Annotated in this window: 45 protein-coding genes (2 of these 45 cut by a window edge); 21 read left to right on the top strand and 24 right to left on the bottom strand. The window is 65.5% G+C overall.

Annotation, left to right across the window (positions count from 1 at the left end; genetic code table 11):
- On the top strand, nucleotides 1-1,616 hold the 3' portion of the coding sequence (locus VN706_05715) for a S9 family peptidase (protein ID HXT15105.1). 634 nt of this gene lie to the left of the window's left edge; 1,616 of the gene's 2,250 nt are visible here — the last part of the coding sequence; the start codon falls outside the window, past its left edge; the stop codon is at nucleotides 1,614-1,616.
- Between the two features lie 160 nt (nucleotides 1,617-1,776).
- Complete coding sequence (locus VN706_05710) at nucleotides 1,777-2,667, top strand: hypothetical protein (protein HXT15104.1); 891 nt, start codon at nucleotides 1,777-1,779, stop codon at nucleotides 2,665-2,667.
- 148 nt (nucleotides 2,668-2,815) lie between these two features.
- On the opposite strand, the gene VN706_05705 is transcribed toward VN706_05710, so the two are convergent.
- Nucleotides 2,816-4,180, bottom strand: a complete 1,365-nt coding sequence (locus tag VN706_05705; GenBank protein HXT15103.1) for an OFA family MFS transporter — start codon at nucleotides 4,178-4,180, stop codon at nucleotides 2,816-2,818.
- Nucleotides 4,181-4,337: 157 nt separating this feature from the next.
- On the opposite strand from VN706_05705, the gene VN706_05700 reads away from it, so the two are divergent.
- A complete protein-coding gene (locus VN706_05700) occupies nucleotides 4,338-5,396 on the top strand; it encodes a succinylglutamate desuccinylase/aspartoacylase family protein (protein ID HXT15102.1) in 1,059 nt (352 codons plus the stop codon).
- On the top strand, nucleotides 5,393-6,370 hold the full coding sequence (locus VN706_05695; protein HXT15101.1) for an MBL fold metallo-hydrolase: 978 nt from the start codon (nucleotides 5,393-5,395) through the stop codon (nucleotides 6,368-6,370). Before VN706_05700 ends, VN706_05695 begins: the two co-directional genes overlap by 4 nt.
- A gap of 29 nt (nucleotides 6,371-6,399) precedes the next feature.
- Here VN706_05695 and VN706_05690 read toward each other — a convergent pair whose 3' ends face one another.
- From VN706_05690 to VN706_05670, 5 genes are all read right to left on the bottom strand, one after another.
- On the bottom strand, nucleotides 6,400-6,870 hold the full coding sequence (locus tag VN706_05690) for a hypothetical protein (GenBank protein HXT15100.1): 471 nt from the start codon (nucleotides 6,868-6,870) through the stop codon (nucleotides 6,400-6,402).
- On the bottom strand, nucleotides 6,867-8,216 hold the full coding sequence (locus VN706_05685) for a SusD/RagB family nutrient-binding outer membrane lipoprotein (GenBank protein ID HXT15099.1): 1,350 nt from the start codon (nucleotides 8,214-8,216) through the stop codon (nucleotides 6,867-6,869). Before VN706_05685 ends, VN706_05690 begins: the two co-directional genes overlap by 4 nt.
- Nucleotides 8,217-8,396: 180 nt before the next feature.
- Nucleotides 8,397-11,660, bottom strand: a complete 3,264-nt coding sequence (locus VN706_05680; protein HXT15098.1) for a SusC/RagA family TonB-linked outer membrane protein — start codon at nucleotides 11,658-11,660, stop codon at nucleotides 8,397-8,399.
- 470 nt (nucleotides 11,661-12,130) lie between these two features.
- Nucleotides 12,131-13,315 (bottom strand): hypothetical protein, encoded by a 1,185-nt coding sequence (locus VN706_05675; GenBank protein HXT15097.1) that lies wholly within the window; start codon nucleotides 13,313-13,315, stop codon nucleotides 12,131-12,133.
- Nucleotides 13,316-13,412: 97 nt separating this feature from the next.
- Entirely contained in the window at nucleotides 13,413-14,723 is a 1,311-nt protein-coding gene (locus tag VN706_05670) for an FAD-binding oxidoreductase (protein HXT15096.1), read from the bottom strand.
- Between the two features lie 289 nt (nucleotides 14,724-15,012).
- Here VN706_05670 and VN706_05665 point away from each other — a divergent pair, with 289 nt between their 5' ends.
- From VN706_05665 to VN706_05655, 3 genes are read left to right on the top strand one after another with little or no spacing between them, the layout of a single operon-like run.
- Complete coding sequence (locus tag VN706_05665; protein ID HXT15095.1) at nucleotides 15,013-17,913, top strand: hypothetical protein; 2,901 nt, start codon at nucleotides 15,013-15,015, stop codon at nucleotides 17,911-17,913.
- A 1-nt stretch (nucleotide 17,914) separates the two neighbouring features.
- Nucleotides 17,915-19,273, top strand: coding sequence for a phospholipid carrier-dependent glycosyltransferase (locus VN706_05660; protein ID HXT15094.1), 1,359 nt, complete (start codon nucleotides 17,915-17,917; stop codon nucleotides 19,271-19,273).
- A gap of 23 nt (nucleotides 19,274-19,296) precedes the next feature.
- On the top strand, nucleotides 19,297-20,541 hold the full coding sequence (locus VN706_05655; protein HXT15093.1) for a hypothetical protein: 1,245 nt from the start codon (nucleotides 19,297-19,299) through the stop codon (nucleotides 20,539-20,541).
- Nucleotides 20,542-20,552: 11 nt separating this feature from the next.
- Here VN706_05655 and VN706_05650 read toward each other — a convergent pair whose 3' ends face one another.
- Complete coding sequence (locus VN706_05650) at nucleotides 20,553-22,208, bottom strand: PQQ-binding-like beta-propeller repeat protein (GenBank protein ID HXT15092.1); 1,656 nt, start codon at nucleotides 22,206-22,208, stop codon at nucleotides 20,553-20,555.
- 79 nt (nucleotides 22,209-22,287) lie between these two features.
- On the opposite strand from VN706_05650, the gene VN706_05645 reads away from it, so the two are divergent.
- Genes VN706_05645 through VN706_05635 form a run of 3 tightly spaced genes read left to right on the top strand, consistent with a single transcriptional unit; the run spans nucleotide 22,288 to nucleotide 23,465 of the window.
- Nucleotides 22,288-22,602: a helix-turn-helix transcriptional regulator gene (locus VN706_05645; protein ID HXT15091.1), complete on the top strand. Its 315-nt coding sequence runs from the start codon at nucleotides 22,288-22,290 to the stop codon at nucleotides 22,600-22,602.
- A complete protein-coding gene (locus VN706_05640; protein HXT15090.1) occupies nucleotides 22,602-23,081 on the top strand; it encodes a hypothetical protein in 480 nt (159 codons plus the stop codon). Before VN706_05645 ends, VN706_05640 begins: the two co-directional genes overlap by 1 nt.
- Before the next feature lie 15 nt (nucleotides 23,082-23,096).
- A complete protein-coding gene (locus VN706_05635; protein HXT15089.1) occupies nucleotides 23,097-23,465 on the top strand; it encodes a VOC family protein in 369 nt (122 codons plus the stop codon).
- Between the two features lie 41 nt (nucleotides 23,466-23,506).
- Here the strand turns inward: VN706_05635 and VN706_05630 are convergent, their stop codons facing one another.
- Nucleotides 23,507-24,394 (bottom strand): plastocyanin/azurin family copper-binding protein, encoded by an 888-nt coding sequence (locus VN706_05630; GenBank protein ID HXT15088.1) that lies wholly within the window; start codon nucleotides 24,392-24,394, stop codon nucleotides 23,507-23,509.
- A gap of 275 nt (nucleotides 24,395-24,669) precedes the next feature.
- Between VN706_05630 and VN706_05625 the strand changes: the two genes are divergently transcribed.
- Both VN706_05625 and VN706_05620 read left to right on the top strand, forming a co-directional pair.
- Nucleotides 24,670-25,068: a YciI family protein gene (locus VN706_05625; protein HXT15087.1), complete on the top strand. Its 399-nt coding sequence runs from the start codon at nucleotides 24,670-24,672 to the stop codon at nucleotides 25,066-25,068.
- Complete coding sequence (locus VN706_05620) at nucleotides 25,061-26,308, top strand: DUF6596 domain-containing protein (protein HXT15086.1); 1,248 nt, start codon at nucleotides 25,061-25,063, stop codon at nucleotides 26,306-26,308. The genes VN706_05625 and VN706_05620 overlap by 8 nt, the downstream gene beginning before the upstream one ends.
- Nucleotides 26,309-26,366: 58 nt before the next feature.
- Here VN706_05620 and VN706_05615 read toward each other — a convergent pair whose 3' ends face one another.
- From VN706_05615 to VN706_05585, 7 genes are all read right to left on the bottom strand, one after another.
- Nucleotides 26,367-29,075, bottom strand: coding sequence for an ABC transporter permease (locus VN706_05615; protein ID HXT15085.1), 2,709 nt, complete (start codon nucleotides 29,073-29,075; stop codon nucleotides 26,367-26,369).
- The gene (locus VN706_05610; protein HXT15084.1) at nucleotides 29,075-29,419 is read right to left on the bottom strand and encodes a PadR family transcriptional regulator; all 345 of its coding nucleotides are present in this window, start codon (nucleotides 29,417-29,419) and stop codon (nucleotides 29,075-29,077) included. Before VN706_05610 ends, VN706_05615 begins: the two co-directional genes overlap by 1 nt.
- Before the next feature lie 52 nt (nucleotides 29,420-29,471).
- Nucleotides 29,472-30,068: a hypothetical protein gene (locus VN706_05605; GenBank protein ID HXT15083.1), complete on the bottom strand. Its 597-nt coding sequence runs from the start codon at nucleotides 30,066-30,068 to the stop codon at nucleotides 29,472-29,474.
- 18 nt (nucleotides 30,069-30,086) lie between these two features.
- On the bottom strand, nucleotides 30,087-30,392 hold the full coding sequence (locus VN706_05600) for a hypothetical protein (GenBank protein ID HXT15082.1): 306 nt from the start codon (nucleotides 30,390-30,392) through the stop codon (nucleotides 30,087-30,089).
- A 49-nt stretch (nucleotides 30,393-30,441) separates the two neighbouring features.
- On the bottom strand, nucleotides 30,442-31,467 hold the full coding sequence (locus VN706_05595; GenBank protein HXT15081.1) for a fatty acid desaturase: 1,026 nt from the start codon (nucleotides 31,465-31,467) through the stop codon (nucleotides 30,442-30,444).
- A gap of 243 nt (nucleotides 31,468-31,710) precedes the next feature.
- Nucleotides 31,711-33,471 carry a DUF1800 domain-containing protein gene (locus VN706_05590; GenBank protein ID HXT15080.1) on the bottom strand — a complete coding sequence of 587 codons (1,761 nt, stop codon included), beginning with the start codon at nucleotides 33,469-33,471 and terminating at the stop codon, nucleotides 31,711-31,713.
- A 17-nt stretch (nucleotides 33,472-33,488) separates the two neighbouring features.
- Nucleotides 33,489-34,667, bottom strand: coding sequence for a hypothetical protein (locus tag VN706_05585; GenBank protein HXT15079.1), 1,179 nt, complete (start codon nucleotides 34,665-34,667; stop codon nucleotides 33,489-33,491).
- Nucleotides 34,668-34,780: 113 nt separating this feature from the next.
- Between VN706_05585 and VN706_05580 the strand changes: the two genes are divergently transcribed.
- A complete protein-coding gene (locus VN706_05580; protein HXT15078.1) occupies nucleotides 34,781-35,167 on the top strand; it encodes a BlaI/MecI/CopY family transcriptional regulator in 387 nt (128 codons plus the stop codon).
- A 264-nt stretch (nucleotides 35,168-35,431) separates the two neighbouring features.
- On the opposite strand, the gene VN706_05575 is transcribed toward VN706_05580, so the two are convergent.
- The 5 genes from VN706_05575 to VN706_05555 all read right to left on the bottom strand — a co-directional run bounded on the left by VN706_05575 (nucleotide 35,432) and on the right by VN706_05555 (nucleotide 43,328).
- A complete protein-coding gene (locus tag VN706_05575) occupies nucleotides 35,432-38,167 on the bottom strand; it encodes an ABC transporter permease (protein HXT15077.1) in 2,736 nt (911 codons plus the stop codon).
- A 96-nt stretch (nucleotides 38,168-38,263) separates the two neighbouring features.
- The gene (locus tag VN706_05570; GenBank protein HXT15076.1) at nucleotides 38,264-39,847 is read right to left on the bottom strand and encodes a hypothetical protein; all 1,584 of its coding nucleotides are present in this window, start codon (nucleotides 39,845-39,847) and stop codon (nucleotides 38,264-38,266) included.
- A gap of 173 nt (nucleotides 39,848-40,020) precedes the next feature.
- Nucleotides 40,021-42,009 carry a M56 family metallopeptidase gene (locus VN706_05565; GenBank protein HXT15075.1) on the bottom strand — a complete coding sequence of 663 codons (1,989 nt, stop codon included), beginning with the start codon at nucleotides 42,007-42,009 and terminating at the stop codon, nucleotides 40,021-40,023.
- Entirely contained in the window at nucleotides 42,009-42,383 is a 375-nt protein-coding gene (locus VN706_05560; GenBank protein ID HXT15074.1) for a BlaI/MecI/CopY family transcriptional regulator, read from the bottom strand. Before VN706_05560 ends, VN706_05565 begins: the two co-directional genes overlap by 1 nt.
- 129 nt (nucleotides 42,384-42,512) lie before the next feature.
- On the bottom strand, nucleotides 42,513-43,328 hold the full coding sequence (locus VN706_05555; protein ID HXT15073.1) for a carbonic anhydrase family protein: 816 nt from the start codon (nucleotides 43,326-43,328) through the stop codon (nucleotides 42,513-42,515).
- 155 nt (nucleotides 43,329-43,483) lie between these two features.
- Between VN706_05555 and VN706_05550 the strand changes: the two genes are divergently transcribed.
- Nucleotides 43,484-43,861 (top strand): VOC family protein, encoded by a 378-nt coding sequence (locus VN706_05550; protein HXT15072.1) that lies wholly within the window; start codon nucleotides 43,484-43,486, stop codon nucleotides 43,859-43,861.
- A gap of 21 nt (nucleotides 43,862-43,882) precedes the next feature.
- Here the strand turns inward: VN706_05550 and VN706_05545 are convergent, their stop codons facing one another.
- Together VN706_05545 and VN706_05540 are read right to left on the bottom strand one after the other, a co-directional pair.
- Nucleotides 43,883-46,423, bottom strand: coding sequence for a hypothetical protein (locus VN706_05545; protein ID HXT15071.1), 2,541 nt, complete (start codon nucleotides 46,421-46,423; stop codon nucleotides 43,883-43,885).
- A gap of 222 nt (nucleotides 46,424-46,645) precedes the next feature.
- Complete coding sequence (locus VN706_05540; GenBank protein HXT15070.1) at nucleotides 46,646-47,896, bottom strand: hypothetical protein; 1,251 nt, start codon at nucleotides 47,894-47,896, stop codon at nucleotides 46,646-46,648.
- 236 nt (nucleotides 47,897-48,132) lie between these two features.
- Between VN706_05540 and VN706_05535 the strand changes: the two genes are divergently transcribed.
- Genes VN706_05535 through VN706_05515 form a run of 5 tightly spaced genes read left to right on the top strand, consistent with a single transcriptional unit; the run spans nucleotide 48,133 to nucleotide 52,875 of the window.
- On the top strand, nucleotides 48,133-49,041 hold the full coding sequence (locus VN706_05535) for a hypothetical protein (GenBank protein ID HXT15069.1): 909 nt from the start codon (nucleotides 48,133-48,135) through the stop codon (nucleotides 49,039-49,041).
- A gap of 39 nt (nucleotides 49,042-49,080) precedes the next feature.
- Nucleotides 49,081-50,205, top strand: a complete 1,125-nt coding sequence (locus VN706_05530) for a DUF922 domain-containing protein (GenBank protein HXT15068.1) — start codon at nucleotides 49,081-49,083, stop codon at nucleotides 50,203-50,205.
- The gene (locus VN706_05525) at nucleotides 50,202-50,603 is read left to right on the top strand and encodes a hypothetical protein (protein HXT15067.1); all 402 of its coding nucleotides are present in this window, start codon (nucleotides 50,202-50,204) and stop codon (nucleotides 50,601-50,603) included. Before VN706_05530 ends, VN706_05525 begins: the two co-directional genes overlap by 4 nt.
- The gene (locus tag VN706_05520) at nucleotides 50,600-50,917 is read left to right on the top strand and encodes a hypothetical protein (GenBank protein ID HXT15066.1); all 318 of its coding nucleotides are present in this window, start codon (nucleotides 50,600-50,602) and stop codon (nucleotides 50,915-50,917) included. Before VN706_05525 ends, VN706_05520 begins: the two co-directional genes overlap by 4 nt.
- Nucleotides 50,918-50,931: 14 nt before the next feature.
- The gene (locus tag VN706_05515; GenBank protein ID HXT15065.1) at nucleotides 50,932-52,875 is read left to right on the top strand and encodes a hypothetical protein; all 1,944 of its coding nucleotides are present in this window, start codon (nucleotides 50,932-50,934) and stop codon (nucleotides 52,873-52,875) included.
- A gap of 36 nt (nucleotides 52,876-52,911) precedes the next feature.
- On the opposite strand, the gene VN706_05510 is transcribed toward VN706_05515, so the two are convergent.
- On the bottom strand, nucleotides 52,912-54,174 hold the full coding sequence (locus VN706_05510; GenBank protein ID HXT15064.1) for an aminoacetone oxidase family FAD-binding enzyme: 1,263 nt from the start codon (nucleotides 54,172-54,174) through the stop codon (nucleotides 52,912-52,914).
- A gap of 114 nt (nucleotides 54,175-54,288) precedes the next feature.
- On the opposite strand from VN706_05510, the gene VN706_05505 reads away from it, so the two are divergent.
- Together VN706_05505 and VN706_05500 are read left to right on the top strand one after the other, a co-directional pair.
- Nucleotides 54,289-55,017 carry a pseudouridine synthase gene (locus VN706_05505; protein ID HXT15063.1) on the top strand — a complete coding sequence of 243 codons (729 nt, stop codon included), beginning with the start codon at nucleotides 54,289-54,291 and terminating at the stop codon, nucleotides 55,015-55,017.
- A gap of 191 nt (nucleotides 55,018-55,208) precedes the next feature.
- A complete protein-coding gene (locus VN706_05500) occupies nucleotides 55,209-56,156 on the top strand; it encodes a hypothetical protein (GenBank protein ID HXT15062.1) in 948 nt (315 codons plus the stop codon).
- A gap of 140 nt (nucleotides 56,157-56,296) precedes the next feature.
- Here VN706_05500 and VN706_05495 read toward each other — a convergent pair whose 3' ends face one another.
- Nucleotides 56,297-57,671: the 3' portion of an ABC transporter permease gene (locus VN706_05495; GenBank protein HXT15061.1), read on the bottom strand. It continues 1,268 nt past the right edge of the window; the window shows 1,375 of its 2,643 coding nt (coding positions 1,269-2,643); its start codon lies off the right edge, out of view; its stop codon occupies nucleotides 56,297-56,299.

Here is a 57,671-nt window from a genome sequence, read left to right as displayed (position 1 = left end):
CGCCCGACAGCCGACACATCGCGTTCTGGCAGGTCGACGAGACGAAAGAGCCGGAGATTCAGCTGTCCGATTTCAGCGGCCAGCATCCCACGTGGGACAAGCTGCGTATTCCACAGCCGGGAGACACGAATCCAACGGCGCGCATCGGCGTGCTCGACGTGAAGAGTGGAACGAAGGTGTGGCTCGATCCACATCAGACGGGCGAATTCTACATCCCGCGCGTGTACTGGACGTCGAGCCCCGACACGCTCGCGATGATCGTACTCAATCGCAAGCAGAACGAGATGAAGATGTTCTTCTTCGACGTCACGTCCGGCGGCTCGCGCCAAGTGATGGACGAGACGTCGCCGACGTGGATCGACGTGTACGACTTCTACGCCGGCGTGCAGGATCTGATGACGTTCCCCGAGCACGCGCGCGAATTCTTCTGGGTGTCGGACCGCACGGGCTACCAACACATCTATCGTTACGACTATTCGGGCAAGCTCATTCAGCAGGTCACGAAGGGCGACTGGAGCGTGACGCGCATCGAAGGCGTCGATCCGTCGAAGCGGATCATCTACTTCACGTCGACGGATCCGTCGCCGCTCGAGCGGCAGTTGTGGCAGGTGAGTTTCGATGGTACGGGACTCAAGCGCATCACGATGACGCCGGGGCGCCACGCGATCGACATGTCGCCCAACGCGCAGTACTTCATCGACAGCTGGTCATCCGTGACTCAGCCGCGACAGGTCGAGCTCTGGTCGACGGCCAGCGGGAAGGTGCGAACGATGGAAGCCAACGCGCCGACGACGGAGTGGCTCAAGACACACGCGTACAGTCCCGCCGAGCCGTTCAGCTTCACGACGTCGGATGGGGTGAAGATCGATGCCTCGATGATGAAGCCGATTCCGTTCGATCCGTCGCGGAAATATCCGGTCGTGTTCACGATCTACGGCGGGCCGGGATCGCAGGACGTGTACAATCAGTTCGATGCCTCCGGGTGGAAACAATGGCTCGCGCAGAACGGCTACATCGTCGTGGACGTGAACAATCGCGGCACGAACAACTACGGCCGCGACTTCATGAAAGTCGTCTACAAGCAGCTTGGACACTACGAGGCACACGATTTCGCCGAGACCGCGAAGCATTTGCGTACGCTGCCATACGTGGATGGCGCGCACATCGGCATCATGGGCACGAGCTACGGCGGCTACAGCACGATGTACACGATGGAGATGTATCCCGACGTCTTCGCGGCGGGCAGCGCCAATTCCGGTGTCGCTGACTGGCGGCTGTACGACACTATCTACACCGAGCGCTACATGTCGACGCTGGGCGACAACCCGCAGGGGTACGTCGCGAGCTCGGTCGTGGAGAACGCGAGCAAGTTGAACGGCAAGCTGCTCATGATTCATTCGATGATGGACGACAATGTCCATCCGCAGAACACCATGCAGCTCTTCACGGCGTTCTCGAATCTCGGCAAGGACATCGAGGAGCGGATCTATCCGCCGGGGCGCCACGGCGCTGCATACAATATGCAATCGCTGCGGCTCATCAATCAGGTCGAATTCGAGTTCCTGAATCGCTGGCTCAAGCCCCGCGCGGAAACGCAGCAGAGCGTGAAACCGTAACGCCGACCGCGTCGTATCTCGAGGGTCGCTCGGCGCTGGGCACTGCCCCGCGCCGACAGCGGGCCGGATCGATTGCGCCGTGCCGCTTGCGTCGGCCGTGTCACCGTCCATCTTTGCGTGAACACCGGACGTACGGTCACCCTCATCCCCAAATCCCACCATGCATCGTTTGTCTTTCATCGTTGTCTTGTTCGCAGCCGCCGGCCTTGTCGCGTGCGCCGCCAAGGACTCTTCCAGGATTGACACCACCAAAGTCGCGCAGTCGGGGGCACCCGCGGCCGCCGCGTCGCGCGGCTCGTTCGATCCCGCGACGCATGTCGCGACCGTGTACGCGCACGATTTCGCGTTCGAAGCGCCGTCGTCGATCAGCGCCGGATGGACGACGTTCCATCTCGTGAATGACGGGCCGAATCTCCATCACGTACAGCTCGTGCGTCTGGACAGCGGCAAGACGGCGAACGATCTCGCCGCGGCGATGAAGAATCCCGGTCCGCCGCCGATGTGGGCCGCATTCGTCGGCGGTCCGAACGCGCCGAATCCGCACGGCGAGTCGAGCCTCACGATGAACCTCGCACCGGGCAACTATGTGTTGCTCTGCCTCGTCGACCTGCCGGATCACGTGCCGCACTTCGCGAAGGGCATGTTCCAGCCGCTGACAGTGACGCCCGCCGTCGGCACGCCCATGGCCGAGCCCACCGCGGACATGACGGTGACGCTCTACGACTACAACTTCGACGTGACGGGCACGCTCACGCCCGGCAAGCACACGATCAAGATCGTGAACAGGGGCCCGCAGCCGCACGAGATCGAGATGGCTCGGCCGGCGGCCGGGAAATCGGCGAAGGATGTGTTGGCGTGGATCGCGAAGCCTGCCGGCCCGCCGCCGGGCGATGCGATCGGAGGCACGTCGGCCATCGTGCCCGGGTCCGCGGTGTACTACACGGTCGACGTGACGCCTGGGGACTACGCCCTGCTCTGCCTCATTCCGGACGGCAAGGACGGGAAGATGCACGCCGAGCATGGCATGGTGAAGGACATCGTGGTGAAGTAGTCGTTGTGTCATCCTGACCCTGAGCGTAGCGAAGGGTCAGGATGACATGTCGGTCACTTGAACAGATCCATCGATTTCACCGCGACCTGCCACACGCCCCACGCGAGCGGCAGGCCGACGACGGCCCAGGACAGGACGATGCGCAGTTTCATGTGCTCACCGCCAACGGCGCATCGTCCGTCGCCGCGTGCCGCGCATCGACCGGCCGCACGAGCGCGTTGCAGACGAAGCCGGCGCAGAGCAACGCCACCATCACGTGCATCGTCGTGGTGTACGCGTCGGCCTTCGCGACGCCATGAGCAATTTCATATTCACGAATGTAGTTGACGAGCACGGGTCCCAGCACGCCGGCCGTCGACCACGCCGTGAGCAGGCGGCCATGAATGGCGCCGACTTGCATCACGCCGAACAGATCGCGCAAATAGGCCGGTATCGTCGCGAAACCGCCGCCGTACATGCTCAGGATGACCACGTCGCCGGCGACGAACAGCACGACGTTCCCTGCCCGGCCGAACGTCGGTACGAATGCGTAGAGCGCGGCGCCCAGCAAAAAGAACGTGGCATACACCGCCTTCCGGCCCACGACGTCCGAAAACGACGACCAGCCGATGCGCCCGCCCATGTTGGCGAGGCTCAAGAGGCCGACGAACCCCGCGGCGGCGCTGACGGAGATGCGTCCGGGAAACATCTCCTGAATCATCGGCGATGCGACGCTCAACACGCCAATGCCCGCGGTGACGTTGAGACACAACACCAGCCATAACAACCAGAATTGCGGCGTGCGAATCGCGCGATCGGCCGAGACGTTGGACGTCGTGACCAATCGCTGCGCGCCGGCGACCGGCGTCCATCCCGCCGGTTTCCATCCCGGACGCGGCACGCGCACCGTGAGCACGCCGAACATCATGAAAATGAAATAGAGCGCGCCCATCACGGCGAACGTCGGCGCAACGCCTTGCGGCGCGACAGGCTTGAAGTGCGCCATGAGCATAGTCGAAAGCGGCGACGCGATCATCGCGCCGCCGCCGAAGCCCATGATCGCGAGACCCGTTGCCATTCCGGGGCGATCGGGAAACCACTTGATGAGCGTCGACACCGGCGAGATGTAGCCGAGTCCCAACCCAATGCCGCCGAGGACACCGTAGCCGAGCAGCACGATCCAGAAGCTGTGGATGACGACGCCGATCGCCGCCACTTCGAACCCGCCGGCGAAACAGAGCGCGGACGTGAGCATCGCGCGGCGCGGGCCGACCCGCTCGAGCCACGCGCCAAACACCGCCGCCGAGAGGCCGAGGAAGACGATGGCGAGGCTGAAGATCCAGCCGATGCTGCTGAGCTTCCAGTCGCCCGGCGCCGATTCGGTGCCGCCGTTCAAGCGCGAGAGCGGGAGGTTGAACACGCTGAACGCGTACGCCTGCCCGATCGACAGATGAATGGCCAGCGCGGCGGGCGGCACGAGCCAGCGCGAGAAGTGTTCGTCGGCGATGGAGTGGTCGCGGTCGAGGAAGGGCATGGAGCGGTGTCATTCCGAGCGAAGCGAGGAATCTTGCATCCCGATAGAGAGACGGGTCACTCTATCGGACCAGAAGATCCCTCGCTGCGCTCGGGATGACAAGGTAGCTTTGCGGGACTGACAAGGTTTTGCCGGACTGACTCGCAAGGTCCCCACCATGAGACTCTCTCTTTTCTTCCTCGGTTGTGCCACGACCCTCGGCGCACAGAACGCGTCGTTCACCGTCGGTACGGCGTCGGCCGCACCGGGCATCACCGCGTATGGTACGATCGATGTGGCCGCCGGTTCCGATTCCGCGCTGTCGATTCCGGTCGCGGTCATCCGCGGCGTGAAGCCGGGGCCCGTCGTCGCGTTCGTGTCGGGCGCGCACGGCACCGAGTACTCATCGATCGTCGCGATGCAGCGGCTGATTCCGCGCATCGACGCGACGAAGCTCAGCGGCACGGTGATCGTCGTGCCGCTGCTCAACGTCGCCTCGTTCCTGCAGATGACGCCGCACGTCAATCCGATCGATCGCAAGAGCATGAATGGGTTGTATCCGGGCGATCCCAACGGCACGCAGACGCCGCGCGCGCTGGCGGCGATCACCGAGCGCGTCGTGGCGCCGGCGGACGTCGTGGTCGATCTGCACGGCGGCGATCTCGACGAAGATTTACGCCCGTACAGCTACTGGTTCCGCGGCGGCCGCGCCGCGCAGGATTCCGCGGGTCTCGAGCTCGCGCTCGCGTTCGGCCTCGACCACATCATCGTGAGCGACGCCGATCCGAACAACGGGCGCTCGCTGTCGGGTCAGGCGCTGTCGCGCGGCAAGACGGTGCTCGTCGCCGAGGCGGGACGGAGCGGTGTCGTCGCGCCGGGCGATCTGAAATCACTCGTCGACGGTTCTCTAAACGTGCTCGCCACATTGGGGATGATTCAGCGGAAGGTCACGACGGTCGCGCATCCGGTGTGGCTCGGCGGCGCGGGCGAGCGCATCGCCGCGAAGAGTGCCGGTGCGTTCACGCCGGCGGTCGCGCGCGACACGCGCGTGAAGAAAGGTCAGATCGTTGGACACACCACGGACTTCCTCGGCCGGCCAACAGGCGACGTCGTCGCGGGCAGCGACGGATTGGTCACGTTCATTCGCGGCGTGCCGTCGATGTGGGTCGGCGCGACGCTGGTCAACATCGCACCGGTGCTGCCGAGCCCGGGCCAATGGAGGATGCCGGGACGATGAGCAAAGACTCACGGATCGACCGCCGCGACTTTTTGGCGCGCGGGACCTCGTGCGCGGCGCATCTCGCGTTGGCGGCCGCGGTCATGCCGCGCGCGTTACGCGCGGCGTGGGCGACACCGCGCGGCGCCGTCGTGGCCCGCGAGCCGTTCGGGAATCTCGAGCGCGTCGCGGACAATGTGTGGGCGCTCATCTCGACACCGCTGACGGGTGATTCGACCACCGTGTCGAACGGCGCCATCGTCGCCGGCAAAAACGCGGTGCTCGCCATCGAGGGATTCAATCGACCGCAGGGCGCCGTGTGGTTGGCGAATCGTGCGAAGGAGCTCACCGGCCGATGGCCGACGCACGTCGCGCTCACGCACTATCACGCCGATCATGCAAACGGCGTGGCGGGATATCTCCAGGACGGCGAGCATCCGGTGCTGCGGGCGACGGAGCGAACGCGCGACCTCGTCGTGACCCGGAACATCCAGCCGGCGGATCCGAATCGCGTCGCCGCAATGAAGGACGTGGTATTTCTCTCGTCCGCTGCCAACACGGAGCTCGACCTCGGCGGGCGTTCAGTGCGTGTCGTGCCGCGCGACGGACATACCGAGAGCGACGTGTCACTCGAGCTGGCGGATCAGAACGTGATCTTCACCGGTGATCTGTTCTGGAACGCGATGTTCCCGAATTACGTCGATGCCATTCCCAATAAGTTGTCGGCGTCGGTGCGTGCGTTGCGGGGCGGCTCGAACATCACATACGTCCCCGGTCACGGCGCGATCGGCCACGCCGCGGACTACGACCGGTATGTGGCGATGATCGACGAGGTGGAGCAGGCGGCCCGCGCCGCGCACGCCGCGGGCAAAACCGCCGCCGACGCCGGCGCGCAGTTCACGCTGCCGGCGTCGCTCGGCGAATGGACGCTGTTCAGCAAAGCCTTCTATCCCCGCGCGTTCGAGGCGTGGTACAAGGTGCTCGACGCCAAGTAGCTCGCGGCGGCGGCGGCTTGCTTCCCTGACTACTTCGTGGACTGCGAGACGCCGCCCTTCGTGGTGAAAATGCCCGGCTGGCTGATGAACGCCTTGCCGGCGATGACGAGCGCCGCGATTCCGCCGACGGTGAGCGCGGTGCGCGTCTTGTCGAGCCCTCGGACGGCGAACGTCTCGCCGTTCGCGAACGACATCGTCAGCGGCTCGTTCTGGAGAAATTCCTCAGGCTGATCGGGTCCACGGGCCACCTGTGTGAGCGCGAGCGTGAGCTCCGTGTCCGTGCGCCGCACGATCCGCCCGTCGAGCGACGTGGCGCCGGGTCCGATGCTGCCGGCGAGCGCGGCCGCGCCGGCCGGCGTCAGCGTGACGCGCACCGACTGGCCGGGCCGCACGGCGGTGCGCGGCGCCGATTCGTAGCCGTAACACCCCGTCCCGACGATGATCGCCGGGACGGTTGCCGTCAGGATCGTATAGTTCTTGAATACTCGTTTACTAATCACTGCCCGAGGCACTTGCCGCCGGTGCCGTCCGAGGTTGCGTTGGCCGGGTCGTTCGGGTTGCGTGCCGGCTGCTGGCTGAGCGGCGGGATGTTGCTGTTGGTGTTCCGCTCGCTCGCATCGTACGGGAAGCGCGCCGGGATCTTGCCGTTGAAACTGCCCCCGGTGGTCACCGGCACGAGGTTCGGCGTACAGGTGCGCTTGTACAGATTCCACGCTTCGAGGTTCTGGAAGTCGGCGATGTACTCCTCGATCAAGATTTCGGACAACAGTGCTCGTCCCGTGAGTCCGGCCGCCTCGGCCGGCAGGCCGTTGAGTGCACGCTCCTGATTGAGGTCCGTGAGCGCGGTCGCATTGTCGCCCGTGCGCTGCGCCGCCTCGGCGGCGAGCAGCAAGCCTTCGTTCGCCGTGACGATCGGCTGCGTGTGGTTCGGCGCGATCAGCGAATCGTTCAAGTCGGTGAGATCGGCGTTGAAGTAGGCGCCCAGTCGCGGATCATTCCTCGACTTCAACAAGGCGACGAACTGCGGGTCGGGCGCGAGGTAGCCCGTTCGTTGCACAACGTCGAACTGATACCAGAAGTTCTGCTCGTTGGCGTTGCCGGAGAACACCGCATTGAAGTTCTGTGATGGATCGGTGATGCCCTGCTTCGCTTCCGCCAGCACCTGCGGATAGACCGTCGAACGGACTTCCGCGGTGTGCATCAGGTAGCGCGCCTTGAGTGTGTGCGCCAGGCGGATCCAGCTCGCGGCGTCGCCGCCGTAGGCCAGATCGTTGCTTCCGGGCCCCGCGTTGCTCGGGCCCGACGCCGCCATGTTCTTGACAGCCTGCGTGAGCAGCGACTGTACCGAGTCGTAAATCGCGAGCTGGCTGTCGAGCGTCGGATTGAGCGTGCTCGTCAACGCCTGCGTGTACGTCAGGTTGCCGAACATGTCGGCGCCCGTCCCGACGAGCAGAGCTTCCATCGTCTGCGCGATCCCCAGCGTTAGACTGTCGTGCGACGCGGCGGCCTGCGATTCGAGCTTTCGAATGTCCACCAGGCCGCCGCCCGTGTAGAGCGACACCTGGAAGCCGTTCGTCGTCTGCTCGTCCACCTGATAATTGTAGATCGCGAAATACTGCTGGATCTCGCCCTGGAGCTGCTGCACCCACATGTTGGTCACGCGCGCGGGGTCGCTTTGCAGCTGCGCCCACACGTTGGCCTCGATGCCGGTGAGGAGCTGGCCGCTCGTCGCCTGCGTCGGGCGATTGGGGTCGTTGGTCAGCTCGCCGCCCGTGAGGAAGTTGTCCCCACAGGCCACGAGCAGCGCCGACGCGCCAATCAGCCCGATGATTAGTTTCTTATTCATAAAGACTCGATGTTCTCCTTTATGGTTTCTCGCTTCGGCGCTGCGCGCCTCCGCTCGAAATTCCGCATTGACGATTCATGGTTTCGCGCTTCGGCGCTGCGCGCCTCCGCTCGAAATTCCGCATTGACGATTCATGGTTTCTCGCTTCGACGCTGCGCGCCTCCGCTCGAAATGCTGGATTCAACGGTTGAGCGTGACCGAGACGACGAACGAGCGCGTCTGCGGATTCTGGAAGAAGTCGATGCCCTGCGTCAGGAACTCGGCCCCGCCGAGGTTGGTCTCAGGATCGAGACCCTGATACTTGGTCCAGGTGTGCAGGTTGCGGCCGGCAACGCGAATGAGCGCGCTGCTCAAGCCCATCTTCGAGTGCAGCCAGGCGTTGTCGAGCGTGTAGATCACCGACAGCTCGCGCCACTTCACGAAGCTGCCGTCCTCGACGAACTGGGACTGCACCGTACCGGCGCTCCCGCCAGGACCGGTGTACCACGCCTGCCAATCCGCCGGCGTCTTGAAGGCCACTACGCCGGCGCCCGGGCCGGCGACCGCCTGCCCCGCAAGCACGTTCTGCCCGAACACGCCCTGTTGACTGCGCACGTCGGTCTCCAGCGCCGTGCCGAAACGATCGAGCGCGGACCGCGTGCCGTCCCAAACCTGGCCGCCGTGACGCAAGTCGAACAGCGTCGAAAACTGGAACTTGCCGACACGCAGCAAACCGTTGACGCCGCCGGACCATTTCGGATTCGGATCGGCGATCACCTGCTCGTCAGGATTCGCGACGGGCTGTCCGTTCGCCGAGAGATAGAGCGCGCCCTTCTTCGCGCTCGCGCCGCACGCCGAATCGACGCTCACGACCGCGCCGCCGGTTCCCGGCAACACTTGCTGCTGGCCGAGGCCACAGCGAATCCAATCGTTGCCGCGGAGCACGCCCGGCGCGAAGCCGACCGTCGACGATCCGATCGCCCCCGTGAAGCCTTCGGTGTTGTACGGAATGAACTGCACGCCCTCGAGCAGCGACTCTACGCGTCCGCGGTTGCGCGCCCAGTTGCCGCCGATGCTGAAGTCGACGTTCTGCGACGTGTACGGACGCACGTTCAGCGTCAGCTCGACGCCCTTGTTCGTCAGCGTCGCGCCGTTCACGAGCTCCGTGAACGCACCGGTCGACGCGGCATTCACCGGGGCCGGAAGGATCACGTCCGTCGACCGCTTGTTATAAAACGTGAAACTGAAGTCGGAGCGCGTTCCCCAGAAGCCGAAATCGAGTCCGGCTTCCGCTTCGCGATCGCGCTCGGGCTTGAGATTCGGGTTGCCGAGGTTGCTGCCCGTGACGAGGCCGCCCTGCCCGCTTTGCTTCGAGCCGATCACGTCGCCGAAGCCCGACCCGAATGTGCTCGTGGACGACAGCGCGCTGATCGCCGCATACGCGGGCGGCTCACGGCCGGTCTCACCGTAGGCCGCGCGCAACCGACCGTTGGTGATCCACTCGTTGCCCGTGCTCGCGCCGTGGTTCAACCAATTCGTGAACGTCCATGCGGCGTCGATCTTCGGATAGAGCGCCGTCTTGTTGCCGGAACCGAACGTCGAGAATCCATCGTCGCGAGCGCCCGCCGTCACGTGCAGCTGGTTGTAGAAATCCAGCTCGGCCTGTGTGAAGTACGCCTGAATGTGGCGGAGCGAACGCGTCTCGGTCGGCGTGTAGCTGACCGTGTTCTGAATCGCGAACGGCGTCGGCGCGATGAGCTGATCGCCGAAGATGTACACGTCGCGATAGCGCCGCGAGTTGAGGTTCTGGCCAAGAATGAGTCGCGCGTCGATGTTCGGATTGAACGTGTGCGACAGCGTGGCCGTCAGGTTGTGGTCGATCTCGAGGTTGTTGATGGTGTAGCGCGTGACGAAACCAACCGGATCCGTGGACGAAGTCAGCGGAGCGGACTCGAGACGCGAGTCGGTGTAGTTGTCGGCGCCGAACGTCTCATTCACGGCGATCCAGCTCGTCGGCACCCAGTTCGCCGTCATGTTGCCCAGGAATCGTCCGAGCTCGCTGCGGTTGCCGGGGTTGTCGAGCACGAAGAACGGATTGTCGTAGCCGCGCGGATCGGTGATGCTCGCCGCCGTCGGATGCGGAAAGCGATACGACCGGTGCAGGCCGGAGACGGGATCCAGGAACGGCAGGTTGTTGAAGTCGGGCGACGTCCGCAGCGCGCCGAGCAGCAACCCGGAGGTGTTCGATCCCTTCTGCACGTACTCGCCGCGCGTGTTGAAGTACGAGAAGTTGCCGCCGAACGTCAGCGAATTCAGAAGTTGATGCGATGCCGACAGACGCACGGTCGAGCGATCGTAGCGATTGTTCGAGCCCTTCATCATTCCGAGCTGGTCGGTGAGGCCGCCGGAGAGGAAGAACGTCGTGCGGTTGTTGCCGCCGGAGACGCTGAGCGCATTGTCGCTCGTCAAGCCGGTGTCATAGATCTCCTTGCCATGATCGAACGTCGGGACGCCGGACAGGAGCGGCCCCCAGCTCAAGCTGCTGGCGTTGCAGTCCGGATCGGTGCACGTGCCGGGCTTGCCGTTCGAGCCCTGCCCATACTGCTGCTGCAGCGGGAACGTCTTGATGACGTTGTCGAAGGTCTGCGTCGACGCGAAGGTGTAGCGCGTCGGGCCGCTGGCGCCCTTCTTCGTCGTGATGAGGATGACGCCATTCGCGGCGCGCGCGCCGTAGATCGCGGACGCCGCCGCGCCCTTCAGGATCTGCACCGACTCGATGTCGTTTGGATTGAGGTCGGCCGCGCGATTCTGCGCGACGGTCGAGCCGTCGCCGCCGTTCGTCGAGATCGTACTGTTGTCGATCGGCTGATTGTCGACGACGATGAGCGGCTGATTCGTGCCGGTCACCGACGTGGCGCCGCGAATGAGCACGAACGCCGACGAGCCGGGTTCGCCCGATTGCGTGTTCACGCGCACGTTTGGCGTGGTGCCGGACAATTCCGAGATCGCGTTCTGCGGAACGGACTGCCGCTGGAGCTGCGCGGGATCGACGCTGTTGATGGTGCTGCCGATGCGCTCACGGACTTGCGACGTCCCCGCGCCCGTGACGATGACCTGCTCGAGCTGCAGCGCGGCCGCGGTGAGCACGAAATCGTGCGTGATGGTGCCTGCCGACAGCGTGACTTGCGCCGTACCAGGCGCATATCCAACGCGACGCGCCGAAAGTGTGACGAGTTGACCGCTGACGCGACTGGCGGGCACGGTGAACGAATAACGACCGTCAGTGGTGGTCATGGACCCAAGGCCCATGCCGTTGATCGACACCGTGACGCCGACGAGCGGAACACCGCCCTCTCCGGTCACGTGTCCGGTGATGGTTGCGGCCTGGCTCACGAGCCGGCCCGGTAGGGCGATCAGCGCGGCGAGTGGGAGCAGGCGGTACCAACGGGACCGCAATGACAACATGCGAACGTCTCCTGACGCAAAGTCTGGAAAGCGTGAAACCGCCGAGTCGCCGTGGGAGTCGGGCGATCGGCCAACCAGAAAACTGAAAAAAACGGAAACAAAAAAACTCGCGACGACGGACAACTCGTCGGCGCCGACTCGGGCCGCACACCGCGTGCCACTTGCTGACATTTTGCTGACACGGGAATGACACCTTAACTAAAGTCTTATGTGATTGTGTAGCTCTCGAAAAATTTTCCTTGTACATGTGACGCGACGCGCGCTTTCTCGAGTTTGAAGAAGTTTGCTGGTGTATGTCGCGCGCGTGAAATCGCGCGGACAATTGGACGATGTGTAAACGCCATATGGCGGCGTTCGCTTCGACTGGCTGAAGCGCACGCGCAAAAAAACCGCGAACGAAATCCACGTGATTTCGTTCGCGGTGATTGTGATCGTCATCCCGAGCGAAGCGAGGGATGACAGCAGTCCGACTACCGGCGCCGACCGCCCCCGCCGCCTCGTCCGCCGCGCGGCGGCGATCCGGGCCGAACGCCAACCAACCCCCCGCCGCGCGGAGCATTCCGGAACGTGCTCCGCGGAAACGCGGTGACGAACACCGGATACGAGAACGGCACACCGCACGCGTTGTACATCGAGTACGGCGAATATCCGTACGCGCCGTAGGGCGCGTAGCCGTACCCGCATGAGCCGTAGTCGGAATACGGCTGCTCCGACGACTGCGACACTTCGGGTTGATAGATCATCTGTTGATAGACGGGCTGCTGCATTCCGTTCGTGTAGCCGTACGACGCGTACGGCGACTCCGTCGACAACACCGTCCCCCGATACACCGGCACCGAATGCATCTGCTCGGCGTACCCGGCCGCGGCGTCCGGCGCGTTGCCCACCATCGCCTGCATCACCGTCGCCGGTACGTCGGCGCGCGCGAGCGCGTTGATCTGATTGCCCGTGAGATCGAAGCGCTGGCCGAATTGATAGATCCACGTTCGTACCACCGACGCGTCGACGCTGTGCAGGGCGTCGATCACGTCGTCCGACGTCAGCGGTCGCGCCGCGGCCGCACGCGCGGTCGCGATTGCCAGGCGATTACTCTGAAGCGCGATCGCCGCTTCCTTGGGCAGGCCATCCGGTACCGCGCTCGCCCGAAGACGATCGGCGCTGACGACGCCCGCGGTCGCGCCGCCGGCGCGCACGTCTTCGACCTGCAGCCATTCACCGTTCGGCGTCAACGCGAACATCGACTGCGACGTGCCGGCGATGCCCGTGTTGCACGTGTACTCGGAGCGCAGGTACACACGACGGCCGGTCGGCGACCAGCTCGCGAGCTGCGTACCGTTACATCCTTGCGCGTCGACGGCAAGCGATCGCCCATTGGCGTCGATACGTTGCCGCGCGACTCGTGTGCCGTCGACGAACGTCTGCTCTTCGACGCCGGACGACCCGCTGACCGGAACGATGCACGTGACCGTGGAGCGCGTTCCGCGTCCCGCCGTGTCGGTTTGCCAGCAGCCAAGCCACGCGTACCAGCGCGGATCCGTCTGCGTGGAACGCGTCGCCTGCGGGGCGCGCACCGCACTCTGTGCTTCGACGAACGAGGCCGCGCACGCCAAACTCACCAACGCGGCCGCGGCGCCGAGCTTCGATCGAATAGACATGGTACCGCTCGCTGAAATTCGCCTATTCGTATGCATATCCCGCGGCGCGGCCCGGCGATAGTGGCCCTCGTGTTTACGCGCGGATTGGCGCTCGGATTTACAACTGTCCGGCGCGCGCGCCCCAGCGGTCGACCTGGGCGTTGTACGAGGCATCGCTGTAGCGCGACGGCAGAAACGTTGGCGCGTAGTCCGGTAGTCTTCCCCCGGTCACGTGAAGCGCGCAGAGCTCCGCGGCGGCATGCGCCGACATCAGTCCGGTGCCGGACAACGCCCCCAGCATATACGCGCCCTCGATCGGCAGCGGGCCGATCAGCGGACGGTTCTCACGCGTCTTACAGTAGTATCCGCCGTCGATCAGCCCCGTTGCGCGACCAACGTAGGCGGCCGCCGGGGGAACCATGCGCGCCAAGCCGCGCAGCAAAATGTCGCCGGCGCGCTGGTCGAAGGACGGCGGCCACACATACGGCTTGAGCTCGGTCTCGAACGTCCAGATGAGATAGAGCTCATCCCCGCCCGCGAGATCGACGGGCCGAAAGTGCATGCCGGCCGGAAACAGCTCGCCGTCGATCGTGATGGGATCGTTCCAGATCACGAACGGCGCATCGCGCGCGACGAACGCTTTGGGATCGCGGACGGTCATCTTCGAGTGCAATTCGTGAACGACCGGCACGTCGATGCCGAGCATGTCCTCGAAGTCGCGAACGGCCGGACCGGCGGCGACGATCACGCGGTCGGTGGCGATCGAATCGCCGGAGGCCAGGCGAACCGCACGCACGCGTCCGCCCGTCGTGACGACGCCGGTCACGCGATCGCGAACCAACCGTGCGCCGTGCGCCATCGCGCGCGTGATGAACCATGCGCCAAGCGCGACACTGTTCATCGTGCCGGCGCGTCGAACGTGCAGCGCGCCAATCGTGTCGCGAGCGAGATACGGAAACGCGCGCCGCGCCGCCGCTCCGACGAGCAGATCGGCGCCCGTCGGCTGATCGAGAAAACCGTCGGCGTGATGGGGCTGATACGCGCTCGTATCCATGTGCGTGCGTACGGGCCCCATGCCGAACGTCGAGACCGCGTGCGCGGTGGCCTCGAGCGTCTCGAGCTGACGAGGGTCCGCGGTAGCGAAGAGATAGCCGCGCCGATTCAAGCGAAACACGTTGCCGCTCTCGATCGCGGTCTCCTCGAGCAGATCGATGCTGCGCGAGACGAAGCGGCACATCGTGTCGTCAGGCCCGGGCCACCAGTTGCGATAGCCCTGCGTGCCCTTGTCGGTCGTCAACGTGAGCGGCTCGCGCTCGTCGATCAGAACGACGTGCCGGACGCCGTGCCGCACGGCGAGATGATACGCCGCCGCCGCACCGGCGATGCCGGCGCCGCAGATGACGACGTCGGCGGACGGAGACGAAGGCATGCAGGAAAGCTACGCCCGGGTCCGCCGGGCGAAAGCGCTGAAAAGGCGCTCAGAAAAAAAGGACTGAATTGGGAAAGCGCCCCGTGACCATGCGGAATCCATGAGATCACGGGACGCTGTGGTCCGAACCTGAGTCGTAGTCCAATCAACTGGAGGTCGGCGCCACTCTTCGGTGTCGGCCGGCCCGCGAAAGATTGAAGCTTTGAGGTGGATCCTGTAACGACCTGTTGCGAGGTGCCCCATTCGATGCACCTTTTTCGTGCGCATCATCACCTTCCAGGAGCCATTCGTGGGCGATTCCACTGATTTCCCCGAAGTCCCCTCTGCTTCAGTTACGCGACGTGACTTCATCGTGCGCGCCGGCCAGGTCGGCGCCGCGCTCTCGATTCTCGGACCCCGTGTCGCGTGGTCGGAGTCCGCGCCGTGGTCGGCCGGCGTTGCGTCAGGCGTCGCCGCGGGCACGCCGCCGATCGATCCGTCACTCTACTCCGGCCTGCGCTGGCGCATGCTTGGACCGTTCCGCGGCGGACGCTGCCCCGCGGCGACCGGTGTGCCTGGCCGTCCCAACGAGTTCTACTTCGGTTCAGCGAACGGCGGCGTGTGGAAGACGATCGACGCCGGCCGCGTGTGGACTCCGGTGTTCGACTCGCAGCCGGTCGCGTCGATCGGCGCGATCGTCGTCGCGCCGTCGTCGCCGGACACCGTGTATGTCGGCACCGGCGAGTCGACGCTGCGCGACTCCATGGGCTTTGGCAGCGGCGTGTACAAGTCGACGGATGGCGGCCGCAGCTGGACCCATCTCGGCCTCGACGACACGCAGCACATCGGCAAGATCGCGGTCGATCCGCGCAACCCCAACACCGTGTTCGTGGCGGCGATCGGCAAGATGTACGCGGCGAGCCCGGATCGCGGCGTGTTTCGTTCGCGCGATGGCGGCAAGACGTGGCAGAAAGTGTTATTCAAGAACGATGATGTCGGCGCGATCGAGGTCGTGATCGACCCGACCAACTCGAACGTGGTCTACGCCGGCTTGTGGAATACGCGACGGCCGCCCTGGTACACGTACGCGCCGACGAACGGTCCGGGGGGCGGCATCTTCAAGTCGACCGACGGCGGCACGACGTGGAAGCAGCTCTCCAAGGGACTGCCGAACGGCATCGGACGCAGCGGCATCGCGGTGTCGGCGAGCAATCCGCGCCGCGTGTACGCGGTCGTCGATCAACTCTATACCGAACCGGCAGGCAATGGTCCGGCGCCCACGCCGCCCGAGGGTGCCGGCGGCGGCCGCGGCGGAGCCGGTGGTCCGGGCGGCGAGGGCGGCTTCTTCCGCTCCGACGACGCCGGCGCGACATGGACGCGCATGTCGTCCGATCCAGCGCTCTGGGGCCGCGGCTGGTACTTCGAGAAGGTCGCGGTCGATCCCAAGAACGCCGACATCGTGTACGTCCCGAACGTGGCCGTGTCGCGCAGCAAGGACGGGGGCAAGACGTGGGTCGCGCTGCGCGGTTCGCCGGGCGGCGACGACTATCATCAAGCGTGGGTCTCGCCGGACGATCCGAACACGATGATCGTCGCGAGCGACCAGGGCACCATCATCTCGCGCAACGCGCGCGAGGATGATCCGCGCAACGTGACCTGGAGCTCGTGGCTCAACCAGCCGACGGCGCAGATCTATCACGTCTCGGTGGATTATCGGTATCCGTACTGGGTAACGGGCGCACAGCAGGACTCGGGGGCGGTCGCCGTGCGCTCGCGCGGCAAGTTCGCCGAGATCTCGACGCGGGACTGGGAGCCGATCGGCGCCGGCGGCGAGAGCGGCATGACGGCGGGCGACCCTCGGCACCCGGGGATCATCTTCGGCGGCAGTGGCCAGCGCTTCGACCTGGCGAACAACGTGCCGATCGCGGGCACGACCTCGCCGCAGAAGCAGGGCGATCGCGCCGATTGGACGCAGCCGCTCGTGCTCTCGAAGGCGGATCCGAACGCTTTATACTATGCGAATGACAGATTGTTCAAGTCCACCGACGACGCGAAGACCTGGACGCAGATCAGTCCGGACCTGACGCGTCCTGATCCGGGGACCCCGAACACGCTGGACGCCACGACGGCGAACCATACCGACCGCAACGCCAAGCGCGGCGTCATCTACGCCGTGTGCCCTTCTCCGCTCCGCGCACCGACGGTCTGGATCGGAACGGACGACGGCGTCATTCAGGTCACGACGAACGACGGCCAGGCCTGGCAGAACGTGACGCCGAGCGAGATGACCGCGTGGAGCCGCGTCACCGGCATCGAAGCGTCGCACTTCGACGCGAACGGGGCGTACGCCAGCGTCGACCGGCACCAGCTTCAGGATTTCGAGCCATACATCTATCGCACGCGCGACATGGGCAAGAGTTGGCAGCGCATCACGAACGGCCTGCCGCGCGGCGTGTACGTGCACGCGATCAAGGAAGACCCGGCCAAGCAGGGGTTGCTCTTCGCGGGGACCGAGCGCGGCGCGTTCGTCTCGTTCGACGACGGCGACAACTGGCAACCGCTCCAGCTCAATCTGCCGGTGACCTCGGTCCGTGATTTCGAGATCTATGAAAACGATCTCATCGTCGGCACGCACGGCCGCGGCTTCTGGGTGATCGACGACATCTCGGCGCTGCGGCAAATTTCGCCGGCGGTGCTGAGCGCGGATGCCTACCTGTTCAAGCCTGCCGATGCCGTGAATTACATGCAGGGCGGCGACAACGGTACGCCGCTGCAGAAAGACGAGCCGCAAACACCGAATCAGCCGGAAGGTGCCGTCATCGATTACTACATCAAGTCGGCGACGACGCCGGTGACGCTCGAGATTCTCGACGCCTCGGGCAACGTGCTGCGCACGTTCAGCAGCGACGCGAGCACGGCATCGCCGCCGCCGGGCGGACGCGGCGGCGGCCGAACCGACGGAATTCCGAACACGTCGCCATTGTGGCGTACAACGCCGCAGCCATTCTCCGGCGCGCCGGGGATGCATCGCGCCGTATGGGTGCCGGTCGCGCCGAACGCCGGCGGCGGCCGCGGACGCGGTGGCGGTGGTGGGCGAGGTGGCGGCGCCGCATTGCTCACGGGCACGTTCACCGCTCGGCTCACGGTGAACGGCAAGAGCTACACGCAGACGTTCAACGTGAAGCCGGATCCGCGAGGGATTGGTCGCTGACGTGACGGTTGCACCGCGGCTTGCCGCGCACGCCACGTCGCGTCCTGAGCTCTGGATTCTCACGCTGCTGTCGGCGGCGACGCACTTTTGGCATCTGACGTCGCCGCACGCGTTCGTGTTCGACGAGGTCTACTACGAGCCGTTCGCGGGCGCGTATCTCACGCATGCGTACATGTTCGACGTCCATCCGCCGCTGGGACGACTGCTGTTCGCGCTGACCGCGCGGCTGCTGCACGTTCCAGCGGCGGCGCTCATGCAGCCCGTGCCGGTGCCCATGCTGCGCGTGTTACCGGCGCTGTTCGGTACCGCGCTCGTGCCGCTGGTCTATCTCCTGTTGCGGCAGCTTCACGCAAGCCGTCGCGTCGCCGCACTCGGCGCGATCGGCATTTTGTTCGACAACGGTCTGCTGATGATGTCACGCATCGCGGTACCGGACATCATTCTCATTGTCTTGGGCGTTGGGGCGTTGAGCGCGTACCTCGCCGCGCGCACGAGAAGCGGTGGCACGCGAGCTTGGTGGATTGCGGGCGCGGCACTGCTTGCCGGGCTCGCGCTCAGCATCAAATGGACAGGCGCCTCCGCGCTGGGACTCATTCTCTCCGCGTGGGCGATCGATTCGTTTCGCGCGCGGCGACGCGCGGCGACGGTCGTTCGCGAAGCGGCGCTGCTCATCGCCATCCCTGCCCTGCTCTACCTCGGATTCTTTCAACTGCACTTCGCTATCCTGTCGCATTCCGGAACCGGCGACCGCTACATGCCGGCGCGCTTCCTCGCGCAGCTGCCTGGCTCCGCGACCTATGATCCGAGCGCCCCTCGCCTGAGCTATTGGCAGAAGCTCGCCGACGTTCACGCGGCGATTCGGCGCAGCAACGCGAAGCTGATCGGTGCGTCGAACAGTGCGTCGTCCAAATGGTACACCTGGCCGTTCACCACGCATCCGATCATGGTCTGGAGCTCGGCGCCGTCGGGGCCGGATGTGCGAAAGCTCTTTCTCGTCGGCAACCCGCTCGTGTGGTGGACGGCGATCGCCTGTGTCGTGGCGACATCGGTCATGTTCATGAGTCGCCGAGCTGTATTTCGCGGTTTCGAGTACGGCACCGTGTTTCTCCTGGCGGCGTTCGCGATCAATTATCTCCCGTTCATCGCCATCAGGCGGCTGATGTACATCTACCATTATCTGTTCGCGCTGACGATCGCGGTGGGGGTGACCGCGTGGCTCCTGGGCCTGCTCGCCGGATGGATGCGCGCCGACGATCAGCGCTGGCGTTTTCCGCGGTGGCAGTCCGAAGCCGGCTACTGGTCGGTGGTCGGCGTGTGGCTCGCCGGTTTCCTGTTCTTCGCGCAGTTCACGTTCGTATGAGTGCGAGCAGCGCACGCCCTGAGATGAGCTACGCCGGCGCGCTCGAGTTGCTCGAGAACGCGCTGGCCGGAGAACGGCGGCGCGCCATTCTCGATACGCTCGAGGCGAGTGGAGACTTTACCCGCGCGCTGGCGCGCCTTCGCGTGGCGATGCGGACGAACACCTTTCCATCCGCGAACGGACCACTCGCCCTCGAACGATTCGTCCGCACGTTCGACACCCGCACGCGTAGCGAAGGGTTTCACGTTCTCGAAAGTTGGGACTACCGCGCGCATCGATTCTCTGAGAACACTGTGCCCGTGTTGATGCTCGATCGTTGCGTGCCGGACGCCGTTCCACCGGATCGCCGGCGAGCCGCGCTCGCACTGTTGCTCGATCAATACTTCCTCGCGCTGGTCGGCCTGCTCGCGGTGCGCGCGTGGGACGATGGCGATCCGAACGCAAACTTCGACCGTGTGACGTCGCTCGTCGCGGCGCTCAACGGGTCCAATGGCAGCGGACAACGCTTCGTCGAGGACGCGGAGACGGTGTTGCTGGTGGCGATCTCGCACTATCACCCGCACGAGCCGGCGTACGACACCCTCATCGATCGCGTCTGGACGCTGGACGAAGATCACAGGCTCCGTCTAGCGACGGCATGCTCGGCCACACTCGGCAGCCATTTGCGATGGGGCCATCGCTTCATGTATCAGCGCGACATCAGCCGTATGCGCGCCGACAACGTCGTCGACTATCCGTGGCTGCTCTTCTCGCTCGTCACGCTCGCGCGCGCCGTCGGGCGCGCATCGCCGGGATCGATGGAGCGCAAGCGTATATCCGAGGCACTACTGAATGGACTGAGCGCCGATCCCTGGGCGTTCACCGGGAAGGTACCGCGCAGTCTCGAGCGATTTTCGGCCGAGCACGCGACGCTGCGAACGATGCTGCAGGACGGTCGGGCGATGTGGCACGAGGCGTTTTCCGTGCACCAGCCGCGTCCGGGCACGTTCACGCCGCTCGGTTTGCTGTGCAACTTTCTCTGCAACGCCATTGTCGCGATGGTCGACACGGGTCTCGCCGGCGCAGTCGATCATCCTTCGCTCAACGAGCTGTTCGAGTCGCACCCGGGCGACGCCGACGCACCGTCCGCGGCGGAATCGTATTCGAAAACACTCATGGCGTACGCATCGGCCAACGGCGGACGTTCCGACGGGGCGGCCCTCATCGTCTACGATCCGTATGAGGCTCAGACGGCGTTCAACGCGACGATGCGGGTTTTGTCGGCCTGAGCGCCGGCGTATCAGCGTAGTCCGAACACGACGATCCGGCTGGACCGCGACGCATCGGCCCAGAGCGCCGAACGCATGCCGGCGGTCACGGCGACGAGCTGGCGTCCGCCCGCGCGATAGCTCACGACGCCACCGCCAACCGACTGTCCGAGCGCAGTCTGCCACAGGATGCGACCAGACGCTGCATCGAACGCGTAGAATGCGCCACTGAGATCGCCGGCGAAGACCAGGCCTCCCGCCGTCGGCGTCACACCGCCGAGCACCGGCCGCGGAGCAGCGAACTTCCATTTCACGGCGCCGTTGTCGGCGTCGACCGCGGTGATCCATCCGCGAGCATGCTCGGCGGAGTCCATTGCCTCGCCGAACCCACCGACGTTGCCGAACCACGCGGCGCCGATCCGCGGGACCGGCGTCGACTCGCGCTGAAGCTGTACCGTCGAACACCAGTCTGCCGCGCCGGTGATCAGCAGGTTGTCGCCGCGATCGTACGCCGCACCGTTCCACTCCGAGCCGCCGAGGGAGCCAGGACAGAAATGGACTTTGCGGTCGCGCGAGAGTGGAACGTCCACGTTCACGCGCCTGGTGGTTGGCGTCTGGAAGAGCAGCGGCAATTCTGGCGGCTGGGTGCTTGCCGCGACGACACCCACGCCGCGCGCGATGACACCGCGGTCCAGCACTGAGAGCAGCCCGTCCTTGTTGGCCGAGGCCACGATGCGCTTACCCGATCGCGTGGTGACGAGCGCCGCCGGTGCGTCGACGTCCCAGTCGTGGAAATCGTGCTTCACCACCTGGTTGTAGCCAAGCAGGCGGCCCGATGCCGCGTCGAGCGCGATGATGGAATTGGCATATAAGTTCTCTCCATCGCGCATCGCGGCATCGTAGTCGGGGGCGGGATTGCCCGCCGCGACGTACAGCGCCCCTGCGCTCTCGTCGAGTGTGAACGACGTCCAGAACGCCCCGCCGGAAATCGGATACGCCGCCGCATTGCCGCGTCCCCACGTACCACGCGCCGGGCCGCTCGCCGGAACGACGTCGAACTTCCAGACGACGTGGCCATCGGTCGCATCGAGTGCGTAGACGTGCCCAATGACGCCGACGCGATCGCCGCCCGCGTTGCCGATGTACACGTTTCCCTGCCACGCGATCGGCGCCATCGGAACCGAGACACCCGGACCCGCCACGTCGAGCTGTACGTCCCACAACGTGCGGCCCGTCGCGGCATCCAGCGCGAGCACGTGCGAGTCCGATGTTCCGCGGAACACGCGACCATCCATGACGGCGACACCGCGATTCACCGCCGGCGACGCATGCCTCGCGACACGCCATCGCTCCGCGCAGGTCCCGGCGTCGACGGCATAGGTGATGGTGTCGCTGGTGAAATACATGACGCCATTCACGACGACGGGGCCCGTTTGCAGATCCGCCACCACGGGCAGCGAATAGCTGCACACCTCGGCCAAGCGCGACACGTTCGAGCGGTTGATGTCGGCCAGCGGCGCGAAGCGGTCGCCGGCGAGCGTGCGGTTGTATGCAGGCCAGTCGCTTCCGCCGGCGTCGGCTGCCGGCGAGGTCGCGGCCGCGCCGCGGTTGCATGCGGTTGCCAAGGCGACGGCGGCGATCGCCGTGCCGGTTCTGAACGCGAGCGACGTACGGTGTGGTCGAGTCATATGGTATAGTGCGCCACCTCGAGCGAATTGGCGAGTGGAGTGCTTGACGAAATAAGTCTACATATGTAGAATTAGGCTCATGGCCGACCGACTGCGCCTCTCACCACAAACCGCCGCCGTGCTCGACGCCTTCCTCGGCTCGCCGCGCGCCTGGCGGTACGGCTACGACATCAGTCGCGACACCGAGCTGCGATCGGGTACGCTATATCCAATACTCATGCGGCTCGCCGATCGAGAATGGCTCGAGACGTCGTGGGAGACGAGCGATTCTGGCCGGCCGCCACGACATATGTATCGTCTCACGGCCGACGGCGTTCGCGCCGCGCGCGGCTACATGCGCGAGTACCACGCGCATCACGTTCGGCGGCCGGCGCTGCGCGAGGCGAAGACCTGATGCCCCGCCGCCGACAACTCGCCGCATGGGTGCTGCGATTCGGCGCCACTCGCGCGGCCGCGGCCGATCGCGCATGGGCCGGCGCCATGCTGCGCGAGCTCGATTTCGTCGAAGGCGATTGGGCGGCGCTTCGTTGGGCCCTCGGTGGGGCGCTCGCGATCGGTGTACGATCCATGCAAACCGCACGTTCGTCGGGGCGGCTGAACGCGAAAGCAGTCGTGTCAGTCTTCTCAGGGGTAGTCGTCGCCGTCGCGGTGCTCGCGCTCTCGATGATGATCGGCGAAAGCCGCATGCATCCCACGACCGCTGGATGGCGCCACACGAGCGCCGCCCAGCTCGTATTCATCGTGATCATTCCCGAGCTCGCGTTCCTCCTCGGCGTGTACGCTCTGTGGCGGCGGCATCGCCGCATGGCGATCGGCATCATCGCCACAGGCGCGATGGTCATCACGCACGCCGTCATTCATGTGATCACTTAGCCGAAGAGAGACATCATGCCGCCGACCAGCGCCAACGGAAAAATCTGCTACATCGAGTTGCCGAGCACCGACGCCGCCCGCAGTTCAGAGTTCTATAACGGCGTCTTCGGCTGGAACATTCGTACGCGCGGCGACGGCAGCACCGCGTTCGATGACACGATCGGCGAGGTGAGCGGCAGCTTCGTGAAGGGACGCGCGCCGTCGTCGGGCACACCCGGCATGCTCGTGTACGTGATGGTCGACAGTGTGGCCGAGACGCTCGAGAAGATCACGGCTCGTGGCGGAAAGGTCGTGCAACCCATTGGCGGCGATGCGCCTGAGATCACCGCGCGATTCAGCGACCCCGCCGGCAACATCCTCGGGTTGTACCAGCAGAGGAAGTGAACGGGGCGGCCCGCGACTGCACCTGCTGCACCCGCTGCAGCCTAACTGCCGGGCGTAGTGCCGCTCTGCTGGCCGATGAGGCGACATACGGGGACCGCTTCGGCAGCCTTCTCGACGAGGGGATTCGGCACGTTCACGGCGATGGCGCACGCACCGCGGTTCACTCGCAAGATTGCGAACCAATACCCCGGGCCGGCAGTCAGGATCAGCGGCTCTGCGTTCCCTGGCACGTTCAACGACAGACTTGCTGCGCCGCTCGAGCTCCGGATTTCGTCGAAGTTGTTCCCGTAGCGCGAACTATCGGCGAAGTACGCCTCTTCGGCTGTCACGAGATTTCGAAGAAACCTGTCGACGGCCAAGGGCACGCCTGCGCGCTCACCCAGCGTTCCGGGAGCGACGCGGCCGAGCGCGGTCAACGCGTCGCGTATAGCGCCTTGGTAATTGTTCGTTCCGGTGAGACCGATCGATGTCGCGGGTGCGAGATTGGCGGGCGCGGCCGGAACGGGAGCGCCGGCGCCGGCAGGCGGCCCGGCGACGATGATCTGCCCGCGCTCACCGAGCGCGAGGTGCGGCATGCAATGATATCCGTACGTCCCACCAGGCAGACCCGCGAACGAAACGGTGTAGCTCTCTCCTCGCGACATCATGAGCGGTCCTGAGAGATCGCTCAACGTTCGCGTCATGTTGGCCTGAAGGCGTGACTTGAGGTCCGGCGGCAGGGTGTCGTCGAAGCTGACGTTGTGCGGGGCGCCACTCACGACCACGAAGCGCACGGCGGCGCCGTTCGCGATTCGCACCACCCTGGGCTCGAGGCGATATCCCGCATCGTCGCCGATCATGCGAACGACCGTGGTGTCCCCAACGGCGGCGCGAGTTTGCGCGTGCACGGCAGCGGCGCCGCCAACAACGGCGACCAGGGCGACGAGCACGGTCGCGCGGCATGCATGCCCGCACGTCGAACGACAGCCGATTGTCATAGAAGCGGACGGGCTAAGGGAGGCGAGCTATCCACTGCGAGGCCGACGCTAACGTGCGTGTAAGTTGTTCACGCATCAATGGGCCGTTCACGCCATGCGGATACCATGGCCCTTTTCGCGAATTCCGAGTTTTTTTCGAGCGGATGTAGAACGCCGTCGCCCGGCTCCGACTCCAGGGTGAAGCGCCACGCAATCGCGGGCGCAAACCCTCCAACAGGAGAATTCCCATGCGGTACATGCTGATGATGCACGCGCCACGCGGCACCGGAGATTGGGCCGTCAACAAGTGGACGCCGGACGAGCTCAAGGCTCACATCGGCTTCATGCTGGATCTCAACAAGGACCTCACGAGGAGCGGTGAGCTGATCGGCGGCGAAGGGCTGGCACCGCCGGCGGATGCGCGAGTGGTGCGCGTCGCGAAGAACGGAACGCCGGTCGTGTCCGACGGGCCGTTCGCCGAAGCGAAGGAATTTCTGGCCGGCTTCTGGATCGTCGAGGTCGACAGCGCGGAGCGCGCCTACGAGATCGCGGCGAGGGCGTCGTCGGCACCGGGCCCGGGCGGCACGCCGCTCGTGATTCCGATTGAAGTGCGGCAGGTGATGCGGGCGCCGAGCACGGATGCATGAGCAATCTCATATAGTCGAGCGCCTCCTCCGAGATCTCGGACCCGAGGTGCTCGGCGCGGTGGCTCGGACGTACGACGACTTCGGCGCGGCGGAAGACGCCGTGCAGGAGGCGTTGATCGCCGCGGCGGCGCGCTGGCCGGATAAAGGCGTGCCGTCCAATCCGCGCGGATGGTTGTATCACGTGGCGATGCGCCGCGCGACGGATCATTTGCGGAGCGAGATGGCGCGCCGCCGGCGCGAGGAGCGCATTGGCGGCGACGTCTGGGCCGAGTGGGCGTTCGTGCCGCCGCCCGATCGCGAGCTGAGCGCCGACGAGGACGACACACTCACGCTGATCTTCATGTGCTGCCATCCGTCGCTCACGCTGGCGTCCGCGATCGCCTTGACGCTGCGCGCCGTCGGCGGCTTGACGACCGGCGAGATCGCGAGCGCATTTCTCGTCCCCGAGGCGACGATGGCGCAACGCATCAGCCGCGCGAAGCAGACGATCAAAGCGTCCGGCATTCCGTTCGAGACGCCGTCCGCGGCGGAGCGCGCCGAACGGCTCGCGTCGGTGCTTCACGTGATCTATCTGATCTACAACGAGGGCTACACGAGCAGCGCGGGGCTGTCGCTGACTCGATCGGATCTGTCCATCGAGGCAATTCGCCTTGCTCGCCTGGTACGATCGGTGTTGCCGAACGACGGCGAAGTCGAGGGGCTGCTGGCCCTGATGCTGTTGACCGAGGCTCGCCGCGCGGCGCGCACCGGCGTCGCGAGCGAACTGATTCCGCTCGACGAGCAGGATCGTTCGCTGTGGAATCGTGAGATGATCGCCGAAGGCGTCGCGCTCGTGTCCCGTGCGCTGCCGCGTGGCGAGATCGGGCCATATCTCATCCAGGCCGCGATCGCCGCGCTGCACGATGAAGCATCTCGCGCCGAGGACACGGACTGGCCGCAGATCCTGGCGCTGTACGACGTGCTGGTTGGCTTGATGGACAACCCGATGGCGGCGCTGAGCAGGGCGATCGCGGTGGCGATGGTCCAGGGCGCGCAGGCGGGTTTGGCACTATTATCGAACTTAAATGATGATCCTAGAATAACGGATCATTTTCGGGTGGACGCGGTTCGCGGCCACCTACTCGAGCGGCAAGGCGACCTTGCCGCGGCCGCGGAATGCTACCGGCGGGCCGCGGAAGGAACAGCCAATGCCGCCGAGCGCGATTACTTGCGACTGAAGGCGGCGCGAACCTGCATGTGATGGGTCGCGCGCGACGGGACGAACGTTGTCGGCGTCAACGAACCGGCGCGGCGGCGGCTCACTCCGCCCGCAACGCCGTCACCGGATCGGTGTTCACGGCCCGCCAGGCCGGCACGAGCGACGCGATGGCGCCCGTCGCCAGAAGCACCGCCGCCACCAGGATCAGCACACCCGGATCGCGCGCCGATTCCTCGTACAGCAGATGTTGCACGAGCCGGCTCCCCACCAAGCCAACGGCCGCGCCGATCACTACACCAATGCCGGTGACGAACACGCCCTGCCGCATGACCAGGCGCGCCACACTGCCCCGCTGTGCGCCGAGCGCGATACGCACGCCCATCTCTCGCGTGCGCTGGCCAACATTGTACGAGATCACGCCATAAATCCCGATCGCCGCCAGAGCGAGTGCGAGCACGCCGAACGCACCAAACATCGCCGCGCCCAGCCGGAAGGGGCGGAACTCTCTCGTCACCGTCTGATCTGAAGCGAACAAATGCACGTCGGCGAACGGGAGCCCCGGCGCGGCGGTTTGCAGCGCGAGCCGCACGCTCTCGAGCGCGGCAGCGGGTCGGCCATTGTCGATGCGCACCAACAGTTCACGGTTGCCGAGCGCTTGCTTGGCCTGCGCCAGCGGCAGGTAGACGAAATCGCTCGAGTCCTCGAAGATGCTCTGCCGGCGCACGTTCTCGACCACACCGACCACCTCCGCACACGGCAGCGAATCGCTCAGAATGCGCGCGCACACACCAAGCGGATTGGCGTCGTGCAGGTAGTGCGTGGCCCACATCTGGTTCACGATCATCACGCGCGGACTGCTCTCGCGGTCGGCGTCGGTGAAATCGCGTCCGCGAAGAATCCGTGAGCCGAGCGTGCGGAAATAATCGGCGGTGACGATGTTGTACATCGCGTCGGCGTGGATCGATGAATCGCGTCCGGGGATGACTATCCCCACGCCGAACGACGCGCCGAACGGCGCCGTCGCCGCGACAGCGGCGTGCGATACTCCAGGAATGGCGCGCACCCGGTCCAGCGCCTGCGAGAAAATTCGGTCGGCATCCGACGCCGGGCGGCCGATCGATCGCAGACTCATCTTCGCGAGCGCGACACGATCCACGTCGACACCAAGCCGCATATCGCTCAATTTCGTGAGGCTGCGCTCGAAGAGGCCCGCGCCAAAGAGCAGCACCACCGACATCGCCGCCTGCGCCACGAGCAGCGCGGTGCGTGTGCGCGAGCGATGGCCCGACTGGCGGCCGCCGGTCTTCAACACGCCGGCCAGGTCGAGCCGGCTCACCTGCAAGGCCGGGAGTAACCCGGTGAACAAGCCCGTGAGCAACGTCACGATCGCCGTGAACGCAAGCACGCGACCGTCGATCGCCGGCGAGTGAAGATTCACATCGCTGAATAACAACTTGAATACGGCGCCGCCGCCCAAATACGCCACGAGCAGCGCGACGACACCTCCCATCATCGCGAGCAGCGCGCTCTCGGTGACCAGATGAATGAGCAGCCGTCCGCGTGAGACACCGAGCGCGAGACGAACCGCGATCTCTTCGCGCCGCCGAAGACCGCGCGCCAGCAAGAGGTTGGCGACATTCGCGCACGCGACGAGCAGCACGATGAGCGACATTGCGGCCAGCACCCGGGTCACGGAGGACGTCACGCCCTGGCTCGAGCCCCGCAGCTCCATGATCGGCAGCGCGCCGAAGCTCCAGTCCTTTCCGGTGAACCAGGCCGAGACCGCCGCCTCGCGCGCCACGCGCATGGCGTCCGACGCGGCGCGCTCCGCCGGGACGTTCGGCTGAAGGCGCGCGTACACCCTTAGCCACGATCCGCTGCTGTTCGTCGACCAACTCGATCCGCCGCCAAGCTGCGCGGCTCCGGCGCTCATCGGGAGCCACATGTCGGGTCCGTCCAGATCGAGACCCGTGAAGTTGCGCGGCATCACGCCGATGACCGTGAACCGCCGTCCGGCCGCGTCCAACGTTCGGCCGAGAACCGCGTCGCTCCCACCGAAGTGGCTTTGCCAATAGTCGTATGACAGCACCGCGACGGGTGACCCGAGGGGTTCCACGTCGTCGGCGGCCTGAAACACGCGGCCGATCTGTGGCTTTGCGCCGAGCAAGCTGAAATAGTTTCCGGTGACGAGCAGTCCCGCCGCTTGCTGTGCGGCCTGGCCGCGCCCGATCGGCACCGTTGCATCGTACGTCGCGGTGACGTCGGCCAGCCCCGCCGCGTGGTCGCGGATTGCGCGAAACACCGGATAGTTCAACGTCTGCTGTGTGAACGCGTGGCCTTTGGTGCCCGCGGCGAGACGCATGATGTCCTGCGGGTGCACGACAAACGCCGGCGGTCGCAGCAGCAGCCGATCGATCACCGCGAACATCGTGGCGTTGGCGCCGATGCCCAACGCAAAGGTCAGCGTGATGGCGATGCTGAACCCTGGCGACCGGAAAATCTGGCGCAGCGCGTAGCGGGTGTCGGAGCGAATGGCGTCGAATCGAGCGAACATGGTCAGCACCTCGTCGCGCTCGCGCGCGGTGGCGAGCAATTGATTGCGAGATTCCTCATAGGGCCCGAAGCGGGCCAGCGCTTCCCGCTCCGCGTCGTCGCGCGTCCACCCGTGCGCGACGAGCTCCTCGATTCGCTGGTCGAGGTGAAAGCGGATCTCGTCGTCGAGCTCCGATTCGCGCGAGCGAGACTGCCCCGCATCCAGTCGGAACGCGCGGCGAATACGGTCCGGCAGTGATTCGCGGTGCGCGGCCATCACTCGGCGGCGAGCGGCGCGGTGAGCAAGGCCGTGACAGTGGATGCATAGCGAAGCCAGCTCTCCGTTTCGCTGCGCAGGTGCGCGCGTCCGCGCGCCGTCACGTGGTAGTAGCGCGCCTGACGATTGTTGTCGGTCACGCCCCACTCGGCGCCGATCAGTCGCTGGCGCTCGAGACGATAGAGGGCCTGGTAGAGCGCGCTGTCGAGCACGGCCAGATTGCCGGAGCCATGGCGGTCGAGCCACGACGTGATCTCGTAGCCGTGCATCGGGCGCGAGAGGAGCGCGCGGAGCACGAGGAGATCGAGAGTACCGCGAAGGACGGGCAGCGGGACGGGCGCCACGGACGGCTCCTTACAGGTTCTGTAAGAAGCATGCAGCGCCTGGAATCATCCGTCAAGGCTTCTTCGCCGTCCCGCTCCGGTCGACCACCGGCACATCGAGATCGAGATTCCAGCTCATCGTGAACACCTCGCCGGGTGAGTCTACCCCCGTAGCGTACGTGCCTTTGCTCTTCATGCGAAGGCGGCCGTTCGCGTAGCGCACATCGCCAAAGGACTTCTCCAGCTCCGTCCGGCGATAGGCGACCGTGCGCGAGACCGTCGTACCGGGCGTCTCGATCGTCAGGTTCGCCTGGGTGACGCGACGCTTGTCATCGACGAGCAGCACGAGGACGCCGCGGCCCGGCGCCAGCGCACTCCGCGGCACACCCATGTCGCTCACGACGAGCCTGGCCTTCTCCGCCGCCGTCAGGCGGGGCACGAACAGCTGGATTTTCAGGGCGTTGACGCGCCCGCGCATGAGCTCCGACGTGTACGTCACGACCGCGCTCGTGGTCTCGAGCCGCGACGCTCCCTCCTTCAAAAACCCGGACTTTCGGACGTCAAGCGTGAAGTGTCCGATGGCGTGGTCCTGCGCCGGCAGGCGACGCGCTTGCGCGAACGAGCCGGCGATGCACAGACCGAGCAGCGCTGACCGATGAACGATTCGCATGTGACAAGGCTTCCCGACTCAGTCCGTGGCGCCACCCTCGGAGGCGGCAGGCGGCTGAGCCGCCGGCGCCTGGGCGGCAGGGCGTCCCCAGCGTTGGCGAATCTCGCGCGGCCGCGCACGCTCGATCAGCATTTGCTCATGCCACGCGAGCATCCGTGCGCGCACGTTCTCGGGCGTGTCGGTGGGTTCGACACCGAACGCCGCATAGCGTTGCGAGTCGCCCGAGACCTCGAGCCACCACCACGTCGTGCCCGGTGTTGCCGGCGATGACGCACTGCGACAGGTGAGCGTGCGGCCGTTGTCCTCGAATTGCACGAAGTCCATGTGATGTCCTGTTGAAGAAGACCCGAGACCTAAATAATCGCGAGCGCCGTCACTGCCCCGCTGCCACCGGCAACCGGCGGATGTCGCCGAATCCAACGAGCCGCTTGCCCGCTTCGTCCCACAACGCCAGACGCAGCGTGCGGACGCTCTGTGCGAGCGTGATCACGGTGACGTCGTGAAACACGCCGTTCTCGTCGTGACACCGCTTGAGCGCGTAGTTGGGAATGCGCGGTCCAAGATGGTGCACGTGATGAAGCCCGATGCTTCCCGTGAACCATTGCAGGACCGCGGGCAGCTTGAGATACGAGCTGCCGCGAATCGCCGCCGTCGCGTAATCCCACGTGCCGTGCTCCTGCCAATACGTTCCTTCAAATTGATGCTGCACGTAAAACAGCCAGATGCCCGCCGCGGCGGCGAGGTACATCGCCGGTCCGTAGACGAGGAGCACAGTAGTCCATCCCACCCACAGCGAGATCCCCACATAGAGCCCGGCGATCGCCGCGTTGGTCGACCACACGCTGCGCCGCTCCCGCTTCGTCGCCGATGCGCCCCGCGGCGGAATGCGGTTCGTCAACACGAAGTGAATCGGACCGAGCCCAAACAAGACGAGCGGATTGCGGATGAGCCGGTATTTGAGCCGAGCCATGCGCGGGAGCGCCAGGTATTCGCGCACCGTGAGCGTGTCGACGTCGCCATGTCCTCGGCGATCCAGATCGCCCGACGATGCGTGGTGCAGCGCATGGCCGTGCCGCCACTGACCGAACGGCGTCATCGTCAACACGCCGGTGAACCATCCCACGACCCCATTCACGCGCTTCCACGGCAGAAACGACCCGTGCGCGCAGTCGTGCATGATGATGAATGTGCGTACCAGCAGCCCGGCGGCTGGGACCCCTAACAGCAAGGTGATCCAGTACGGTAGCGCGAGCGAGCGGTACATCAGATAGAACAGCGCCGCGAGCGGAATGAGCGTGGTGGCAATCTGCGCGATCGATCGCGCCGGATTCGACCGCTGATACCGAGCGATGATCCCGCGCCAGTCGGCGACGCCGGGTTCGGTGCGTTCAAGTCTCACTGAATCTGCTCCTCGGCGCCGAGGGAAGGGGAAACGCGCCTCGCGGCGTTCGAGCTCGCTGTTTTCGACCGGTTTTCAAGCGAACGCGACGCTGGAAACAAAAAAGGCCCGGACTGTGCCGGACCCGTGGAATTCACTTTTCTCTAATTTGAGGGGCTGGGGCGCCCCGCATTACTCTGAATAAACATACCCGGTTTCACCCTCAAATACAACGTATGGGCTGTATTACACCCGCGAGGCGTTCTATCGGCGCTGGAAGTCGGACGACCCGATGACGATGGACGCCATCTCCGCGATGTGCTGCACCGTTTGAGGCGGCGATTGAACCGCGAGCAATTCACGGCGTACTTCCGGAGATCCGTCGCCCGCCAGCAGCGCGTCGATGACGCCATCCACCTGCTGTTCGGCACGCATCGCGCTCAGCGGCTGTCGGGGTTTCCACCCCGCGATGCTCACGCCGCGGATCTGATTCGCCGCCACCTGAGCGCCCAGGTTGATGCGGTTCATCAAGGCGCCGGTGTTCATCCACGCCGCGCCCTGGTCGGGCCATCCATCCGGCGTCGGTCTGCCGAAGACCGGCTGGCCAAGTCGCGCGACGAGCTGAACGCTTTGCGGTGTCGTGTCGGGCGCGGCGTTCATCGCGCGCAGAATGCTCGCGACGAGCTCGAACGGCGTCTTCACTTTGGCGCGATAGGCCCCGCGACTATTGAACTCGGGCGAGTGAACGATCGCGCGCATCATCTCGCGGATGTCGCCGTCGGTGTGCAGATACACTTGCGCCACGCGCTCGACGAGTGCCGGCGGTGGACTATCGCTCACGAAGTGCACGACGAGCTTCGTGGCGATGAATCGCGCGGTCGACGGATGGCGTGCCAGAATATCCAACACCTGCTCACCGTCTTCGATGCCGCGGCCGCCCGGTATGCGCACCCCGAGCACGGTTTTCTCGCCCGCGTCATGCCGTGCGGCGTCGAAGCTGAACGTGCCCCCGAACTGGAAATTGTCGATGGTCCATCCGGTGAGACAGCGCGCGACTTCCTGCACGTCGCGCTGCGTGTAGCCGCCGTCGACGCCGAGCGTGTGCAGCTCCATGAGCTCGCGGGCGTAGTTCTCGTTCACGCCGGCACGGCGCCGGTGCAGCGTGCGCACGAGCGCCGTGTCGCCGAACGGCGGATGCGCCGCGCGCCGCTGCTCCGCCCGCCATTCAATCACGGTGGGATGCAGGCTGTCGACGGCGCTCTGATAATTGTCGAGGTAGAACAGCATCGCCGGGCTCGTCGCGACCGCGTGTAACAAATCTCTAAATTTGCCGAGCGCGTGGGTGCGAATCGCGCGGTCGTAGTCGACGAGCGTGAACGGGTTCGGCATCTTGTCCGCGGAGACCGAGAAATGATTCTCCCAGAACACCGTCATCACCTCGAGAAGCTGGCGGTCGCTGATAGTCGCGCGGAGCAGAATGGACGTGGGGAGCTCTCGCGCCGCGGCCGACCGCGTCTGATTCAATCGCACGCCCAACGACGCGCGCTCGGTCGCGTCCTCGACGCTCGCGCGCATGGCCTGCAACTGCGCGACCGCCGACATGGGGGCGGTCGTGTCCGGCGCTCGCATGGATGCGATCTTCGCCTGAGACTGAAGGAAGTTCATGTCGAACTCATTCGCCTGCGGATGATCGGCGATGAGCTCGAACGCCGTCTTGTGTGTGATCTCGAGCGAATTCAGCACGCTGTCGGCGACGGGATCCGGTATCCCCGCCGGATCGAGCTGCCGGTCGATCCACTCATTCAACCCGACGCGTTCGACGGCCGCGACATCGCCGGGGCGAGCACCGAACGTGAGACGGTCGAGCGCCTGGCGGACACGGTCCGACACGGCGAGTGGCGCGTTGGTGAGGAGCGCGTTGCCGGATGACGGCGTTGCACTGGCCGCGCTCGTGCCGATCGCGCGCGGTGCACACGCGGCAAGCGCCGCGAACAGAATGAAAGACGGAAAAGGAAATTGTCGCATATGTTCGCGATGAACCATCAGCGCAACGCCGCCTTGGCGAGCTGCACCCTCAGACCATTACCTCGCGTGAAATACACGGCGGCGGTCCCGAATCCCGCAACGACCGACCCGGCCGGAAGCGTGACGCGGTCGGTGAGCTTGCCGTCGCGCGCGATGACGTCGTACACCGAGCCGATATGGTTCTCGCGCACCCACACGTTGCCCGCCGCATCGGCGCGGGCGAACCCCGTCGTGAATGGCGGAATGAAGTCGGGCAAATCGGAAGGCTGAACGACGGCCTGCTGCAGCACGCCGCCGTACGTCAGGTTCGCGCGTGTCGAGTCGATGATAGCCGCCTTCCGCTCCGGAGACACCGGCGTCCACTGCGCGGGCACCTTCGGTCCGGCGACGACGCGCTTGTCGGGCCCGATCCAGTCGATGTGATAGTCCGCAACACGAACGACCGCCACGGTGCCGTCGTTCAGCACCGTCCAATCGTCGCCTGACGGCATTGGATTGAACGCTGACCGGCCGGAGCCCCGGCCCGGCGCCGGGCGGGAAACCGCCTGGCGATTTCGCACCGCCTTGAGCATGACGAGCGTGTCCATGCGACGCGTCGCGATATCCTCGCGAATGACGGCGACGGAATCCGGTCCGACCATGAGCGTGTCGCCGACGAAATCCTGCGGGAGCAGGCCGAGGTAGAACGGCGAGGGCGCACGCGTCAGAAAATGTCCGGCCTGATCGAACTGGTACGGGTCGGGCGACGCGCTGAACATGGAGAAGCCTACGGGGCGCGGCCGCTGGATGATGCGTGCGATCACGCCCGTCGGTGCGATGACCACGGCGGCGCCGGTCGTTCGATCGATCGTCAGCGATGAATCACCGGGGAACGGCATGAGGCCGATCAATCCAGCGCCGTACGCCTTCGACGTCGCCCCCGTCGTGTCGGCGACGACGCGTGGATGCGCGAGGCTGGCGTCGAGCAGCACGATGCGACGCGCTGCCGGATCATTCACGAGTACGTGGCCGTCGCTGAGCACCCGAATCACGCTGGATCGCGCGAACGAATCCGCCGAGGCGGTGACAATCGCGCCGAGGGGGCGAGGCGGCAGCGTTTGTGCGCGCAGGCCGTGCGCGTTCAGCTCATGCGCGAGGAGGGCGATGCCGAGCGCGAGCGGCATGGGACGACGAATGGGAATTCTCGACGCGGTCACGGCCTCGCTCCATTCTTCCGGGCACTAGAAGCATAGCAAGCCAGGCTCGCGGTCGTCACTGGCACAATGCTAGCGTACTCGCATGGTGTTAATCAATTAGCATCAGCCGGACAATGGTCAAATCACTTTCCGAATTGGGCAGACGCGAACGGCAAATCATGGACATCGTCGTGCGCCGCGGGCGCGCGACCGTTGCCGACGTGTTGGGTGATCTCCCAGACCCCCCGAGCTACTCCTCCGTTCGCGGGATGCTCCGTCTGCTCGAGGAGAAAGGCTACGTCAGCCATGAGTGGGATGGCCCACGCTTTGTCTACCTGCCGGGCGATCCAGCTCGGCTCCGACGAGACGCCGTGCGGCATCTCGTCAAGACATTCTTCAACGACTCCACGGAATCGGCCGTCGTCGCGCTGCTCGGCCCCAATGGAAAGTCGCTCACACGCGAGGAGCTCGACCGACTCGGCGCGTTGATCGAGCAGGCGAAAAAGGCGGGGGACGAATGACCCGCCTTGCATTCGCCGACCTTCTGCTTCGAGACGCCGCGGCGCTTCTGATCATGAAAGCGACGATCATGTTGGCGCTGGCAAGCGGCGCCGCCGCGCCCGTTTCGATACGAGTGCCAAGCCTTCACCTCGAGCCGGCGCACCTCGCCGTAACGGAAGCGTCAAATCAAATTCCGACGACGCTGCTGTTTCGACGAGGCGTCCTCGTCGATCGGCGACTGGGAGCGCAAACTTCGGCGCAACTCCTTTCGTGGATCGCTGCGCCTACTCCGCGCGCAACGCCTCGAGCGGATCCACTCGCGCCGCTCGCCGTGCCGGCAGATAACTCGCCACGACGGCCGTGACGATCAACACCGCAACCGAAACGCTCAACGACGGCACGTCGACGATCCCCACGCCGAACAGTTGCGCGCGAACGAATCGCACAGCCACGAGTCCGATGGGAATGCCGAGCGCCAGGCCGACGATCACAAGCGTCGTCGCTTCGCGCACGACCATTCCTGCAACCAGCTCCGGCTTGGCGCCAAGCGCGAGTCGCACGCCGAACTCATTCGTGCGCTGCGCCGTCGCATACGCCGTCACACCGTAGAGCCCGAGCGCCGCGAGAAGCAGCGTCAACGCGCCGAAGAATGCGGTGACTTGCGTGAGCAGCAGATCGACCGACACCGACTGCCGTACGCGCGCGGTGATCGGCTCGATCTCGAGCTTCAGCGTGCGATCGGCGGCGAGGACGGCGTCGCGCACAGAAGCGACATATCGCGCCGGATCATCAGGGACGCGCGCTTCGAGCTCGAAGCTCTGCGGCTTCGGTGTGGCCTCGTTCATCGCCATATAGAGGCGGCGCACCGGTTTGCCGCGAACGTCGTGCTCCTGCACGTCGGCGACGACGGCGACGATCGTGAACGTGTCGTCGTCCAGCGTCACGGTGCGGCCGATCGGGTCACGTTCGCGAAAGTACGCGGCGGCCATGGTTTGATTGATCGCGCCGACCTTTGCGTCCGTCTCCAGGTCACGCCGCTCGAAGTCGCGACCGCGCAAGATGTGCGCGCCGATCGAGCGAAAATACGACGGGCCTACCTGGTCATAGTCGACTTGTCGCTCGGAATCAGCTTGCGGCACGAAGCCCGGAACGCTCACGTGCCCGCCCGAGCTGCCGCCGAACACGCCCTCCACTGTGTACGTGGCGCTCTCGACACCGTGCACATGCGACACACGCTCAGCAAGATCCTGCCGCAGCGCGGCGAGCCGCGCACCCACGTAATTGCTGCGAAACGTCCCGACGCGCACGGCGAGCAGATGGTCTCGATCGAAGCCGAGATCGGCGTGCATCAACTGCTGCATGCTGCGGACGAGCAGTCCGCTGCCCATGAGCAGGAGCGTCGACAGCGTGATCTGGGCTACGACGAGAAGCTTGGTTACGGGAATGCCACCAGGGCGTGCGGCCCCACCAACGACGCTTCGACCCTGGCCGCGGAGCGCCGGCGCGAGATCGACTCGCGTGGCGCGGAAGGCGGGTGTGAGCCCGAAGAAAATGACGCACACGATCGTCATCGCTCCGGCGAACGCGAGCACCCGTGCGTCAGGCGATACGTCGAGCGCGATCCGTTGCGTGCCACTTCCCGCGAGAGAGATCAGAAGCCGGCTCCCCCATGTTGCGACGAGGATGCCGCATACGGCTGCGAGCGCGGCGAGCATCGCGCTCTCCGTGAGCAGCTGCTGCACCAATCTCGAGCGGCTGGCGCCGAGCGTCATGCGCACCGTCATTTCGCGGCCGCGCGCGGCGGCGCGCGCGAGCATGAGATTGGATACGTTGGCGCAAACGACGAGGATCACGACGCCGACAGCGATCATCAGCACGACGAGCGCGCGGCCGTATTGTTCACGGCGCGAGGAGAACCCGCGCGCCGCCGCCTCGACGCGAATCGGATCGTCCTTGAGATCCTGCTCGAATCGCTTGAGCTCGATGCCGGTGACGTGACCGCGAATCGATTGCGCGGTGAGAGCCGCCAGTTGCGCGCGCGCTTGCGCAAGCGTCACGCCGGGCTTCAGCCGGCCCATCATCTGAAGCCACGACCAGTCGCGATCGGCGACGAGGTTGGTCCGTGGATTCAGCATGGGCTGCATCATCATCGGCAGCCACAGCTCGGTCGTCTCGCCGACGACGTCGCCCGTAAAGCCCGGCGCCGCGATGCCGACAATCTCCATCGGCACGTCATTCACGCGGATGATACGTCCGAGCACCGAGCGGTCGCCGGAGAAGCGCCGCTGCCAGTAGTCGTACCCGATCACGACGTCGGCATCCGAGCGGTGCAGGCGGTCGGCGTCGGGCGCGAAGCTTCGGCCGGCATACGTCGAGACGCCGAGCACCGCGAAGAAATTCGAGGTAACGAGCCTGATTCGGGGATGTTCGACGACGCGTTGGTTGTTCTGATCGAAGTTCACGTCGAAGTCGCTCGTGCGGCCGCTGGCGTACATGTCGGTCAGCACGGTATTGCCGTCGCGCACGTCGGCGTAGACGGGATACGACTGGTAATCCTCCTGCGGCGATCCGTGCCAACCGCCGTTCACCGCCGCCGGATCGCCGATGCTCACGAGCTGCTCGGCATGCGGGACCGGAAGCGTGCGGAGCATCAGCGCGTCGACGAGGGTGAAGATGGCCGTGTTCGCGCCGATGCCAAGTCCGAGGGTGAGGACCACGGCGAGCGTGAAGCCGGGTCGATGACGCAGCGAACGAGCGGCGTATCGGAGATCCTGAATTACTGATTCGATACGCGCCGTCCCGCGGGAGTCGCGGCTCGCTTCTTTCGTCTGCTCGATGCCGCCGAACGCGACGCGGGCGCGGCGAACGGCTTCATCGTGCGGGACGCCGGCGCGTTCGTACGCCGCGGCCTCGCGTTCGACGTGGAAGCGGAGCTCCTCGTCGAGCTCGCGCTCGAGGGCGTCGCGCCGGAACAGCGCGCGGAGGCGGTAGCGGAAATCGCTCCATGCTTCACTCAGCATGCGGTGGTCCTCGCGGCCGGTTCCCTTGCACTTCTACAGGAGAAGTATGAGTAGGCCAATTCTTGTAGAAGCGCAAGGGGAGGCACGCAGCCTGGCCTAGCGCGGCTTCTTGCGCACGACCCGTCTTGGCGGAACGAACAATTGGTCCGCGTCCGCTGCGGGATATGCGCCGGCCGGCGCAGCGACTCCGGGGTTGATGAAAAATTGATCGATCGCCGCGTGGACCTGGGGCTGCAGGAAGTAATGCGCGTGCGAGCACCGCAGCTTGACCATCGGTGCCCCAAAGCCGAGGGCGGATGGGACGGGGACGACAAGATCGTGTTCCTGCCCTTTCATGGCACCGAGCAACACGTTTTCGGCATCGAACCCGAAGCCCGAGGGTTGACCGAAGTCGATGTCGAAGTTCGCGCCCCAGCAATCCACGCGATCACTCGCGTCGAGCAGGCCAAGCATGTCGAGCGCTTGCGAGTCTTCGGCCATCGCTTCGATGCCCGGCGGCAGCTCGGGCGAGTCGAAGAGATAGGAATACGCTTTCGCGAGCGGGCCGACATGCGGAATGGCGCCGGCAAGCTCTTCGCCCGCTGTGCACAGCATATTCAATAGCTTCCCGCCCATCGCGACGAGTGGTGTGCCCAGGTGCGGCGTGCCGAACGTCATCAACCTGACCTCCGCCGCGTACGAGCCGCGCAAACGTGCCTTGGCGCATCGCGCGACGAGACCGCCTCGCGAGTGCGCGACCAGCAGCAGTCGTTCGACATCCAGCTTCGTGCAAATCAGGTTCGCCAGATCATCGCCGTTCGCGATCAACTCCTCGAACGTGTCGTGCTCGAAACGAAAGACCGGCCCAGGTGGGACCGCTGCTGGTCCTGGAATCAAATCGCTGAGGCCTTGCAGGCCGCACGACATCGTACCGTGCACGAACACCATGGCAGACTCGCCTTTGAACGGGCCGATCGCATCCAGGCTTGGACAGACGCGCGACAGCTCCCGGTGCTTCTCGAACATTCGAAGTCGGCGTTCGGACGCCGTCCAATCCTTGAGCGGCGCGGGTTGCGCGCGCGTGAGCCGGCGCAGAATCGTTCCGACGAACAGCCCGGCGCGCGCCCGAATCGTGGTGACGAAACTCGAGCCGCGGCGACGCATTGTATTGCGGCCGTCGAACACTCCGCTCTGTGTGCCGAGGTAGCCGCGCCAGTCGACGCTCGTCTCGAGCCGGTGCTCGGGCGTCGCATAGCGATAACGCATCTGTTCGACGCGCAGTTCACCGTACGGCCCCGGGTCGTACGTCAGCTCGACTTCGGTGTCCGCTGCATCGAGCGCGAGGAGCACCGTCGTGAGCTCATGCCAGGCAACCGTGGTGGGCTTTGCCTGCGCGTCAGCGTCCAACTGGCTCGGAAGAAAATATGCCAATGCCCCGTCGACGGCCTGAATGCGCCCGCCCCCTTCGAACTCGAACGAGCGTGCGGCAAACTCCGCATCGAGCGCCCATGATTCGATCAGGCCGCGGGTTAACAGCGGGTTCGCCGCTTCGGCGTACAGGTGCTGGACGGCGCCAATGAACCGTCCTTTGGTGATTCGATCGGCGGCCGCGGCGACCGCCTGACTGTTAAACCCTTCGGTCAGCTCGTACACCTCGATCGGCTGCCAATTCGTTTCGCGAAACACCCGGGCGGTCCACATGAGCGAGCCTCACGGTAGAGGAGGTGGGGGGTTGCCCAATGTGAGATTGATGATTTCGCGCGGCAAGAAAAAACTGTTGTTACTTGCCGCTAGTACTAGCAACGCACGCGCGAAGCGCACGCGCGAAACGCATCAAGCGCCGGCCCCCCAGGCACTTCCCTTCACACGCGCAATCAGCGTTGGCGTGAAGGAGGCTGATGCCCTTTCGTCGTCACGACGATCGCGCCGTTCGCCGCGGCCGCATCCCGCGTGAGACGCATCGCCGCCGCCGGCGCAAGCCGCTTCACCGCCACGACGGTATCGCCTGTCAGTGCCATCATATCCTTGAACCCGCGCACGACGCCGTCGATGAGAATTACCGGCTTGCGCGTGAGTGCTGCCCACGACTCGGCCGTCACGGCCCAGCCTCCACCCGGCAGGTCGCCCAGATGTTCGATGTCCGGCTGCGGGAGCGGCGTCACCGATGGAGACGATGAGAGCGGCGTCTTCTCGAGCGTCACGTGATGCCCGAAATCCGCTGGGCCGCCGCGGCCCGGACGCAACGTCAGCACGTGAACCGAGAGACCATTCGGCGGAAGCATCCCGGGCGTTAGATAAAACTCATCATCGCGTTGGAATGCGTGCGGATCCGCGCCGAGGTACGGATCGTACGGTGACACTCCCGGCACCGTGTCGTACGCGAACTCGCGCGGCAACATCGTTCTCGATCCGAGCACGGATCGCGTCGGATTCTGGCTCTTGAACATCGTATCCTGATCCGCCTGAAACCTCGCTCGCTCGGCCACGATCTGCGCCGACGCGCCGGCCGGCGCGCCGACGCCATAACCGAACGGCGGAAAATCATACAGAACGGCCGCCGCATCACTCGTATCGGCTCCGATCTCTGCACGCAGGCGCGCCGCCGCTCCCACGATTCGCCCATTAGCGTTCACGAATAACGTGACGAAGGCACGCGATGTGTCACCGCTGAGAATGTTCGGGTAGTACCGCGCCAGCTGCGCCCGCACCCAGGCGACGCCCGCATCGTCCACCGAATCGATGCGGGAGAACCGCGGATAATACTCTTGCGCCGCAACGCTTGGCGTGGCAAGCGACGCCGGCTCGGGTGCCGCATCGGGTGCCGCATCGGGTGCCGCATCGGGCGCCGCATCGGGCGCGACGCCGCGCGGCACCCGGGCCGAGCAGGCGACCGCGACGCACAGGGCGGCCGCCGCGACGAAGGCGAGCCCAGCGAACACACGGCGCGGCGCGCGCGCGGCGGTCATCGCGAGAATGCGCCGCTCGAGCAGCGAACGACGTCCGGAGAACGCGCGCGCCAGCATGGTCGCGTTCATCATGCGCTCACCGGCGTCGACGAGAAGCGTCGCGTACCTGCGCGCGTCGCCGCTTCGCGCAAGCACACGCGCATCGCAATCCACTTCCACGGCGAGCCGCAAGCGAGCGAGCTGCCACCAAAGCGACACGTTCCATGGACACAGCGCGGCGACACATCCGCACGCGCCAAGCAGCAGCGTATCTCGCGCACGGCGGTGCTCCGCCTCGTGGCGCAGCAGGAGAGCCAGCGATGCATCGTCCAGGGAGAACACCCATTCGGGCAACACGATCTCGGGTCGAAACACTCCGACGAGCGCCGGACCGAAGTCCGATGCGACGAGCACCGGCGTATCGAGCACGAGTCGCGCCGGCCAACTCCGGCGGCGACGAGAGAACCGCAACGTCGAGCGCGCTCCGACGGCGAGGATCACGAGGACGCAGGCGAGCCACGCCGCGAGCAGCGCGCGATCGAGCCGCGGAGTCGGGGGCACGGCGACCACGGGCATGGTAAACCCCCGCCGCGCCGTCGAGACACCGGCCTCGCGCGCCGCCGGCACGATGCCCCCACCGACTGACCGCGAAGCGTCGAGCGAAAGCGTGGAACCGCGTGCGATGATCGAGACCGGCGCGCCGCGGAGTGACGGAGCGATCGAATCCGTCGCGGCCGGCGCTGCCGCGCGCACCGCAAGCACGACCGGCAGGACGATCGTCGCTACCATGGAAACCGCCCACGGCATTCGCCCTGGAAACCACGACAGGCGAAGCGCACGCGCCGCGCGCTCGACGCCGAGGGCGGCGAGACCGAACATCGGGCCGAGCAGCGAGGCGTATACCATCCACGCAGCCATCACTTGTCCTCCTCGCGCAGGCGTTCGTCGATGAGTCTGCGGACTTTCCGCAGATCGGCACGCGAGAGCGTGCGATCCGAGACGAGATTGGCGATGACCAGTTCCGCCGAGCCGCCGAAGAGCGACCCGACGAGCGTGGCCAGTGCGCCCCGCTGCACGGCTTCACGCTTGATGCGCGGGTGAAAGCGATAGGCTCGCCCCTCGGGCACGGCACGCAGGTAGCCTTTCGCGACCATCGTGCGCATGAGCGAGAGGACCGTGGTGTACGCGAGGTCGTCGGGCAGCCGGTCGCGCACCTCGGCGACAGTGCCGTCTCCGAGCTCCCAGAGCACGGCGACGATCTCGAGCTCGCGAGGTGTGAGCGGGTATGTCAGGTGGTGCCCTCGTGTTGGCTACTAGTGCACTAGTAGCCACGAATCTGGCAGCGCCACGGACAATTGTCAACTAGTCGACTAGTAGCCCGCGGAAGGCGGCGTCGCCCGGTAGACCGCTCTGACCAATGATCAGCGTTTCGGCGTGATGAGCGTCATGCCGGATTGGTGCGGCCAGTCGAACGTCATGAGTCGCGCGTTGGTCGCGTCCAACCCCTTCTTCTCGAGCGCCGCGTGCATCGCGGCCACCACACTCGCCTTCACCGTCAGAGGCAATGACAACACGTACCAGGTGACGTTCGGGTCGCAGTTCGGACTGGTGGTCGTTCCAATGTAGGAGTAGAACGGCATCGTCGAAAAGAATGCGAGGATGCCCGGCATCGGGATCGCGATGGTCTTACGCGTGTCGATCAGATCGATCCCGTCGACAACGGCGGCGAAGAAACCGCTGTCGGCGCGCATTCCCGAATCCGCGGACACGAACTGCACGGCGAATATCGCGTACTGCCCGCGCGCATCCTTCGTTTTTATGTGCAGCTCGAACGTCGCGGACGCGGGCGCGTGTCCCGATGCGTTCGGCAGCTGATGCTCCACTGGAAAATGAAAGTGGAAGGACTCGAGGGCGTATCGCGCGGCGCCGACGCGCATCCAGCCGGCGGCGGCCTGCGTGAACGCGAAATCCGCCGTGTGGGCGTGCACACCGACGGATGTCCGCGGCGCGCCACTGAAGAACGCCACCGAGTCGGATCGCGATGTGGGATGCGTGCCGACGAACGTCACCGGCGATTGCAATCCCGCCGAGCACGAGGCAGGCCAGCCGGACTGGTACGTGAATTCGCCGGGAGATTTGGACTGCGCGGACGCCGCGTCGACGCGAATGACCGCGGCCAGTGCGAAAACGCACGCGGCGTGCGCGCGAAAACGAAGACGTCTTGGGTATGTCGACATGGTCCGCTCACGCTGCGCCGAACCATTGGACGGCTCAAGTTGGCCCTTGGCACCATCGCGCCGGCGGGGCGCGTCGCCGGCACCGCGCATGGACGGCGCATGGACGGCGCAGCTCTTGCCGCGAGTATTCTCGGACCTAACTACGGACGGCACTCGTGCTGCAAGACTCTCCGATGTACGCGTACATCCCCGCGAAGGACATGGCGCGCGCCCGAGCCTTCTACGAGCAAACGATCGGGTTCAAACCGGCAGGCGAGGTCGCATCGGGCGTGACGTACGCGTTCGCGAACGGGACGCGATGCTTCTTGTACCCGACACCGAACGCGGGGACGTCGAAGGCGAGTCAGGCGTTCTGGCAGGTGGCCGACATCGAGAAGGAAGTGGCGGAGCTCAAGCGGCGAGGCGTCACGTTCGAGGAGTATGACATGCCGGGAATGAAAACCGTAAACGGCATCGCGACGGCGGGCGGCGCGAAGGCGGCATGGTTCAAGGATTCTGAAGGGAACATCATGGCGGTGGTGCAGAACCTGTGAATGGCGGCGATTAGCGAACGCTCATCCCGCGAGCAGCGCGTCCACCTCGTTCCCGACGTCCGTGCTCGTCCAATAGCGCGTATGCGTACCGTCGCCCAGACAGCGTTCTCGCCGCCCCTGCCCTTCGGCGGCGGCGCTTGCCGATTCGTACTCCCACGCCTTGTCGTTCGGCTGGCGCCACAGCGTCCGGCCGACATAATCGCCGGTCGTGTACAGGTTCACCCACCGCCGTACGCGAAGCCAGATCGGCGAAGGGCTGTGCTGCGAGAGATCACGGTCTTCCCCCGCGCCCTCGCGGGGCGGCACGAGGGCGAAGTCGGCGCCGAGGTACTCGGTCGCCGCTCTATCCTCCGACGCCGGCTCGTTGAAATCGGTGCGATCGATCCAACGATACAGATACGGAAAGTTGGCCGCGTAGAGCTGGCGAAGCGGACATCCCATCGTCAACAGACGCAGGTCGACCTGCGTCAGATCGGGATCGGCAATGCGCGTCACGGTGAGGAAGCGCAGCAAATCGGCGGAGATGATCGTGCCCTGGCTGTGCGAGACGATGACGACGCGGTCGAACGATCGACGCCCGTCGTCATCCGTTCTCGTGACGATGCTTCGAAGCAGCGACGTGTAGCGCTCCGCCATGCGGGCGCGTGGCGTTCGCGTCGACGGCGACTCGCGAAGGTAGTTGTCGACGTCCAGAATGATGCCCAGCGCGGGACCGGCATGCGTGGCGAGTGCTTGCAGTCGGAGCCGCCCCGCGCCAAATGTCGCCGCGCTCGCGAGCAGCACGCCGGCGGCCCATCGCAGGATCGGCGTGCCCGTTGCGCTGTTGACGTATGGCAATGCGTGGCCCGTCGCCGACGTCACGACGCTCGCGACGATTCCGATGAGCAGGGCGACGCAGAGGCCCCCGACGAGCACCAGGCCCGCACGGCGCAGCCATACGAAGCCGTCGCTCATCCATAAACCGAGCGTGCCGGCGTAACGCGATGGCGACGAAGGCGTGTGCACGCTCGTCACCGCGACCAGCGCGACGAACCACGAGATCATGATCATCGCGATCGCCGCCGCCGCGAGCGCGAGCAGGAAGCCCGACGTTCCTCCCTGCGCGATCAACGCGTCGAAGAAGCTTCTCGCGCAGCCCGATACGTCGAACGGCCACTGAGACGGCCGCGTGTCGCACGTCCAACCCGGCACGATCCGTGACCAGCTGAGCGGGAACGTCTCCGTCGCGGTCACTCTCGGAAACAGATTGACCGTACCGTGGACGCGCCATGCGAGCACCAGAAGCGACTCGTAGCCGACGAGCGCGGTGAGAATGAAGCCGAAGATCGAGACCGTCACGGTCACGACGGACGTCCAGAGGGCGCGCCGCGTACGATCCAACGTCTCGAACGAAGCCTTCCGCGAGCGTGCCGCGAGGCGCCGCATTCGCACCAGCACGATCGTTGCCACCGCCCAGATCAAGAGCCAGACGAGCAATAGAATGGCATAAGAGAACTGAAATCCCAGGAGCACGTCCAGGCGGAGGGTCTCCGCGACACCGAATACGGACGACGGCGGATTGGTCGCGACGCGGACGATGGTCGCGAGCACCGACGCCGCGAGGGCGATGAGGCCCCACGGCAGCGCACCGGGGACGTTGCGATCGTAATGATCGATCACCAGCAGGTACGCCAGAACGACCAAGGCCGTGGCCACTCCCGCCAACGCGTAGGCGCCGACCGACGAGTTCGCGGCGGTGAACAAGTTGACCGCGATCCCGCCCGCGATGAGCACGAACATCGCGCGAACCAAGCGCGACGCCGGGTGCGCGCCGCGGCCGCGAAAGTACGCGTGACCGCCAAGCGCGATGAGCATCGCGACCACGAAGATCACGGTGGCGATGACGAGTTGCGCCGACTCGGCGACCGCCGCAGGCACCATGAGCACCAGGTGTCCCACGAGCAGCAGCGTCGCGATGGGTACGCCGATCGTGAAGAGGCGAACGACCCATGCCTGGGCGTCCGCGGCGCGGCGCCACGCAATGGCGTCGGGCGATCTCTCGTCGGCGGCACACGCCGCTTGTGCCGGCACGTCGAGCGATTTCCGGCCGAGATGCGCGATGTGGAAGACGAGCTGGTAGAGTGCGCCGAGGATCGACAGCATGCCGGTGCCGACACGCGACAAATCCCCCCAATACATCTCGAACACGTGGACGTGCGCCGTCGCGCCGGTCCTGGTGTCGACGCGCTGCGCCGTCAGCTCGATCGTCTCGTACGGCGCGCCCGCACCGCTCGATGGCTCGTCGCTCGTGTAGCCGGCCAGCTGATCCCGCATGAACGAGATGTCGGGCATGTCGCGCGCGAACGGATCGCCGGCCGCGAACGTGGTCCGGTCGAGCCGCCGGGGATGGAGGTGTCCGACCCGCTCGGTTCGCGCGGCTGTCGAATGCTCGTGGACGGTGGCGGCGGCACGGATGTCCTCCGGCAGCTCGACCGGCTTTGTCGGCACCATCAGGCCGTGCTCGACGAAGGCGGAGTATCGCCCAGTCGAATCGGCGTCGTTCGCGGCGAGGAGCTTCGCCACGGCGCGAGCGGTCTCGGATGGCGGTGGGCTGCCGACTCCGTGCACTGCGATGACGGCGACTCGAGTAGGTGGTGCCATGACCATCCGCGGGTTGAAGTACACGGCGCGCCGAAGCTACGCCGCCAATCAGCCGGGTGCAATAATCGGAAGTGCCGGTAAGATGAGACACGTCTAATGATCCGAGGCTATGCACACTTTGCCGTGACGACGTCGCACTCTCGCTCACTGCGTCGGCCGAGCCCAGTCGATAAGAGCCGAGACAAACGCACCGAGCAGCGCACCGCCGGCCGCGGCAGCGAGCGTGGCGCCCTTGCCTTTCGACCAGAACACAGCAGCACCGCCGGCTGCACCGATTGCGGCCGGAACACCGAATCGGGCCGTCCGATGGCCCACGTCGACGCCGCTCGTCGGAACCGTGGCAGCGTCGCTCGCGCCCACGCCGATCCTGAACGCGTTGCAGGAAGCCGGCGCATCGGCTCCGAGCGCGCCGCACCAGCTCTCTCCTATCGCGGTAATCACGAGTGGATTCTCGAGGTATCCGGCGATCGTGTGGTGCCATGCCTCGTTCACGTTCACGCGGCGATCGACGGGCATCGCCCTCGCGGAACCGCCGGGCGCGTACAGGGCGCTATCGAACAGGAACAGCGACCAGGCGAGCGGATCGCGTTCATCGCGGAGATTCACCCACGAGTCGACAGGCGGATACGGATAGGGTGGCGTCGAATCATCCGAGAGCCGATTCGCGATGGACTTCGCCGCCAACTGCGATCCAACCGTGATGAATCGCAGTACCCGGGCGTGCGCGCCGGCACGAGCGGTGTCGTCGCGCAGCAGATACCGGTAGGTGACCAACGTGCCCATGCTATGCGCGACGATGATCAACGGACGGCCGTCGGTTCGCGCAAAGCCGTTTCGCATCACGTGCTCGACCGAGCAGTATTCGGTGCGAAATAGGAGATACGTCCACGTGTCAGTCGCGCCGGTGTGCAGCGCCGCCCATTGAATCCACTCCTCCGGCAGCCGGTTTGTTGACGCCCTGGTCGCATCGAACACGACATCCTCCAGCGACCGCTTCGGAAACAGAGGGGGCCGCGCCGTCTCGTAGGACGTCTGAATTTCCGACCGGCTCGGGACGCCGATGTCGTACGACGTCGGCTGGCCGGGAGCCACGCAAGCCGGGTCCAGCTGCGGCCGCGCCTCGAACGCGTGCTGATTGAAAACGAACCCCACGTCGTTCGGCCCAATGAGATCGGCGGCATTCGCGTTCTTCAATCCCACTTTCAACGCGCCAAGCCATTCGTTCATGATGGCCGTATCGGCGCGGTTCTCCTGGCCGCGACCATGAACAAAGAGAACGTACGGCCGAGTCGCGGCCGTGGACTGCTGCGCATCGGCGTCCCTCGGCGGCACCGCGCCGGCCAAGAGCGCAATCATAAGGGCGGCGAAGGTGCCGAGGAGGCAGCGAGCGGGCATTGTGAAGAATCCTCATTAACAAAAGTGTATGATTGGATCGCGGCGGTATGGATACTCTGTGACGTGCGATGACGCAGCCAGGACGATTGACCCTTGGTACGGTTCCGTGGCGACGCCGAGATCAGCGCGACGCGGCGGAGCACCTCGGTGCGCGTCTCTCCCATTGACTTTCTATGGGAGCGTCGATTAATGTCTTCCCCATAGGGTTTCTATGGGTCTATGATCGAGGATGCCAGATGCAACGCTCCATCGCACGACCGAGCACCACACTCACCGGCGCAATCATCGTTGCCGTATCCGGCGCGGCCACCGGTACCGGCGCGCTCGGCGGCCAAACCCCTTCGCCGGTTGCGCCGTGTGAAAGTCTGCTCGTCTCCCAGCAAGCCGCGCATGCGAATCGCATTCGCCCGTACCAGCTGCACCTTGCCGCACGAAATGGCGCCCAGCTCACGTATCTCGGGGTTCGCCACACGTTCGATCCGGCCGACACGCAGTTCGTCAGCATGCAACGCGAATTCGCCGCGCTCAAACCAACGGTCGTCTTCTTTGAGGGCGCCCCGTCGAGCCGCGTGGACACGTCGGCGACCGACGCGATTCGCGACGATGAGGAACCCGGCCTGGCACGGTACCTCGCCCGAGCCGCGGGCATTCCGGCCCGTTCGCTCGAGCCGTCGCGCGAGGCGGAAGTCGCGAGTCTGCTCCAGAATTTTTCCGCAGACGATCTGGTGATGTTCTATACGCTGCGACCCATGGAAGAGCTTCGCGATCGCCAGGGCGTTCGCCCGCCTCGGCTGGATACCCTGTTCGCGTATCAGCTCGCGGCCGTGCACAAGACTCGGGGCTTGGAGAACGCGTTGGCGGACACCAGCGCATTTCTGTCCGCCTTCGCTCGGAAGTATTCGGGATTTGACCCGCTCGCGCTTCCGGCCGATTGGTTCAACCCGGCATTGTCGTCGGGCGATGCACCGAAGCGCTTGTTCAACGCGATCAACTATGCGAGCTCGATGTTCCGAGACGTGTACATGTATCGCCAGCTCGCGTCGGCGATGCTCGAACCCGGCGCGAGAGTCTTTGCCGAGGTTGGCCGCGATCACATTCCGGCACAGGCGGCGGCCCTGCGCTGCTCCGCCGATGCGCCTCATTGAGCGCGAAGGCCCCTGACTGACGGCCCACCACGTTGTATATTGCCAGTTCTCATATTACGTGGTGGACTCCTGAGTCAACGCATCGCATCGGCGATCGCAGTCGCGGGGTCGTTCTTCATCGTGGCGTCGTGCGCGAGCGCACCTCGGAACGAGGTCCTCGACAAGTACCCCGCCGGGATCGTCGGCCGAACGAGCGTGTTCTACTACGACGTTCACGGCCGGACGCTCGCCGAGCTGCGCGCGGACATGCGTCGCGCCGGCCCCAAGGTGGCCGACAGCAGCTTCGTGGGAGAAACGCAATCGCCGATGCGCTGGAGCTGGCGCCTCGAGTCGACTGGCCCGGCGGGCTGCACGATTCGCGACGTAACGGTATCCGTGAACGCGCAGATCACGCTGCCGCGGTGGACTCCGCCGGCGGACACCGAGCCGGGTCTCGTCGCCGAATGGACGCGGTTCATCGCGGCGCTCGAGACGCACGAGGCGGGTCACAAGGATATTTCCGCTAAAGCGGGTCGCGAAATTGTCGACCGGCTCCGCGGTCTGTCCGGTCTCTGTTCGCAGATCAGCACGCGCGCGAACGATATCGCGAGGCAGATCGTCGATCGATCCGCCGCCGATCAGAAGGCGTACGATGCGGCGACTCGACACGGTATCACGCAAGGCACGTCGTTCGGTTCACGTCGAGCCGGTATCACCACGTTGAGCGCGACGGCCCCGCTCACGTTGTTGGCAGTGCCGCGCCCGGGGACTATTCGTGGTCTCGTTCCCGCGACGTTGGATCGTGCATGGCACGCGATGCCGGCGGTCTACACGGCGGTCGATCTCGCCATCGATGCAACGGACAGCGCGGCGCATGCCGTCGGCGACTCACTGACCGTGCGCGGAACGATCGGCGGGTTCGCGCTCAGCGACGTCGCCGACTGCGGTGCATCATCGGCCGGTCGTCTCGCGGATTCGGTCGACATTGCGGTGTTCGTGACGTCGCGGCTTGAGTCGACCCAATCATCAAACACCGCGCACAACGTGAACGTCGTAATGACGAACACGGTGCAGGCAGTCGCGCACCCGGCGAGTGCGGCGCCGGTGCTCTGCCGCTCGTTGGGGATAATCGAGAGACGCTTGCTCGAAGCGCTCCGTCGAGAGTTGGCGCGGCAGGAGGAATGAGCCCCATGCTCGTCATTCGCGACGCACAATTCGTCGAGCTCGCCAGGCAGAACGTTCGCGTCTTTGAGGAACGGCTCATCGCGCATCTGCGGGAGTTCTTTCCAGCTCAGACGCACGACCGCCACGATGCGGCGCTTCGCGCGATCGTTGCGTTCGGCATCGTCCGCGCGCGTAGGCACGGACTCGAAGCCGAGTCCGACCTCTGCAAGTATCTCAATCTGATGTTCGTGTTCGGCGCCGAGTTCGACGTCGACACGCGCTTTTCATGGGCTCGTCGCTCGCTCGACAACACGGCGATCGGACCGACGCTCAAGATCAACCGGCTATACTTCGACGCGCTCGATCACGAGCAGGAAGGGCTGGGACTCACGTCGGCGACGGATCGAGGTGGCTCATGACCGCGCCCGACGGTGAACGCGCGCCGAGCGCGCTTCAGGAGAGCGGCGATGCCGCCGACGCCAACTTTTCTTCGGAATCTCCAGACCACCCGGTCTTGCCGTGCGAGAAGAAGACATGGGTGGATGTGGCGCTCGTCGATGTCGACGGCAATCCGATAGCCAACGAGCCGTTCAAGCTCACGCTGCCCGACGGCACCGTGATCACCGGCACCACCGACGAGAATGGAATGACCGGCATGGATCAGATCATCGGCGTCGAAGGACAAATCGAGTTCACGAACCTGCCCGAGGGCGCGGGCGAGATCGTGCAATGACGCCCGCCTGAGCGATGCCGTACACCGTTCGCGCCCAGAATGGCGATACGCTGTGCAGCGTAGCGATTCGCCACGGATTCTCGAATTGCGGAACGCTCCGGACCACGGCGGCGAATAACGCGCTGCTCGATCGTCCGCTGACGAACGCGGACGACGTCACGATTCCGTCGTTCCGCGGCAGTTGGGTGTATACCAAGCTGGCAACGGGGCGACGGTGGACGGTTCGCTGGGCGTGGCCGCGCGTCGTGCCGCAAGCAGCAACCATTCGGATCGTGCGAAAGGCGGGAGTCGCACCGACGGCGGTCGCCGTCGTCAACGACATGGGAATCAGCCGATTCGTGCCGCGTTCGACGAACGAAGCCGGTGCGGACAACTGGGTCGATCACACCAACTACAACTACAGCGGGCCGTCCAACGCGGACCCGAACACCTTCAGCCTCGAGATCAACGATCCGAACGTCGCCACGGCGACGGTACGCGCCTATCTGGAGGCGCTGCGGCCGACGTTCGACGGGCACGGCGCCGTGAATGGACACGAACGATTCGCCGCGGGCGCCGTGCGTACGGCTCGGCGCCTGTATCTCACGGCGGGCCAACCGGCACACGCCGCGGCGAATCGCTATTGGTCGCCCGAATTACGGCTCGTGGTCGACAACGTCGATCGCGCACTGCGGCCGCGACAGACGCTGCTGGTGAGCGATCTCTTCGACGCGCAGGGAGCCGGCGAGGAGATTCAGATCCTCGATCAGGACGTCCGCGCCGTGTACGAGCTCGCCGCGTGTCCGAACGCCGAGGGTGAGAAGTGCATCGTGGCCTGGCACTCGGTGCCGCTGCGTCGCGGCCAGAACGTGGAAATCGAAGCGTGGATCGTCCGAGATCAGGCGGATGGAACGGGAAATGACAACGGCGTCGTCACTCGCGCCAACGTGCTCAATCGCGTGCGGCGAAACCTGCGCCGCATGTATGCGCAGGAGGAGTTGTCATTCACCCTCCGTGCCGTCGCCACGATCGACCCGCCCTCTGACATGCTCATGGTCTCGGAGCCGGACGGCGCGAACGCCACCGGGCAGAACCCCGGGAACACCGCGCAGGGCCAAGTGGGATTCACGATCACGATCACGCCGTGGGCTGCGCTCGCGGTTCCCGTGGTGAACGTCGTCGCGCCCATCGCCATCGCCGGCGGCAACACGCCCGCGGTGACGGCGGGGCTCATCGCCGCCGCGATCAACCATCTCCCGAATCTCGTGGCGCGCGTGAGTCAGAACGCACCGGAGTGCGGTCAGCCGCGCGGCAGTGCCGACATCGTCATCACGTGTGCGACCGGACACGCGACGATCTCCAATCTCACCGGGCTGGCGCAACAGGATTCGGCGCAGATCGTGGCGGCCTCGGTCTACAACCCGGCCGTCGTCGACGATGAGCAGCCGCCGGGTCAAATCCGCAAGGGAGGACCGCCAATGCGCCGGCAGCTCTTCAAGTGCCAGCAGACGACACCGACGCAAATCAGCGTCTTCGTCGTGAACGAGCAGCGCGGCGGGCTCACGACCTCTTCCCTCTTCGCGCTCGTCGGCAACGGACGCAACGTGGACGCCGAGGTGCGCAACTGCATGACCATGCAGGCCGCGCGAATGGATGGCACCCTCGAATCAGGCAATTCGGCGGTGATCACGTTCGCGCACGAAGTGGCCCATGCCCTGACAGACGCCGATCACGTGCCGGCGACCGTCGATATCTCGCTCTTGCACGCCGGCCAGAACTATCAGAACATCTGGTGGGACGACAAGCGGATTTCGGGACCCGGCTACGGGAATCAGGACATCGACACGATCTCCGACGCCGGAGCACCCCCGCTCGCGGCCCCGATGCCGCCGGCGAATCACATTCGCCTGGTGCGTGTTCAAACGACGCTGCACGCGCTCATCGCGGCCAATGGGAGCTTGACCTTTACGGCGCGGTGATCGGCAATTGCACGAAGGCGGCGTCGGCTGCCGGCGTCACCGCCTCGCCGCACCGATCCCCGCCGCACGACCGGTCGCCCAAGCCCAAAAGAAGTTGTATCCGCCCACCGGCCCGAACGCGTCGAGCACTTCACCACAGATGAACAACCCCGGATGACGGCGGCTCTCCATCGTGCGCGCATCCACCTCGGCCAGACTCACGCCGCCGCCCGTCACCTCGGCTTTTCGATATCCCTCATCGCCGGTCCATGGCAACTCGCCCGACACCAACGTGTCGATGAGCCTGAGGCGCTCGTCACGCCGAAGCTCGGCGAGCGAACGCGCCGCGTCGACGTTGGCCACACTGAGGAGCAGCGCAGCGAGGCGGTCTGGCAACCCAGCGCGCAACGCGCCCGTCACGGTGCGATTTGCCTGCGGACGGAACGCCGCCTCCCACTCATTCGCTCCAAACTCCGTCCACTGCACCGTGAGCCGCGCCGAAGTCTCGGGTTGCGACCGAACCGCGACGTGCGACACGTCGAGCACCGCTGGTCCGCTGTAGCCGTGATGTGTGAACAGGAATCCGCCAGTCGCCGACGCGCTACGCTTGGCCGAGTCGTCGCGCGCCGTCACTGTGACGCGGAGAGAGACGCCACTCAGCGCGTTGAACGGTGAATCGGTTGCGACGAGCGGCGTCAGCGCCGCGTAGGTCGGATGGATCGTGTGGCCGAGGCGCGCGAGCTCGCGCAGTCCGAGTCCGTCGCTGCCAGTGTTCGGCACCGACAGTCCGCCGGTCGCGACGATCACGGCGTCAGCATCGATCGGCGGCGCGCCGTCGCACTCGACGCGCCATCCCGCGTCGTGCGGAGCGAAGCCGGTGACGATGCTATTCATCCGCAGCGTCGTACCGGCCCGCGCTGCGTACGCCAGCAGTCCGTCGCGCACATCGCGCGCCTTGTTCGACAGTGGAAAGAGCTTCGACGACTCCGGTTCTTCCGCAAGCGGAATGCGCAGCTCATTCTCGAAGAACGCGATCTGTTCGGCCAACGGCCACGAGCGCAGTATCTTTCGCAAGACGTTCGGCGACGAGTCGGTGACGTAGCGCGATTCGTCCACGCGCATCGGCAACACGTTGCAGCGACCGCCGCCGCTGATCAGGATCTTGCGGCCACCATCGCGCGTCCGCTCGAGCAACGTGACCCGGGCGCCGGCTTGCGCGGCGAAAATCGCCGCCATCGAGCCGGCCGCTCCCGCGCCGATGACGGCGACGCGGCGTGGTGACTGCGGCGATTGCGCGGGCGGCAACGTCGGCGACGACATGCGGTGAACCTAACGTCTCGTCGTCGCAGGAGATCCAATCGCGTTTGGCGAGCGGCTAACGTGTCGCCCTCGCCGGCCGCATTTTACGGAATGATGCATTCGGAACGCGGAACGGTGAGCATTGCACGCGCGCTCTCGAAGATGGGCTTCTGCTCGCGGGCGCAGGGCGAGCGGCTCGTCCAGGCCGGGAAGGTGCGCGTGAACGGAACGATCGTGCGCGACGTGTCGCTGCGCGTGTGTCCCGAGCGCGACGCGATCGAAGTCGACAATGCGCCGGTCGCGAAAGCGACGCACGCCTACATCATGCTCAACAAGCCGCGCGGGCTCGTGACGACGCGCGACGATCCGCGGGGCCGCGCGACGATCTATGACTGTCTGCGCGACGAGTCACTGCCCTTCCTCGCGCCCGTCGGCCGGCTCGACAAAGCGAGCGAAGGGTTGCTGCTGCTCACGAACGATTCACGATGGTCGTCGCGGCTGCTCGATCCGGCATCACACATCGATAAAATGTATCACGTACAGGTGCGCGGCACCGCGCTCGACGCGGTGATGCAGCGCGTGGCGGCCAGCGTTGTCGAAGAAGAGACCGGCGAGCGGCTCGACGTCAAAGCGATCTCGTTGCTGCGCACGGGGTCGCGAAGCGGCGCGTGGTTCGAGGTCGTGCTCGACGAAGGCAAGAATCGGCAGCTGCGGCGGATCTTCGCGACAGTCGGGGTCGAGGTGTTGCGACTCGTGCGCGTCGCGATCGGGCCGATCGTGCTTGGCGATCTCGCGAAAGGAGCGTGGCGCGGGCTTTTGCCGGCAGAGGTGCGGGCAGTGGGTGGAGCGCGTCGGTCCTCCTGAACGAAGCGATTCGATGCGCTCTTGCGCCGATTCGATACGCTCATGCCGCGATTCTTCGCGATGATCGCGACGATCTTCGTCCGAGTGAACTTTTCGCGGTCCCTCTGTTTTCGTCGCGATATCGGCGCACGAGGCGCGCCTTCGCGTTCTGTCACAGCGATTATCGCCCAGTCATACTTTAGAGGTTTGTCATGAACCGTAACGCTTGGAGTTCCCTCATTATTCTCTCGGCCGTTTTTTTGGCAACGGCGTGCGGTGAGATGTCCGCGCCCGGCTCGCCGATCGCCAGCGATCCCGCCTCGCGGTCTGGCGGCACCGGCGGGGGCGGTGGTACAGCCGGCGGCGGAGGAACTGGCGGAGGCGGAGGAACTGGCGGAAGCGGCGGCGTGAGCGGCGTTTCCATTCTCCCGACCACTCCACCCGCGCCGGGGATTCTCATGCGCGAGTCGTTCGGCTTGGGCCCCGACTTCACGGAAGCAAGACCCGCCGGCGGCAACGGCCTACTGAAAATCGATTTCAGCGAGAAGAGTCTCAACGGCTTTTGGATCGAATACCCGGGATCGAGCAAGTCGCAGTGGATCGCGCCCGATACCGGCCAGATCATCGAATTCTGCGGCAGCAATAATCCGCACGAACTGCCGTCACCGCTCCAGGCGCCAGGGTCCGGCGGTTGCGCACTGTCGCCGTGGTTCCACCCGCCGAATTCCAATCCAACGGCGCTCATGCCCATCACGGTCGCACTGCCGACCGCCGGTTACGAGCTGGATGTCGACATGGTCCCTTCTCCCTTCCCGGGCACATATGTCGCGATGGGCTTCACGAACTCCAACGTGCTGCACAGCAATCTCGCAACGTCGGGCGCACTCTGGCTTCGCCTTGATGTCTCGCCCGATTCGACTTGGCGGTTTCACTACCAGCTGCGCACGGGCGGTATCGCCAACGGACAGCTCGTCGCGGCAGGAGGCGTCGACAATTTTGACGGTTGGCCCACGTCCTCGCTTCGGTACTCGACGAACGGGTCGGTGACGCTGACGATCGCCGGCCAGCTGGTCGGTACCTTCCCCGCGACGCTCGCCAATCCCAAGTATCTGGCGATCGAGGGCGTCGGCATGTTCGACAATCTGGTCTTCCGCCAATAACGCCAGTAACGGCAACGGAAAATCCGGGATACAAGAAAGCGGGATGGCTCGATAGAGCCATCCCGCGTTTCTGCTCCTGCTAGTCGGCGTCGGCGTCGTGCGCGACTTCAGTTTGGGACGCCTGAGCTATCAGCGATTACTCATGCCCGCAGCGCGCGCACCGGATCCAACCGGGACGCGCGCCAACCCGGCACACAGCACGCAACCGCGGACACCAACGCCATGACGCCCACCACGCCGGCGAAGGTGGCGGGATCGCGCGGTCCGACACGGAACAACATGGTTCCCAGGAGACGCGTGGTCGCGAGCGCGATGACAACACCGATCACAAGTCCGAATACCGTGAGCCGCATGCCCGATGACACCACAAGAGCAAGGAGCTGCGAGGGAGTGGCGCCGAGTGCCATGCGGACACCGAGCTCGCGCGTACGCTGAGAGACCATGTAGGCGAGAACTCCGTACAGACCGATCGCCGCAAGAATCAGCGCAATGCCACTGAACATCGTCAGCAGGGTCACGATGATCTGTTGCCCCGACGTCGAGCGATTCACTTGCTCGCGTAACGTGAGAAACTCGTAGGGCGACACGTTCGGATCGATCGCATGGATCGCGCGCACGACGTCGGCGCCAATTCCGGTGGGATCGTTTCCGGTCGTGCGCATGAAGATCGCCGCCGCGGTCGGCCGCATCTGGGCGAGCGGCACATACATGAGCATCGACGGCGATTGCGTGAGCGACCGATACTTCATGTCGGCGACCACGCCGACGACGCGCATCCACGTCGTGCGCAGCTTGAGCCGCCTGCCGATTGGGGACGCGTTCGGCCAGTACCGCTCGGCCAGTGCACGACTCACGATCGCGACCGGCGCTGACGTATCGGCGTCGGCGGCTCCGAAATCCCTTCCAGCAAGCAGCGGAATGCCGAGCGTCGCGAAGTAGCCGGGCGAGACGACGTTGTAGTCGGCGGTCGGCTGCTCGTCGCGCGACCGCACGTATGTGTCAGTGACAATCGGGCCGTTGGCGTACGGTCGCGTGGAAAACGGCTGACTTCGACTGATGGCCACGTTGCTGATTCCGCCGATAGCGCGCACGCCCCGAAGCAGATCGTCGTCGAAGCGATGCGCGCGTGCCGTGTCGTAGCCCGCCCCGAACAAATCGATCGTCGTCATGGTGACGTTCGACGTCGAAAAACCAGGATCTTCGCCGAGCATTCGGCGAAAGCTTCGCATGGTCAACCCGGCGCCGACGAGCAACACCACGCTGAGACTGACTTGGACGAGAACGAGCATGCTGCGAAGCCGAGCCCGCGAACTCTCGCCGATCGCGCCCGGAGCCGCGGCGCGCATGGCGCTCGCGAGATCCTGTCGCGTCGAATGGAGCGCAGGCACCAGCGCGAAGATCAAGGTCGAGCCCAAGCCCAGCGCCAGGCTCACCGCGATCACGCGCCAGTTCAAGTCCGCGGCGAATGCGAGGGAAATCCCGCCGCGCGGCGCAAAGAACAGCTGGAGTGCATTT

It is taken from the genome of Gemmatimonadaceae bacterium, assembly GCA_035606695.1.
GTDB lineage: Bacteria > Gemmatimonadota > Gemmatimonadetes > Gemmatimonadales > Gemmatimonadaceae > JAQBQB01.
Note: the sequence above shows the minus strand (reverse complement) of the source record. Positions and strands in the feature narration are given on the sequence as shown.

Excerpts from the sequence above, each read along its gene's own strand:
- VN706_05555 (HXT15073.1), bottom strand. The coding sequence starts at position 43,328 with ATGTCGACATACCCAAGACGTCTTCGTTTTCGCGCGCACGCCGCGTGC.
- VN706_05615 (HXT15085.1), bottom strand. The coding sequence starts at position 29,075 with ATGGCCGCGCACCGCGAATCACTGCCGGACCGTATTCGCCGCGCGTTC.
- VN706_05650 (HXT15092.1), bottom strand. The coding sequence starts at position 22,208 with ATGACTCGACCACACCGTACGTCGCTCGCGTTCAGAACCGGCACGGCG.
- VN706_05525 (HXT15067.1), top strand. The coding sequence starts at position 50,202 with ATGAGCCCCATGCTCGTCATTCGCGACGCACAATTCGTCGAGCTCGCC.
- VN706_05685 (HXT15099.1), bottom strand. The coding sequence starts at position 8,216 with ATGAATAAGAAACTAATCATCGGGCTGATTGGCGCGTCGGCGCTGCTC.
- VN706_05540 (HXT15070.1), bottom strand. The coding sequence starts at position 47,896 with ATGCCCGCTCGCTGCCTCCTCGGCACCTTCGCCGCCCTTATGATTGCG.
- VN706_05515 (HXT15065.1), top strand. The coding sequence starts at position 50,932 with ATGCCGTACACCGTTCGCGCCCAGAATGGCGATACGCTGTGCAGCGTA.
- VN706_05640 (HXT15090.1), top strand. The coding sequence starts at position 22,602 with ATGCCCCGCCGCCGACAACTCGCCGCATGGGTGCTGCGATTCGGCGCC.
- VN706_05535 (HXT15069.1), top strand. The coding sequence starts at position 48,133 with ATGCAACGCTCCATCGCACGACCGAGCACCACACTCACCGGCGCAATC.
- VN706_05620 (HXT15086.1), top strand. The coding sequence starts at position 25,061 with ATGCATGAGCAATCTCATATAGTCGAGCGCCTCCTCCGAGATCTCGGA.
- VN706_05590 (HXT15080.1), bottom strand. The coding sequence starts at position 33,471 with ATGCGACAATTTCCTTTTCCGTCTTTCATTCTGTTCGCGGCGCTTGCC.
- VN706_05670 (HXT15096.1), bottom strand. The coding sequence starts at position 14,723 with ATGCCTTCGTCTCCGTCCGCCGACGTCGTCATCTGCGGCGCCGGCATC.
- VN706_05510 (HXT15064.1), bottom strand. The coding sequence starts at position 54,174 with ATGTCGTCGCCGACGTTGCCGCCCGCGCAATCGCCGCAGTCACCACGC.
- VN706_05655 (HXT15093.1), top strand. The coding sequence starts at position 19,297 with ATGAGCTACGCCGGCGCGCTCGAGTTGCTCGAGAACGCGCTGGCCGGA.
- VN706_05695 (HXT15101.1), top strand. The coding sequence starts at position 5,393 with ATGAGCAAAGACTCACGGATCGACCGCCGCGACTTTTTGGCGCGCGGG.
- VN706_05605 (HXT15083.1), bottom strand. The coding sequence starts at position 30,068 with ATGCGAATCGTTCATCGGTCAGCGCTGCTCGGTCTGTGCATCGCCGGC.
- VN706_05705 (HXT15103.1), bottom strand. The coding sequence starts at position 4,180 with ATGCCCTTCCTCGACCGCGACCACTCCATCGCCGACGAACACTTCTCG.
- VN706_05645 (HXT15091.1), top strand. The coding sequence starts at position 22,288 with ATGGCCGACCGACTGCGCCTCTCACCACAAACCGCCGCCGTGCTCGAC.
- VN706_05575 (HXT15077.1), bottom strand. The coding sequence starts at position 38,167 with ATGCTGAGTGAAGCATGGAGCGATTTCCGCTACCGCCTCCGCGCGCTG.
- VN706_05570 (HXT15076.1), bottom strand. The coding sequence starts at position 39,847 with ATGTGGACCGCCCGGGTGTTTCGCGAAACGAATTGGCAGCCGATCGAG.
- VN706_05675 (HXT15097.1), bottom strand. The coding sequence starts at position 13,315 with ATGTCTATTCGATCGAAGCTCGGCGCCGCGGCCGCGTTGGTGAGTTTG.
- VN706_05635 (HXT15089.1), top strand. The coding sequence starts at position 23,097 with ATGCCGCCGACCAGCGCCAACGGAAAAATCTGCTACATCGAGTTGCCG.
- VN706_05700 (HXT15102.1), top strand. The coding sequence starts at position 4,338 with ATGAGACTCTCTCTTTTCTTCCTCGGTTGTGCCACGACCCTCGGCGCA.
- VN706_05625 (HXT15087.1), top strand. The coding sequence starts at position 24,670 with ATGCGGTACATGCTGATGATGCACGCGCCACGCGGCACCGGAGATTGG.
- VN706_05600 (HXT15082.1), bottom strand. The coding sequence starts at position 30,392 with ATGGACTTCGTGCAATTCGAGGACAACGGCCGCACGCTCACCTGTCGC.
- VN706_05565 (HXT15075.1), bottom strand. The coding sequence starts at position 42,009 with ATGGCTGCGTGGATGGTATACGCCTCGCTGCTCGGCCCGATGTTCGGT.
- VN706_05520 (HXT15066.1), top strand. The coding sequence starts at position 50,600 with ATGACCGCGCCCGACGGTGAACGCGCGCCGAGCGCGCTTCAGGAGAGC.
- VN706_05580 (HXT15078.1), top strand. The coding sequence starts at position 34,781 with ATGGTCAAATCACTTTCCGAATTGGGCAGACGCGAACGGCAAATCATG.
- VN706_05710 (HXT15104.1), top strand. The coding sequence starts at position 1,777 with ATGCATCGTTTGTCTTTCATCGTTGTCTTGTTCGCAGCCGCCGGCCTT.
- VN706_05500 (HXT15062.1), top strand. The coding sequence starts at position 55,209 with ATGAACCGTAACGCTTGGAGTTCCCTCATTATTCTCTCGGCCGTTTTT.
- VN706_05680 (HXT15098.1), bottom strand. The coding sequence starts at position 11,660 with ATGTTGTCATTGCGGTCCCGTTGGTACCGCCTGCTCCCACTCGCCGCG.